Below are 55810 nucleotides of genomic sequence, written 5' to 3' on the forward strand. Positions count from 1 at the left end.
CTGACGCCTTGCTCGGCCATGGTCACCCCAAACAGCCGGTCCATGCGCGCCATGGTGATCGGGTTGTGTGTGATGATGACGAAGCGCGTTTCGGTGGTTGCGGCCATTTCGTCCATCAGATTGCAGAAACGCTCGACATTGTGGTCATCGAGCGGCGCGTCGACTTCGTCGAGCACGCAGATCGGCGCCGGGTTGGTCAGGAACACGGCGAAGATCAGCGACATCGCCGTCAACGCCTGCTCGCCGCCGGACAGCAGCGTCATCGTCTGCGGCTTCTTGCCGGGCGGACGCGCCAGGATCTCGAGCCCCGCTTCGAGCGGATCGTCGGACTCGATCAGTTGCAGCTCGGCGGTGCCGCCGCCGAACAGATGCGAAAACAGCCGTTGAAAATGGCCGTTGACCACCTCGAAGGCGGCGAGCAGCCGCTCGCGGCCTTCGCGGTTCAGGCTATGAATCGCCTGCCGCAGCTTGCGGATCGCCTCGATGATGTCGTCGCGCTCGGAGACGATGGTCTCCAGCCGGTCCGACAGTTCCTTCTGCTCCTCCTCGGCGCGCAGATTGACGGCACCGAGCCGTTCGCGTTCGACCTTCAGCCGGTCGAGCTGACGCTCGATCTCGGCCATTTCGGGCATCGGGCTGTCGGGTTCGAGGCCGGTGTGGCGGATCACCAGATGCGGCGGCGTGTTCAGCGTTTCCTGGATGCGCGCCTCGACTTCCAGCCGACGCTCGTCGGCGGCGGTCAGCCGCTCTTCGGCGCGAACGCGGGATTCGCGCGCCTCGGCCAGCGACTGGATGGCAGCAGTCGCAGCCTTGTCCAGCTCGGACTGGCGGTTCTCCGCTTCCTGCAAGCGGTCGCCCGCCGCCTTGCGCAGGCTTTCGGCCTCGGCGAGTTGCGACAGCAGGGCGCGCCGCTTGGCGTCGATCTCGTCGGGGGCGTCGGCCAGTTGCTCGCGCTCGGCCTCGGCCTCCGCCTTGCGTTCGCCGAGCGCCGCGATCTGTGTCGAGGCGTTTTCGGCTCGCTCCACCCAGTTGCACCGTTCCGCGCCGATGGCATCGAGCCGACGCGCACGTGCCTCGGCTTCCCGCCTCAGGCCCTCGTGAACGGCACGCGCATCGGCAAGGGCGGCGCGGTCGCGGGCGACGTTGGCCGCCGACTGCTCGAGCTGCAATTGCAGATCGCCGAGATCGGGCGCGTCCTGCAGCAGCATTTCCGCCTCGACGAATGCCGCCGCCGTTTCCTCATGGCTGTCGACAATGCGTGCGCGCGCCTCGTCAAGTGCTGCACGCCGGCTCGACAGCTCGCCGCCGGCTCTTTCGGCCTCGGCCAGCGTATTGCGGGCAGCATCGAGCCCGTGCTGGGCATCGCGTCCGGCCTGTCGGGCGTTGCGTTCGGCCTCGCTCGCCTGGGCACGCGCCTGTTCGGCCCGGGCAAGGGCTTGTTCAGCTTCGCGCAGGGCGCGCGTGGCATGGACTACTTCGGCATCGAGCTCGGCCAGCCGGTTTTTCTGCGCCAGCCGCTGCGCGGCGGCGGTCGGGGCATCGGCGCTGGCGGTGAAGCCGTCCCAACGCCAGAGCGCGCCTTCGCGGCTGACCAGCCGTTGACCGGGAGCAAGCAACGTCTGCAGCCGTCTTCCGTCGGCGGCTTCGACAATGCCGATCTGGGCCAGCCTGCGGGCCAGCTGTGCCGGCGCACGCACAACGCTGGCGAGGCTCCTTATGCCTTCGGGCAATGCGGCGTCGGCAGGCTGGATTTCGCTCTGGCCCCAATGCACCGGCGCACTGCGGTCGAGCGGCACGTCGAGATCTTCGCCAAGCGCGGCACCCAGCGCCGTCTCGTAGCCACGCTCGACGCTGATCTGCTCCAGCACCGAGGGAAATAGATCGCCGCTGGCGGCGTTGAGGATCTTGGCCAGCGTGCGGGCCTCGGTTTCGATCCGCGCCAGCTCGGCCTTTGTGTCCTGAACCGGTGGGCGGGCAGCACTTTCGTCTGCACGCGCCTCGGCGACCGCCTGTTCGGCGGCAATGGCGGCTGCCTCGGCCTTTTCGAGCAGCGCCAGCGCCTGATCGACCAGTAGCCGCTTCTCGGCGGGATCGGGCAGGCCGGCGACCCTGGAGACGATCTCCGACAGTTCGCGGTCGACATCGGCAAGCTGGCGGGCAAAGCGGTCGCGGCGCTCAGCGGTGTCGCGCAGCGTCCGTTCGATCTGGTTGCGCGAGGCGGCAGCCTCCGCCCGTTCGGCGGTCAGCGCGGCGAGCCTGACCTCGCTCGAGGCAAGCGTCGATGCCGCCTGCTCGAAAGCCGCGCGGGTGCTGGCCTCGCGCTCGGCGGCGCCGGCGTTTTCGGCATTGAGCGCGGCTTCTTCGGCGGCGAGGCGTTCGAGGATATCCGCATTATCGCGGACCATGCGCTCCTCACGGGCAAGGTCGCCATCGAGCTGTTGCAGTCGGCGGTCGAGCTCTGCCTGGCGGGCGCGGATGCGGCCCGCCTCTTCCTCGATCTGCGCCTTGGCGATCGACAGACGCTGGAAGGCGGCGGCGGCAGCGGCTTCCGCATCGCGCAAGTCCGGCAGCCGGTGGGCGTTGATACCTTGTTCCCTGGCGGCAGCCATCTGGGCGGCGGCACGGTCGCCGACCAGCGCGGTGGCAATCGCCAGCGCCGAACGCGCTTCCCCTTCCTGCGTCTTGGCCAGCGTCCAGCGCAGATGCAGCAGCGTCGCTTCGGCCTTGCGGATGTCGGCCGACAGGTTCTTGAAGCGCGAGGCCTGGCGGGCCTGGCGTTTCAGGCTTTCAATCTGGCTTTCCAGCTCGCCGACGACGTCGTCCAGCCTTTCGAGGTTCTGTTCCGCCGCCTTCAGCCGCAGCTCGGCTTCGTGGCGGCGCGTATGCAGGCCGGAAATTCCGGCCGCCTCTTCCAGCAGCGCGCGGCGCGCCTGCGGCTTTGCCTGGATCAGCTCGCCTATGCGGCCTTGGCCGACCATCGAGGGCGAGCGGGCGCCGGTCGACTGGTCGGCGAACAGCAGCTGAACGTCCTTGGCGCGAGCCTCCTTGCCGTTGATGCGGTAGAGCGAGCCGGCCTCGCGCTCGATGCGGCGCGAGACCTGCAACTCATCGGCGTCGTTGAAGGCGGACGGCGCGGTGCGGTCGCTATTGTCGAGGAACAGCGTGACTTCGGCGGTGTTGCGGGCCGGACGCGTTCCCGAGCCGGAAAAGATGACGTCGTCCATGCCGGACGCACGCATGTTCTTGTAGGAGCTTTCGCCCATAACCCAGCGCAGCGCCTCGACCAGGTTCGACTTGCCGCAGCCGTTCGGCCCGACTATGCCGGTCAGGCCGCGTTCGATGACGAACTCGCCGGGTTCGACGAAGGATTTGAAGCCGAGCAGGCGAAGGCGCGAGAACTTCATTCGCGCCGGCCCATAGCCAAGTTTCGCAACGCTGTTCCGCGGTTTTGCAAGGAGACCCCGCGGCAAGACAAAGAAGTGCGCACGCCGAAGCGACGCCGCTTCGGCGCTGCCGAAACGTCAGAGCAGAGGGTCGATGATGGCCGACATTTCCGCAATCGACATCGCCCCTTTGTAGGTCTTTCCGTTGATGAAAAAGGTCGGTGTGGAATCGACCTTGAATTCGTCGGCGCCGCGCTTCTGGACGGATCTCACATCGTCCAGAAGTTTCTGGTCCGTCAAGCAGGCCTCGAAGGACTCCTGTGTAAAACCGGCAAGCTTGGCGATTTGCAGCAGTGCGTCCTTGGTATTGTTCACACCAACCCAGTTCGCCTGCTGCCTGAACAGCACGTCGACCATCGGGAAATAGTTGTCCTTGGAGCAGCGCGCCAGCATGAAACCGGCCTCGGCGCTGGGATCGAACGGAAACTCGCGCAGTATGTAACGGGCCTTGCCGGTGTCGATATATTTCGTCTTCAGCTCCGGAAAAGTGGTCTCGGCGAAATGCGCGCAATGCGGGCAGGTCATCGATGCATATTCGACTATGGTGACCTTTGCATCGTCCTTGCCGAGTTGCATGTCGGGCAATGCGCCGGGCTTCAGCAGTGCCGCCATATCGACCGTGCCCTGAGCCTCCGGCGCCGCCGCGGCGGCCGGAGCGGCCGGCTTCGCAGGTTCCGGAGCCGCAGGCTTCACATCCTGCGCCTCGGCTTTCTCGCCCGAGTCGCTGCAGGCGGCAAGCAGCGCCACCGCTGGTATTGCGGCCAGCGAAGTCAAAAGGTTTCTGCGGGACAAGGAACGGATCATACGAATCACCTGGCAATAGTTGGATTTTGCAATGCAAAGTCTACAAAAAGCGAGAGTTGGCGCGAATTAAGGCATTACCGCCCCTATTCCAATCGCCAAATCCGGGCATACCATCACGATAGCGCGAGATCACGGTTTCTTTTGACCGAGAATGGTGGCGCCAAGCCGCTCTAGCGAGGCGCGCAGCCCGCCGTCCTCGATCAAACCAACGGTGCCCGACAGCTTCGCTTTCTCGGCCGCAGTCAATGGCCGCAAACTGGGTTTCGGCTTGTCCTTGCCCGCCATTACCGGCTTCTGCACGATCCTGATCCGACCGATCGCATTGAAACCGAGGAAGGCGTTGACCCGGTTGATGATCTGGCCGGTCTCGTGCTGCAGATGCAGCGCCGCCACACCCTCGCAGGCAATCACCAGCACCGCCGGTTCGAAAGGATCGTCCTCATGTATGCGGCGCGGCCACTGGATCTTTTCCGGGCGCGAGCGGCCGGCAAGCCGCGGCCCGGCAATTTCTTCCCATGACTGGACCAGTCCGATCGACATACCGGCCCGTTTGCGCAGCACTGGGTCGAGGATCTCGGTTGCGAGATCGCTCACCGGAACGGGATTGCCGAAGGGCCTTTTCCCTGCCATGTGCGTTCTCCAGCTTCAGCACCAGTGGATTAGGGCCGACCCTCGATCAATGGCACTGCACGACCAGACCCGCAAGGCCGTATCCGGAGACAATGTCGAGATCGCCTCCCGGCTGCTTGCCTGGTACGACACGCATCACCGCGACTTGCCCTGGCGCGTTTCGCCGCGCGCGCTGGCGGGCGGAGCGCGGCCCGATCCCTATCTGGTCTGGCTTTCCGAGGTGATGCTGCAGCAAACCACGGTCGAGGCGGTAAAATCCTATTTTCGGGCGTTCGCAGAGAAATGGCCAACGGTCCAGGCGCTGGCGGCGGCACCGACCGAAGACGTCATGAAGGCCTGGGCCGGGCTCGGCTATTATTCCCGCGCTCGTAACCTCAAAGCCTGTGCCGATCTCGTCGCGCGGCAAGGCGGCCGCTTTCCTGACAGCGAGTCCGGCTTGAAGGAACTGCCCGGCATCGGCGCCTATACGGCGGCGGCGATCGCAGCGATCGCCTTCGACCGACCAGCCGCGGTCGTCGACGGCAATGTCGAACGGGTCGTCTCACGGCTGTTTTCGATCGCCACGCCGCTGGGCGAAGCCAAGGGCGAGATACGCGGCCAGGTCGAACGCATGGTTCCCCCGACAAGGCCCGGCGACTTCGCGCAGGCGATGATGGACCTGGGCGCGACGATCTGCACGCCGCGCCGGCCCCGCTGCATTCTGTGCCCTGTTCGGGTGGACTGCAGCGCCACGATTTCGGGCGACCCCGAACGCTTTCCGGTCCGCCTGCCCAAGGCCGAAAGACCCTTACGCCGCGGTGCCGCCTTCGTTGCCGTCAGGTGCGACGGCGCCATCCTTCTGCGCAAGCGCGCGGACAAAGGCCTGCTCGGCGGCATGACTGAGGTGCCGACGACCGGCTGGACGGCGCGCATAGACGGCGCTACCACGGAAGCGGCGGCCCCGCTCCCCGGCAACTGGCAGCAGGCCGGACGCATCGGCCATATCTTTACCCATTTTGCGCTTGAACTCGACGTGTTCAAGGCGGAGACCGACGTTGCCGCCCCGGTCGGGCATTTCTGGTCGCTGGCCCATGAAATTTCCGGGGAAGCGCTGCCGAGCGTCATGAAAAAGGTAATCGAAGCGGCGATACCGGGCGCGACGAAAAAGCAGCGGCCGCGTTGAAAGAGAGAAGAATGACTGAAATCCGCCACATCGTTTTCGACATCGGCAAAGTGCTGATCCACTATGATCCGGACCTGCCCTTCAGTCGCTTGATCCCCGATCCCGACGAACGGAAATGGTTCTTCGACAATGTCTGCACGCATGATTGGAACATCGAGCAGGATCGCGGCCGCAGTTGGGAAGAGGCCGAAGCGCTGGCGATCGCGCAATATCCCGAGCACGCCGAAAATATCCGCAATTTCCGCCGGCACTGGCACGAGATGGTGCCTCACGCCTATGAGGACAGCGTCGCCATCATGATCGGCCTGATCGACAGCGGCCATGACGTGACGATGCTCACCAATTTCGCTGCAGATACGCTCGCCGAGGCCCGCGAGCGCTTCGATTTCCTCAATCGGCCGCGCGGCGTCACCGTTTCCGGCGACATCCGCCAGATCAAGCCGGATCGCGCCATCTATGACCACCACGTCGCCGCGTTCAGCCTCGAGCCGTCAGCGACGCTGTTCATCGACGACAGCCAGAAGAACGTCGACGGCGCCAAGGCGGCGGGCTGGCAGTCGGTGCTGTTCACCGATGCAAAGACGCTCAGGGCGGACCTTGAGAGTCTTGGGATCAAAGTGTGATTTGAATCGGTTCCAGGAGTTGGTTGAGCCTTCGCATTAACCGATCTGCCGCAACTCGGAAGCCGTCAGGCGCCCGCCCGCTCCATGCCTAGCCGAGCAATGCGGCGAAGCTCGTCGATCGGGGTCAGGCCGCCGCTGCGCTCATAATGCCAGAAGGTCCATCCGTTGCAGGCGTCCAGCCCCTGGACCTCGGCGCCGATCTTGTGGATCGACCCGGCACTGTCGCCGATGGCCAGCGTGCCGTCGGCGCGCACTTTTGCCGCCCAGCGCTTCTTGGCGTCGTAGAGCGTGGCGCCTGGCGCCACCAGGCCATTGTCGAGAAGGGTGACGAAGGCGACGCGCGGCTCGGCGCGCTTGCCGGTCAGTACCGTCAAATTGGCGCCTTCCAGCGGCCGGACCGCATCGATACGTTCCATGGCGGCATCGATATAGGTTTGTTCGCGCTCGATGCCGACGAAGTGGCGGCCAAGCCGCTTGGCCACAGCCCCGGTGGTGCCTGAACCGAAGAACGGGTCGAGCACGATGTCGCCCGGCCTGGTCGATGCCGTCATGACGCGGGCAAGCAACGCTTCCGGCTTCTGCGTCGGATGCAATTTGTCACCATTGTCGTTCTTCAGGCGCTCGCCGCCGGTGCAGATCGGAAACAGCCAGTCCGAGCGCATCTGGACGTCGTCGTTCGACGCCTTCAGCGCCTCGTAGTTGAATGTGTAACCCTTGCCCTTCTGGTCGCGCGATGCCCAGATCATCGTCTCATGCGCGTTCTGGAAACGGCGGCCACGGAAATTCGGCATTGGATTGGTCTTGCGCCAGACGACGTCGTTGAGGATCCAGAAGCCCAGGTCCTGCATCTTGGCGCCGACCCTGAAAATATTGTGGTAGGAGCCGATAACCCAGATCGTGCCGTTGGGCTTCAACACACGGCGCGCCGCCAGCAGCCAGGCGCGGGTGAAGGCGTCGTAGGCCTCAAAACTGTCGAACTGGTCCCAATGGTCGTCGACGGCATCGACCTTGGATTGATCGGGCCGGTGCAGATCGCCATCGAGCTGCAAATTATAGGGCGGATCGGCGAAGATCACGTCGATCGACTTTTCCGGCAGCCGTTCGAGCGCGGCGACGCAGTCGCCCTTCAGGATCGTATCCAGCCACTCGGATTGCTGGGGAACATCGGAAAGCTCGTCGAGAAGACGCACGGCAGACATTGTGACACCCAAGGCACGCGTTACTGTTTACTGTCCGTTATGGTTACCGATCAGCGTAAATATTCAGTGAAGCAGCCCGCCGAATTTGCGAAGCCCGGCCTGTTGGTGTATGCCGCGCCGCCTGAGCCGTTTGGACCAAAAAGCCCTCGGCATTCCCTTCATCCCGCTTTCCGGATCACCATGCCCCAGCCAGACCTTGTCATCTTCGATTGCGACGGCGTGCTCGTCGATTCCGAAATCATCGCCGCGCGGATCGATGCCGAGCTGTTGACCTCGGCCGGCTACGAGATATCGGCCGAGGAGATTTCCGAGGTCTATGCCGGGTTGACTTTCAAGGACATCATGATGCGGGTCGAGGAAAAGTCCCGGATCCCGTTCCAGGCCTCGCTGATCGACAAGGAGGAACAGCTGGTCGATCGTAGGCTGCGCAGCGACGTGCGTGCCATCGACGGGGCGCACGAGGCTGTCGCCGCGGTAGCAGTGCCGCGCTGCGTCTGTTCGAATTCGCGCTCGGAGCGGATCGAATTCATGCTGGAGAAGGTGCAGCTTTTGCCGTTCTTTGCCGGCCGTATCTTTTCCTCGCTGGAAACCCCGACCGGGAAATCCAAGCCGGCGCCGGACGTGTTTCGGTTCGCCGCGGAAAAGCTCAAGGCCGATCCTGCGAACACCTTTGTCATCGAGGATTCGGTGCATGGCGTCACCGGCGCCAAGACGGCGGGAATGCGCGTCATCGGCTTCACCGGCGCGGCGCACAGCTATCCCGGCCACGCCGATGCGCTGACCGAGGCCGGCGCGGAAACGGTCATCCGCCGCTGGGCGGAGCTGAAAAGCGTGATCGCCGCGCTGTCGGAATGGTCGGCGGACGCCTGAGAGGCCGCCTCCAACCGCCGTGGCACGAATGCAGCGGCTTAGTTGGTCGCGGCGGCTTTCTTCTTCCTCGGCTTGTCTGTCGCTACTTTCGAAGCGCCCTCGTCATACCCGGCATATGCCTGGTAGTCCTTCGCCGTCGGCTCCGGAACGACGACGTTGGAATCGGTGAAGACGAACTGCGTGGCACTCGAAGGATCGGTAACCTGGACCTGATAGGAGTGAAGCTGCGAATAGAGAACTTCGGTGCCGTGCATCACCGCGATGCGGATCGGCATGGTGATGGTCCCGGGGGTGAACATCGGGCCAGGCACGACCTTGCCGGCGACGGCTATCTTCATCGACAAGGAGCCGTTGGCGCGGCTGCAGTCGCGGGTCACATCGGTGATCGAAGCCTGATAGATGATCTTGGCGGAATCGTCCGGCTGATCGACGCCTGCCGCGTCCACTGCCGGCTGGGCGGCTTCCTCGGCGGCAACATCGGGTTTTTTCTTCGGCTTCGGACCGCTCTTGGCGTAGGTATTGAAGAAGGCGGTGCCGTCACGCAACGTCACTTTCGGGCAATAGGCCTGCAACTGGCTGGAAAGCACCTTTGGATCGGGTGGCGGTGGCGGCGTCGCATCCTTTTTGCCGAAGCCGAGAATTCCATTGTCGCTCGATTGGCAACCTGCGGCGGCAAGCATAAAGCCGGTGAGCGCCACACCCGCGACAAAACGACCGTTGAATGAATGAAACGCCATGAACTGCACTTCCCTCTCGCAAAGCCGGTGACGTATATCAACCGCGCGGCAAAAATGCGACTGATCCAGCGCAGAAATCCACCACCTCGCGGCGGGCGAAGATTCCCGGCAGCAATGGAAACGTGACGATGCAATATGTGAGTACCCGCGGGGAAGCGCCCGCGCTTGGATTTTCCGACGCGGTGCTGGCCGGACTGGCGCGCGACGGCGGGCTCTACCTGCCGAGCGCCTGGCCGCATTTTTCCGCAGCCGAGATCCGCGCCATGCGCGGCCTTGCCTATCCCGATCTTGCCATCCGCGTGCTGTCGCCGTTCCTCGGCGGCGAGATCGCGGCGCCGGTGTTCGAACGGCTGGTGCGCGAAGCCTATGCAACCTTCCGCCATGAGGCCGTCTGCCCGCTGGTGCAGACCGGGCCGAACAGCTTCGTGCTCGAGCTCTTCCACGGCCCGACGCTCGCTTTCAAGGACGTGGCGATGCAGCTTCTTGCACGGCTGATGGACCATGTGCTGGCCGAGCGTGACCAGCGCGCCACCATTGTCGGCGCCACCTCCGGCGACACCGGAGGGGCCGCCATCGATGCCTTTGCCGGGCGCAACCGCACCGACATCTTCGTGCTTTTCCCGCACGGCCGCGTCTCGCCGGTACAGCAGCGGCAGATGACGACCTCGACCGCCGCAAACGTCCATGCGTTGGCGATCGAAGGCAATTTCGACGACTGCCAGAGCCTGGTAAAGGACATGTTCAACGACCACGGTTTTCGTGACCGGGTATCGCTGTCCGGCGTCAACTCGATCAACTGGGCCCGCATCATGGCCCAGATCGTCTATTATTTCTCCTCCGCGCTGTCGCTCGGCGCGCCCGACAGGCCGGTTTCCTTCACCGTGCCGACCGGCAATTTCGGCGACATCTTCGCCGGCTATGCCGCCAAGAAGATGGGGCTGCCGATCGAACGGCTGATCATCGCCACCAACGACAACGATATTCTGGCGCGCACGCTGGCAACCGGCGAATACCGCATGAAGGGGGTCTTTTCGACCACGTCCCCCTCGATGGACATCCAGGTGTCTTCGAACTTCGAACGCTTGCTGTTCGAAGCGTCCGGCCGCGATGCCTCGGCCGTGCGGCGCTACATGAACGGGCTCAAGCAGTCCGGCGCCTTCACCATCGAGGCCGGCGAAATCGCCAAGATCCGGTCCGAATTCGACGCCGGCCGCGCCACCATGGACGAGGTCGCCGCCACCATCCGCACCACACTTGCGGCGAGCGGCTATCTGCTCGACCCGCATACCGCCGCGGCCGTGCATGTGGCCGCCGGCAAGGCTGCGGGTGAGGTGCCGATGGTGGTGCTGGGCACTGCGCACCCGGCAAAGTTTCCCGCCGCCGTCGAAGCCGCCAGCGGCGTGTCGCCTGCCCTGCCTGCATGGCTAGGCGGGTTGATGAGTGCCGAGGAAAAATACACGGTACTTCCATCCGACCTGAAAATGGTGGAAGATTATGTCGGCCGCCACACGCGGGCGGCGCGTTAGGGAGTAATTGCCATATGGGTGTTGAGGTAAGCCGTCTGTCGAACGGCCTGACAGTCGCCACCGAAACCCTTCCAAGCCTCGAATCTGTTGCCCTTGGCGCCTGGGTCAAGTCGGGCGCACGCAACGAGCGTGACGAAGAGCACGGAATGGCGCACTTGCTCGAGCACATGGCTTTCAAGGGCACCAGTCGGCGAAGCGCCTTCGAGATCGCCTCGGAGATCGAGGACGTCGGCGGCGAGATCAATGCCGCCACCAGCGTCGAGACGACCTCCTATTATGCAAGGGTTCTGAGCGACGACGTGCCGCTGGCCGTCGATATCCTTTCCGACATCCTGCAGGAATCCGAATTCGATCCGCAGGAGTTGGAACGAGAGCAGCATGTGATTCTGCAGGAGATCGGCGCCGCGCACGATACGCCCGACGACGTCGTTTTCGATCACTTTACCGAGACCGCCTTCCGCCACCAGACTATCGGCCGCTCGATTCTTGGCACGCCGGAAACCGTCAAATCCTTCACTTCGAAGCAGCTGCACGACTTCATCGAACGACAGTACGGCGCCGAGAACATGGTGATGGTGGCGGCCGGCGATATCAAGCACGACGATTTCGTGCGGGAGGTCGAAAAGCGTCTCGGCAGCTTCCGCGGCAAGGCCGACGGCACCATCCCGCAATATGCGCAGTATGTCGGCGGCGATTTTCGCGAGGACCGCGACCTGATGGACGCGCAGATCGTGCTGGGTTTCGAGGGCCGCGCCTATCACGTCCGCGATTTCTACGCCTCCCAGGTCCTGTCGATGATCCTGGGCGGCGGCATGTCGTCGCGGCTTTTCCAGGAAATCCGCGAGAAACGCGGCCTGTGCTATTCGGTCTACGCCTTCCATTGGGGTTTTTCCGACACGGGCGTCTTCGGGGTCCATGCGGCGACCGGACAAAGCGATATTGCCGAGCTGGTGCCTGTGATCATCGACGAGCTGCAAAAGGCCGGTGAAAACATCCTGCAGGAGGAGCTCGACCGGGCGCGTGCGCAGTACCGCGCCGGGCTGATCATGTCGGCCGAGAGCCCGGCCAGCCGCGCCTCGCAGATCGCCAGGCAGTTGCTTCTGTTCGGCAGGCCGATAGCCAAGGAAGAGTTGATGGAGCGGCTGTCGGCGCTGACGGTCGAGCGGCTGACGGACCTGTCGTCGCGGCTTTTTTCGACCAAGCCGACGCTTACAGCCGTCGGGCCGGTGGGTACGCTCGCGCCCTATGAGGCGATCCTCGATTCGCTTTCGGGCACGCAGACCACTGCCCGCAAGCTCGCCGTCTAAGCCTACTCGAGCGTCGTGTTCGCGCTCCCTTTCTTTCGCCGCGACCTGCCGGCACTGAAGGGCGAGCTTGTCACGCTGCGCGTACCGCTGACCAACGACTATCGCGAGTGGTCGGTGCTGCGCAGTGAAAGCCGCGCCTTCCTTGAGCCGTGGGAGCCGCGATGGACCCCTGACGAACTCGACCGCACGGCGTGGCGGCATCGTATCGGGCGCTACCGCGAGGACTACGCGCAGGGGACGGCGATCGCCTTCTTCATCTTCGAGAAAAGCAGCGGCAAGCTGGCCGGCGGTATCACCCTCGGCAATATCCGCCACGGGGTCGCCCAAAGCGGCCATATCGGCTACTGGATCGGCGAGCGCTTCAGCGGACGCGGCCTGATGACCGATGCCGTAAGAGTGGTGACGCGTTTCGCCTTCGAAACGCTGCGATTGCACCGGATCGAAGCTGCCTGTATTCCCGACAACGCCCGGTCGATCCGCGTGCTTGAAAAAGCCGGATTCCGGCGCGAAGGACTGCTACGATCCTATCTCAGGATCAACGGCATCTGGCAGGACCATTACCTATACGCCCGAATCGCGGACGATCCGCCGGGCGTTGGAACAAAGGGCTGATTTTGACGAATTTTCTGCGCAAGGGGTCGCTGCTTGCCTTTATGCTGGCGGCAATCGTCACGCTCTGCGCGGCGTCCTCGGCCTTTGCCGTAGAACCGATCAAGATCGCCCGCGACGACGTTGCGCTCGATCTTTCGGGGGCCGTCTTGATCTACCGGAACCAGGGCGAGAATTTTCAGGTGTCGACCGCGCCAGGCCCGGACGGCATCGTGCGGCGCATCGAGGTCGAGGCAAATGATGCGCGCTCGAGCGGTGACTGGGCGGTGTTCGCGCTGGCCAATACCACCGACCAGCAGCTCGACAGGCTGATTGTCGCACCGCATTTCCGGCTGGTGAATTCCGGCCTGTTCTGGCCGGATCTCGGCTCGACCCGTATCGCCGCGATCACGCCCAGCGAAGGCTTTGCGCTCGACCGCCAGACCAGCCCCGACGCCGACGTGTTCCGGGTGACGTTGAACCCCGGAACGGTGATTACCTTCATCGCCGAGCTCGCCTCGCCCAAGCTGCCGCAGGTCTATCTGTGGGACCCTGAATCCTACAAGGACTCGGTCAATTCCTACACGCTGTTTCGTGGCATCGTCATCGGCATTGCCGGCCTGCTGGCGCTGTTCCTGACCATTCTTTTCGTCGTCAAGGGGACCTCGATGTTCCCGGCAACGGCGGCCCTAGCCTGGGCGGTGCTTGCCTATATCTGCGTCGATTTCGGCTTTCTCAACAAGATCATAGAGATCTCACCCGGCAATGAGCAGATGTGGCGCGCCGGAACGGAGGTGGCGCTCGCGGCGACCTTCGTGGTGTTCCTGTTTGCCTATCTCAACCTCAACCGGTGGCACGGCCATTTCAGCTACGGCGCGCTGGTCTGGATTCTCGGGCTGGTGCTGATCGCCGGTGTCGCCATCATCGATCCGGCGGTCGCCGCCGGCATTGCCAGGCTGTCCTTCGCCGCCACCGCGCTGACCGGGCTCGGCCTGATCATCTTCCTCGGTATCCGCGGTTACGACCGCGCCATCATGCTGGTGCCCAGTTGGGTGATGGTTCTGCTGTGGCTATGCGGATCGTGGATGGCAATCACCGGCATGCTGGACAACGATATCGCCCAGCCGGCGCTGGGCGGCGGGCTGATCCTCATCATCCTGCTGATCGGCTTCACGGTGATGCAGCACGCTTTTGCCGGCGGCGCCCTGCATCAGGGCCTGTTCTCCGATCTCGAGCGGCAGGCGCTGGCGGTTGCCGGATCGGGCGATACCGTGTGGGACTGGGACGTGCTGCGCGACCGCGTCGTCACTCGTCCCGACGTCAGCAGTCAGCTCGGCCTTGCCCCCAACAGTCTCGGCGGGCCCGCCCGCAACTGGCTGCCGGTGCTGCATGCCGACGACCGCGACACGTTTCGCACGACACTCGACGTGGTGCTCGAGCACCGGCGCGGCCGGGTGTCGCAAAACTTCCGCCTGCGCGGCGCCGACGGGCACTATCACTGGTTTTCGCTGCGCGCCCGGCCGGTGATCGGCTCGGACGGCGAGGTCATCCGCTGCGTCGGCACCATGGTCGACGTGACGGAGCAGAAGAAGTCCGAGGAACGGCTGCTGCATGACGCCGTGCACGACAATCTGACCGGCCTGCCCAACCGCGAGTTGTTCATGAACCGGCTGGAGGCGATCATTTCGATCGCCCGCACCGAAGAGAAGGTGCGCCCGACCGTCTTCGTCATCGACATAGACCGCTTCAAGCAGGTCAATGACGGGCTCGGCATCTCGGCCGGCGATACCATCCTTTTGACTATCGCGCGGCGGCTGCACCGACTGCTCAAGCCGAAGGATTCGCTGTCGCGCTTTGCCGGCGACCAGTTCGCGCTGATGCTTTTGTCGGAGCAGGATCCGGCCCGCATCGCGGCCATTGCCGATGCCATCAAGCACGCCATCAACAACCCGATCACCTTCGCCAAGCGCGAGATCGTGCTGACGGCCTCGATCGGGCTGATCACCTGGACCGCCACGCAGACCTCGGCCGAGGACATGGTCAAGGATGCCGAGCTTGCCATGCATCAGGCCAAGCGCTTCGGCGGCGACCGGATCGAGCCGTTCCGTCCCGCCTTCCGCACCGTCGGCACCGACCGGCTGCAGTTCGAGTCCGATCTGCGCCGCGCCATCGAACGACGCGAATTCACGCTTGCCTACCAGCCGATCGTGCGGCTGGAGGACGGCAGCGTCGCAGGCTTCGAAGCGCTGCTGCGCTGGGACCATCCGCGTCGCGGCATGATCCCGCCGGCTGATTTCATTCCGGTCGCCGAAAACTGCGGCCTGATCGTGCAGCTTGGGCTGTTCGCCATGCAACAGGCTGCCGAAGACCTGGCGGGATGGCAAAAGCAGATCGGCGATGCGCCGCTGTCGGTCTCGGTCAATCTGTCCAGCCGTCAGCTCATCCGCCGCGACCTGGTCAGCGACGTCCGCTCGGTGATCGCGCGAGCCAACCTGAAACCGCGCTGCTTCCGGCTCGAACTCACCGAATCGCTGGTGATGGACAATCCCGAGCAGACCGCCCATGTGCTGACCAAGCTGAAGCAGCTTGGCATCGGCCTGTCGCTGGATGATTTCGGCACCGGCTATTCATCGCTGGCCTATCTGACGCGCTTTCCATTCGACACCATCAAGATCGACAAGAGCTTCGTCGACGACGCGACGCCGAAACGTGCGGTGCTGCTCAAATCCATGGTCAATATGGCGCATGAACTCGGCCTGTCGGTTGTCGCCGAAGGCATTTCGGACGAGAGCGATGCGCTGGAGTTGCGGCAGATGGGCTGCGAGTACGTGCAGAGCTTCATGTTCGGCGCGCCGATGCCGGGCGACCAGGTGCTGAAGACGCTGAAGGAACAGTATCCGTTGACCCAAGCGTGACAAGTTTCAGGACGTAATGAGGTTCAGGCGTGACCGGCAGCCAGGCTGAGATGCGCGAGATCAATGCCGATCGAGGCGAGGATCCGGTCATATTTGCGATCGATGTCGGCGTCGAACAGAAGCTCGGCGCTTGCCGGGCAAGTCAGCCAGCCATTCTCGACGATCTCGTTTTCAAGCTGGCCCGCACCCCAGCCGGCATAGCCAAGCGCCATCAGAGCCCGCCGGGGTCCGCGGCCGGAGGAGATGGCGCGCAATATGTCGACGGTCGCGGTCAGACAGACATCGTCGGACACGGCGAGCGAGGATTCCACCCGGTAGTCGCCCGAATGCAGAACGAAGCCGCGGCTACGATCCACCGGTCCGCCATTGCGCACGACGAAGTCGCGCGCCGGTGGCGGCAGGCGAATTGCCTCCAGCTCGTTCATGATGCCGAGTTGCACGAGCAGGTCCGGAAACAGCATCTGCTGCGTCTGGTTGATGATCAGCCCCATCGCGCCTTCGTCGCTGTGCGCGCAAATGTAGATGACAGAGCGCGTGAAGCGGTCATCCTTCATGCCGGGCATGGCAATCAGGAACTGATCGTCGAGAAAGCCGGGTCCTGCGGCCGTCCTTTTATGGCGCAACAAATCCATGGCCACAGCGTAACGCGTTTCCGGGGCGTCGAAAAGATGGGCGGCGCCCGATTTGATCAGGCTCGTAAATCGAAGGTCACGCAAATATGATGCCGGCGGCGTCATGAAATCATTGTGCGGCCATCAACAGACGATCAAATCATTGCCATGCAAAGCTTGAAAATCCTGCTGCTTGGCGTAGCCATTGGATCGGCGACCGGCCTCCCCGCCTCAGCCTCCTCATCGGCCTGGTACAACAGCGAAGGCGGCAGGGTGCGGCTGGTGACGAGCGGCAAGGCCGATGAGGCCGGGCGTCTCCAGGGCGTCCTCGACATTGCGCTGAAGCCCGGCTGGAAGACCTATTGGCGCGATCCGGGCGATGCGGGCGTGCCGCCACAGATCGACGTCTCGGCCAGCACCAACATTGCCGACGCGACGCTTTCGTTTCCGCCGCCGCAGCGCCACGACGACGGCTACGGCAAATGGGCCGGCTACGACCACCCCGTTTCGTTGCCGGTGACGTTCACGCTTGCCGCGCCCGGCCAGCCGGCCGTCATCGATGCGGACATTTTCCTCGGCATCTGCGAAACCATCTGCATCCCGGTGCAGACAAGGCTGACCGTCGATCCCGGCGCCGATCCGGACAACGCCGGGGACGCGGCACTGGTCAAGGCAGGCCTTGCCACCCTGCCTGCCACGGCAACGCCCGATTTCGGCATAAACGTACTGCCGGGCGACCACGAAACGCTGATTGTCGAAGCGAGCTTTCCGGGCAGCCCCGAGGGCGCCGACTTCTTCGTTGCCGGCGAACGCGACTACATGTTCGGTGCCCCGGCACGCAGCGAAAAGGATGGCAAGCTGATCTTTACTGTGCCGATCCTCGACAGGCCGTCGACAACGCCAACCGATGGCGGCCTGCACTACACACTGACAAGTGCCGCAGGCGCGGTCGAAGGCCTGTTGCCATTCCCGTGATGCCAACGTCTGGACGGTTGCCGGGCGCGCCTTAATTCGCTATCGCAAGGACACTCCCTTCCATTTCCAAGCGAGGACCATCATGACGATCTCCGTTGGCGACAAACTGCCCGATGCGACCTTCAAGACAATGACCGCCGACGGTGCAAAGCCGATAACGACGGGCGAGATATTCTCAGGAAAGAAGGTCGTGCTGTTTGGCGTTCCAGGCGCCTTCACGCCGACCTGCAGCAACAATCATCTGCCCGGCTACCTGGACAATTACGACGCCATCCTGGCGCGCGGCGTCGACACTATCGCCGTTGTCTCGGTCAACGATGTTCACGTTATGGGGGCCTGGGCCCGCTTCAGCGGCGGTGAAGGCAAAATCCTTTATCTTGCCGATGGCAATGGCGATTTCGCCAAATCCGTCGGCCTCGACGCCGACCTCTCCAGCGGCGGCATGGGGCTACGCTCGAAGCGTTTTTCGATGATCGTCGATGACGGCAAGGTCACCGCACTCAATGTCGAGACAAAGCCCGGCGTCGACGAATCCGGTGCGGCTCACATTCTCGGACAGCTTTCCGTCCTGGCGACAGCCTAGGCCAGGCACGGCAAAGGGCGCCTTCGAGCGCTCAACGTCCAAAGGACGCTGACTTTGCATCGGCGCATGATCCTTCCGAAAGCCGACCCGGTTTTTCGGGACCATGCGTCGGCCCTTCGGGACTGCTTGCTTCTGGGGACCTCGATTATGTCTGACATCGTCTGGCGCAGCGTCGCGATCGGCATCGGCGCAACCGCGCTTATGGATGTCTGGGCGATTTTCCTGAACAAGGCGTTTGCTCAGCCGCGGCCGAACTGGGGGCTGGTCGGCCGCTGGGTCTGGCATCTCAGGGAAGGCAAGGTCTTCCATGACGACATTGGCGAGGCCTCGCCCTACCCGCATGAATCAGTACTTGGCTGGGCCTTTCATTATGCTGTCGGCATCGTCTACGGCGTCATACTGGTCGTGCTGGCCGGAACGGCCTGGCTCACCGCGCCGACCTTCCTGCCGGCTTTTATGCTCGGCATCGTCACCGTCGGCGCCGGGTGGTTTCTGCTGGCGCCCGGCCTGGGCGCCGGCTGGGCCGCTTCGAAGCGGCCCAATCCGATGCAGGTCCGCGCCCTCAATCTTGTGTCGCATACGGTGTTTGCCATCGGACTGTTCGGCACCGCCCTTCTGATCCGCTGACACGCCAGTTCAACCGGATCAATAACTCTGGGTCGAGCGCCGAACCTTCTTGGCCGCCGATTGCCTGGACTGGGTGCCTTCCTCCGGCGGCACGGACGCGAGCACGGGTTTCGCCGACTTCGTCTTGAATGGCGCCATGCCGAGCCGCGCCAATTCGTCGGCGCGCTCGTTCTCGGGATGGCCGGCATGGCCCTTGACCCAATGCCAGGTGACCTGGTGGCGGTTGCGCGCAGCGTCGAGCTGCTGCCACAGCTCGGCATTCTTCACCGGCTGCCTGGCGGCGGTCTTCCAGCCGTTGCGCTTCCAGCCGTCGATCCAGCCGAAAATACCGTCCTTGACGTAGTTGCTGTCGGTATAAAGATCGACGACGCAAGGCTCCTTGAGCGCATTGAGCGCCGAGATGGCCGCCAACAACTCCATGCGGTTGTTGGTGGTCAGAGCCTCGCCACCATGGAGCTCCTTGATTGCGCCGTTGAAGCGCAGGATTGCGCCCCAGCCGCCAGGCCCGGGATTGCCCGAACAGGCACCATCGGTGAAGATTTCAACGCGCTTGGTCATGTCAGTCCATATTCGGAAGGAGAGTTGATCGCCCGGTGGAAGCGCATCCGGCGGATATACTCGGTCGGGTCGCGTTTCATCACCAGGCCGCCGTCCGGGACCGTCAGCCAGTCGTAGAGCCGGGTCAGCATGAAGCGCAGCGCCGAACCGCGCGCCAGCATCGGCAGCGCAGCTTTCTCGTCACTGCTCAACGGCCGCACGCTTTGGTAGCCGGCAAGCAGCGCCGTGCCCTTGGTCAGATTGAAGGAAAAATCCTTCTCGAAGCACCAGGCGTTCAGGCACGTGGCAACGTCATAGGCATAGAAGTCGTTGCAGGCGAAATAGAAGTCGATCAGCCCGGACAGTTTCTCGCCGAGGAAAAACACATTGTCCGGGAAAAGATCAGCATGGATGATGCCTTGCGGCAGACCGTTCGGCCAGTTCCGCTCGAAATCGGCGAAATCGGCATCGACCTCGGCCGCCAGTCCCGGCTCGACCTCGTCGGCGCGGGCGCGGGCGGCATTCCACAGCTTGCGCCAGCCATCGATGGCAAGGGCGTTGGGGCGGGTCATCGGAAAATCCGCGCCGGCGAGATGCAGTGCCGCCAGCGCCTTGCCGACCTCGCCGCAATGTGCAGCCGTCGGCCCCCGCAGCGACAGGCCTTCGAGAAAGGTGATGATCACCGCCGGCCGGCCGGCAAGTGTTCCGATCACACCGCCATCATGTGCGGTGACCGGGAGCGGGCACGAAATGCCCTTTCTGGCGAGGTGGGCCATGAGGCCGAGAAAGAACGGCAGGTCAGCCTTGTCGACGCGCTTCTCGTAAAGCGTCAGGATGTAGGAGCCGCTGCTGGTGTGCAGCAGAAAATTCGAGTTTTCGGTGCCTTCGGCGATGCCCTTGTAGGACAAGAGGTCGCCGACCGGATAGTTCCTGAGGAATGCGCCGAGCTCGCCCTCGTTGACGTCGGTGTAAACCGCCATCGTTGCTACGCGGCCCCGTTGACGAAGGCCATGTCGGCAGCCGTCAGTTCGACATCGCGCAACACCCGCATCACCGGAAAGTCCTCCGTCTCCGTCGCCGTCACGGCCAGCTCGATGGTCACGTCGAAGCGCTGCCTGAACGCATCGACGATCTCGTCGACGATGATCTCCGGCGCCGAGGCGCCCGCCGACAGGCCGAGCGTCGAAATGCCGGCAATCTCATTCCACGGAATTTCGGAGGCGCGCTGCACGAGAAGCGACATCGAGGCGCCGGCGCGCTCGGCCACTTCGACCAGGCGCCGCGAGTTGGACGAGTTAGGTGCGCCGACAACCAGGAAGAGATCGGCGCCGGCCGCTGTTTCCTTGACCGCTTCCTGGCGATTGGTGGTGGCATAACAGATCGATTCCGCCGCCGGCGCGTGCAGCTCGGGAAAACGCTGCTGCAGGGCGCGGATGATACCGGCGGTATCCTCGACCGACAGCGTCGTCTGGGTGACGAAGCCGAGCGCTTGTGGGTCTGCGGGCACGAAGCTTGCGGCGTCGGCCTCGGTCTCGATCAGAGTTACCGCGCCGTCCGGCAACTGGCCCATTGTGCCGATCACCTCCGGATGCCCGGCATGGCCGATCAAGAGCACGTGGCGGCCAAGCCGCTGATGGCGCATCGCCTGCTTGTGGACTTTCGAGACCAGCGGGCAAGTCGCGTCGAGATAGAACAGGTTGCGGGACTGGGCGTCGGCCGGCACAGATTTCGGCACGCCATGCGCCGAAAAGACGACCGGGCTCTGGCGATGCTCGGGCGGGATCTCGGAGAGCTCCTCGATGAACACCGCGCCGAGGCTTTGCAGCCCTTCGACGACGTAGCGGTTGTGCACGATCTCGTGGCGGACATAGACCGGCGCGCCGTATTTCTTCAGCGCCAGCACGACGATCTGGATGGCACGGTCAACGCCCGCACAGAAACCGCGGGGCTGGCAGAGCCGGATGGTCAGCGGCGGCTTTGTGTGAAGCATGATTGCATCTTACGCTGATTGTAGGCCGGTTGATCGGACTATAACTTCTGAGCTCAAGGCGCGAAATGAGGTGCGCGGCCCTGCCCTGTCAAGGGTAATGGCGGCGATCATTGGTCTTTCGCCGGGCGGCGGAGCCAGGAGATCAGGACGCCGGCAAGGGCGGCGGCAAGGCCGTACCAGGTTATCGCATATTGCAGATGGCTGTTCGGCAGGTCGATGACGGTGACACCGCCAACCGGCAGCCCGCCGGGGTTGGGCGTGGCGTTCGCATCGATGAAGATCGGCACCAGCGCCGCACCTGTCGGCAGGCCGGCGCTCGAGGCCATCGCGTCACGATCTTTCCAGTAGAAGATATTCTTCTGCGGATCATTGTCGGGAAGCATCATCGAGGGCTTGGCCGGCAGCGGGTTACGGGCGAGCCCCGTCACCGTCACTTTGCCCGTTACCTGTTCCTGCGGCCGCTTGGCTGGATCCTTGAAATCGTAAGGCACGAAGCCGCGGTTGATCAGCACGAAACGGCCATCGTCGAGCTGTAGCGGCGTGAAGACGTCGAAACCGGACTGGCCTTCCCAGGTGGCGAGGAAATGCCGCTCGTCTTGATGCAGGAAAGTGCCGGTCACTATCACCGGCGTGTAGTCCACGTCGCCGGCGGCAGCAAACCGCTTTTCGACCTCGGCCAATGGTACAGGCGCCGAATGCGTACGCTGGTCGATCGTCTGGAGAAGGCCCTCTTTCCAGTGCAGGCGCTGAACCTGCCAGGTGCCGAGCGCCAGCAGGATCAAAAACACGACGATACCCAGGCCGAGCGCCAATGCGCGCTTGGGCCGCGACCGGCCGGCCACCGAACCTGATGCCTCGCTCATTCGCCGCGGTCCAGCCGGCCCTCGGCCGCCTTGTTGCGGTATTGCAGCGTCAGCAGCACGCCCTTGATCAGCCGGAGCGCCGCCAGGCAAAGCACCAGCGTCAGCGGAATCCACAGCAGCAGATGCAGCCAAAGCGGTGGATTGAGCGTCACCTCCATCCACAACGCCAGGCCGACGACGATGAAGCCGATGATCAGGATAACGAACACCGCCGGCCCGTCACCAGCATCGGCGAAAGAATAATCGAGGCCGCAATTGGTGCAGCGATTGCCGACCGTGAGGAACCCGGAGAACAGCTTGCCCTCGCCACAGCGGGGGCAGCGGCCATGCAAGCCGGCCGAGATCGGATCGATTGGTGGCCAGATCGCCTTGTCGTCGCTCATGGGATCATCCTAGGAGCATTTGCCGCAAAAGATAAGGCGGCCACGTCGCCGCAGCCGCCTTGTCGATTTCCTCAGTTCGATCTCAGTGCGGTTCGATCATCGCGCCGTTCGATGCCCAGACGTAGATCGAGGCAAACAGGAACAGCCACACCACGTCCACGAAGTGCCAGTACCAGGCGGCGGCCTCGAAGCCGAAATGCTGCTTGGGCGTGAAGTCGCCCTTTATGGCGCGGATCAGGCAGACCAACAGGAAGATCGTGCCGATGATGACGTGGAAACCATGGAAGCCGGTCGCCATGAAGAAGGTGGCGCCGTAGATCGAATCCCTGAAGCCGAACGGCGCGTGCATGTACTCGTAGGCCTGCACCATGGTGAACAGCATGCCGAGGCCGACGGTCAGCACCAACCCATTGATCAGGCCCTTGCGGTCGCCGTGGATGAGCGAGTGGTGCGCCCAGGTCACCGTGGTACCCGACAGAAGCAGGATGACGGTGTTGTAGAGCGGCAGATGGAAGGGGTCGAGAACTTCGAGGCCCTTGGGCGGCCAGACGCCGCCGGTGAAGGCGGTACGGGCGTATTGATGGACCTCGCCCGGAAACAGGCTGGCGTCGAAGAAGGCCCAGAACCAGGCGACGAAGAACATCACCTCGGAGGCGATGAACATGATCATGCCGTAGCGCAGATGCAGCGACACGACACGGGTGTGGTGTCCCTCATGCGCCTCCTTGATCGTATCCGACCACCAGGCGAACATCGTGTAGATGACGATCAGCAGGCCGATGAAGAACAGCCATGGATTGGCGACATTGAAACCGAAGATCGGGAAATCGCCGCCCTTGAGGTATTGCATGTAACAGACGCCGCCGAACGCGGTCACCAGCGCCCCGACGGAGCCCAGGAAAGGCCACGGGCTCGGGTCGACAAGGTGGTAGTCATGTTGTGGTTTTGCGTGTGCGTCTGCCATATCAACCCCCGAGGCTTGCTTCGGTATCTGAAATCTTGTTGCGGTGGCCGTCGGCCGGCACCGATGATGCGACCGGCTTGGTCTTGTCGACCGGGAACATCGTGTAGGACAGGGTAATCGTCGTCAGATCCTTCAATTCCGGCGCGTTGACGATGTCGGGATCGACATAGAAGACGACCGGCATGTCCAGTGTCTCGCCCGGCTTCAGCGTCGTGTCGGTGAAGCAGAAACACTCGACCTTGTTGAAGTAAGGTCCGGCCAGTTCCGGCTGCACGTTGAAGGTGGCGCGTCCAGTGATGGGACGGCTGAATTTGTTGGTCGCGCTGAAATGCGCCTCGGCGGTTTCGCCGATCTTGATGGTGATCGAGCGAGCGACCGGCTGGAATTGCCAGGGAACGCCGGCGGTGTTGGCGTCGAAGCGGATGGTGATGTCGCGATCGAGCACCCGATCGGCATATTGCTGGGTCGCCCGTTTGACGGTGCCGCCGTAGCCTGTCGCCTGGCAGAACATCGCGTAGAGCGGCACCGCGGCGTAGGCCATGCCGATCATGCCGCCGAAGAACGCGATGCAGACGCCGGCGACGACGCGGTTCGTATTCTTCTTCTTAGGATCGGTGACTGTTTGCCTGGTCATGTTAAGCTCACATCGAGCCGGGGAAACTGTGACCAAATTTCACGATGGTCGCGACGTAGAATATGACGACCAGCGCCGCCAGCGCGAAACCGATTGCGGCCGAGCGATTGCGGCGGGCCTTCTGCTGACGTTCGGTCAACGTGACCAGTTCAAGCTTCTTTTCGGCCATGCTCATGCTCCACCAATGGTCAGCGCGCGCGCGACGACACAATCGCCAAGGTAGGCGGCGAAGATGGCGAAGAGATAGAGCAGCGAATAGCCGAACAAGGCCTTGGCCGGCTTCATCGCCCGGTCGTCATCGGCCATTTGCAGCACCTTCCACGCATACCAGACGAAGCCGGCGCCGAGCAGCAATGCAACGACGCCATAGACCGGCGTGGTGAACCCGAGAACCCAGGGCAGCACGCCAACCGGCGCGAGGACCAGCGCATAGGCAAAGATCTGGCGTCTGGTCGAGGCCTGACCGGCGACATTCGGCATCATCGGAATGCCTGCCTTGGCGTAGTCCTCCGACTTGAACAGCGCGAGCGCCCAGAAATGTGGCGGCGTCCACAGGAAGATGACCAGGAACAGCACCAAGCTTTCGAGGCTGACCGATCCGGTTACCGCCGCCCAGCCTATGACCGGCGGAATGGCACCGGCAGCCCCGCCGATGACGATGTTCTGCGGCGTCCAGCGCTTCAGCCACATCGTATAGATGACGGCATAGAAAAAGATGGTGAAGGCCAGAAGCGATGCTGCCAACCAGTTGACCAGCACGCCGAGCGTCATCACCGACAGAACCGACAGCACCAGCCCGAAACTCAATGCCTCGCCTGGCCGGATACGGCCGGCCGGCACGGGACGGCCGGCGGTGCGCGTCATCACCGCATCGATGTCTGCGTCATACCACATGTTGAGCGCACCGGAGGCGCCGGCGCCGATGGCAATAGCCAGGATCGCGATCACCGCCAGCAGCGGATTGATGGTCACCGGAGCGGCGACCATGCCGACAAACGCAGTGAACACCACCAGCGACATGACGCGCGGCTTCAGCAGGGCGAAGAAATCGCCCGCCGTCGCTTCCGACATGCGGAAGCCCGGCTCGTCAATCAGTCTGTCTTCGGCAAGGGCCATGCGTACTTAAAGTCCATCATTCCGTTGGCCAAAACCGCCGGTCGGCCGGCGGCTCCGTATTAAAGGAGGCAACCGCCTACTTGATCTTCGGCAACTGTTCCCACTGGTGGAACGGCGGCGGCGAAGGCAGTTGCCATTCCAGCGTGGTCGCACCCTCGCCCCAAGGATTGGCGCCGGCGACCCGCTTCTTCTGGAACGCCTCGAAGACGCCGAACAGGAAGATGACGACGCCGATAGCCGAGATGTACGAGCCGTAGGACGACACCATGTTCCAGCCGGCGAAGGCATCCGGATAGTCGATATAGCGACGCGGCATACCGGAAAGGCCGAGGAAGTGCTGCGGGAAAAAGACTAGGTTGACGCCGACAAAAGTGACCCAGAAGTGGGTGTTCGCGATCACCGGCGAATACATGTAGCCGGTCATTTTCGGGAACCAGTAGTACCAGCCGGCGAAGATCGCGAAGACCGCGCCCAGCGACAGCACGTAATGGAAGTGCGCGACCACGAAATAGGTATCGTGCAGCGGGCGGTCGAGGCCGGCATTGGCCAACTGCACACCGGTGACGCCGCCAACAGTGAACAGGAAGATGAAGCCGATCGCCCACAGCATCGGGGTCTTGAGCGAAATCGACCCGCCCCACATAGTGGCGATCCACGAGAAGATCTTCACACCCGTCGGCACCGCGATGACCATGGTGGCGAAGACGAAATAGCGCTGGGTATCGAGCGACAGGCCCGTCGTGTACATGTGGTGGGCCCAGACGATGAAGCCCACCGCACCGATGGCAACCATCGCATAGGCCATGCCGAGATAGCCAAACACCGGTTTCCTCGAAAAGGTCGAGATGATATGGCTGATGATACCGAAACCCGGCAGGATCAGAATGTAGACCTCCGGATGGCCAAAGAACCAGAACAGGTGCTGGAACAGGATCGGATCGCCGCCGCCGTCCGGGGCGAAGAAGGTGGTGCCGAAATTGCGGTCGGTCAAAAGCATGGTGATGCCGCCGGCCAGCACCGGCAACGACAGAAGCAGCAGGAAGGCGGTAATCAGCACAGACCAGGCGAAAAGCGGCATCTTGTGCATGGTCATGCCGGGCGCGCGCATGTTGAAGATGGTGGTGATGAAGTTGATGGCGCCAAGAATCGAGGAGGCGCCGGCGATGTGGATTGACAGGATCGCCAGGTCCATGGCCGGTCCGGGCTGGCCCGATGTCGACAATGGCGGATAAAGCGTCCAGCCGCCGCCGACGCCGTAGGCGCCGGGCGCACTCGGGACGAAGGCCGAGAAAATCAGCAGGATGAAAGCCGGCGGCAGCAGCCAGAACGAGACGTTGTTCATGCGCGGGAAGGCCATATCCGGCGCGCCGATCATGATCGGCACCATCCAGTTGGCAAAGCCGCCGATCAGCGCCGGCATCACCATGAAGAAGATCATGATCAGCGCATGCGCGGTGGTGAAAGCATTGTACATGCTCTTGCCCCCGTCGATGGCGGCGTCGCCATTCATGCCGTAGACCATCTGCGCCAGGCCAGTGAATATCTGGATGCCCGGCTCCTGCAATTCCATGCGCATGACGACCGACAAGGCGCCACCGATGCAGCCCGCCATGATCGCGAAGATCAGATAAAGCGTACCGATGTCCTTGTGGTTGGTCGAATACACCCACCGGACCCAGCCATGATACGGCTTGTGGTCGTGGTCGTCGTGAGCTGCAGCGTGCGCCATGGTCGGCTCCGTTCCCTGAATCTTTTCTGGTCGCGGCATCAATTGCCGGCGGCCGCTACCTTGTTCGTGCCATCGACCTCGGCCATCAGCGCCTTGTTGGCGCCGGGAAGGTCGGTTTTGGCTGCCGCCAGCCAGGTCTTGTATTGTGCATCGGAGACGACGCGAATGGCGATCGGCATGAAGGCGTGGTCCTTGCCGCAGAGTTCCGAGCACTGGCCGTAATAGAGGCCTTCCTTGTCCGCCTTGAACCAGACCTCGTTGATGCGGCCCGGCACCGCATCGGTCTTGATGCCGAAGGACGGCATGGCAAAGGCGTGAATGACGTCGGTCGCCGTCACCAGCACGCGGGTCATGGTGCTGACCGGCACCACCATCTCATTGTCGACGGCGAGCAGGCGCGGATACGCGGCGCGATCTTCCTTGCCGGCAGCAGCCCTGTCGGCATCCTGAAGGATCGCGGAATTAAAGGAAAGCGTGTTGTCGACCTGGTATTCGTAGTCCCAGTTCCACTGATTGCCGGTCGCCTTGACGGTCAGCTTGGCTTCTTCCGGCGGCGTGTATTGCGCGGTCAGCAGTTGGAACGAGGGAATGGCGAGACAGAGCAGGATGACGACGGGACCGACAGTCCAGATGACCTCGATCAGCGTGTTGTGGCTGGTGCGCGACGGCGTCGGGTTGACGCTCGCCCGGAACCGCAAAATGCAGTAGGCAATCAGGAAAAGCACCAAGGCGGTGATCACAATGATGAACGCGAACGAGTAGTTCCCGAACCACTCGATCTGCCGCATAATGTCGGTCGCCGGAGGCTGAAAACTGGTTTCCCAAGGTTGGGGCTGGGCTGCATGAGCGGATGCAGCGGCAAACAACGTGGCGGCGGCACTAGCTACGATTTTGGCGGTTGCCAGGAATTTTCTCATCGCCCTCGTCATCTCCCAGTTCCTCGCGATCGGACCGCAAGAATGTCGAACAATGGCCGGGACGGGAATCCCGGACAATTCAAGGCTGGTTCAAACCATACTCTATTTGCCTCCGCAAGAAAGGAGCGCCGGAACCCGTGCGGCATTTTTGCGCGCAAGCGCGGCGCTGGCTTCGTGCGGTGACGGCTCGCCGCGAATCACCAGAGCGGCATCCGGGTAGAATGAGCCGCGCGGCGTGCGGAGCCGTCGCAATTAGGGCGAAATTGGCACTGAAAAGCGCATTGTCGCCTGTGTCGGGGCAGATCGCCGGGGTCTCGTCCTTTACTTGGGTTTAGTGCGGCTTAAAGTGCCGTGATTCGCAATGGAGCCGTCATGAACCCTTGGCTTTCGAGAACCTTGGCGAAGGTCATCTTTGTTGCCGCCGCAATAGCCTTGTCCGGCGCCGGCCTGGCCAATGCCGCGCAGCCAAGCGGCACGGTGAAGTCAACGCATGGGGCGTGGTCGATCATCTGCGATACGCCCGCCGGTGCTACATCCGAACAATGCGTGATGATGCAGAACGTCGTCGCCGAGGACCGTCCGGAAATGGGTCTTTCCGTCGTCGTGCTGCGCACAGCCGACAACAAGGCCGAAATCCTGCGTGTGCTGGCGCCGCTCGGCGTGCTGTTGCCGAACGGCCTCGGCCTCAATGTCGACGGCAAGGATATCGGCCGCGCCTATTTCGTGCGCTGTTTCCAGGACGGCTGCTATGCCGAGGTCATCCTGGAAAAGCCGCTGCTCGACACGCTGAAGACCGGTACGTCCGCCACCTTCATCGTCTTCCAGACGCCGGAAGAGGGCATCGGCATTCCCGTCGACCTCAAGGGTTTCGCCGACGGCTTCGCCGCCCTGCCTTGAGCCTGGGTCTTGTAGCACGATCCAGTGATGTTGACCGGCCGAGGTCACGGCAAATCTCATTTCAGATTGTCTGTGCGGGCCTTCGCGCCTACATCGTGGGAAACAATCCTCCTGCGAATGGACCTGCCATGAACAGCCTGATCGGCCAATTTGACATTTCCGACGATCGCATCAAGCAAATCGTTGCCGAGACTATTAACGGCGCCGACGACGGCGAACTGTTTCTCGAATATAGCGAAAGCGAATCGCTGATGTTCGACAATGGCAAGCTGAAGACCGCGAATTTCAACACCGACCAGGGTTTCGGCCTGCGCGCCGTCGCCGGCGAAGCCAGCGGCTACGCCCATTCCAGCGATCTCTCCGAAGCCTCGCTGCTGCGCGCCGCCGATGCCGTTTCGACGGTGAAGAGCGGCTATTCCGGCACGCTTGCCGCAGCGCCTGCCCGCACCAACCGCCACCTCTACGGCGACGGAAACCCTATCCCCTCGCCTTCCTTCGAGGCCAAGGCCAAGCTGCTTCAGGAAATCGATGCATGGCTGCGGGCCGAGGATCCGCGCGTCAGGCAGGTGACGGCGTCGCTCGCCGCCTCCTGGCAGCATGTCGAGATCATGCGCGCCGACGGCCAGATGGTGCGCGACATCCGTCCGCTGGTCAGGATCAACGTGTCGGTGGTGGTCGGCGACGGCGACCGCCAGGAGAGCGGCTCCTACGGCATGGGAGGCCGCAAGGATTTTGGTGAATTCCTGATCGAGGACAGCTGGCGGCACGCGGCCAAGGAGGCATTGCGGCAAGCGCTGGTCAATCTCGAAGCGGTTCCAGCACCTGCCGGCACTTTCGACATCGTGCTGTCGAGCGGCTGGCCGGGCGTCATGTTGCACGAGGCCGTCGGCCACGGGCTGGAAGGCGATTTCAACCGCAAGAAGACGTCGGCCTTTGCCGGCCTGCTTGGCCAGCAGGTGGCAGCGAAAGGCGTCACCGTCGTTGATGACGGCACCCTGCCCGAGCGGCGTGGCTCGCTTACCGTCGACGATGAGGGCACGCCATCGGCCCATAACGTGCTGATCGACGATGGCAAGCTGGTCGGCTACATGCAGGACCGCCAGAACGCCCGGCTGATGGGCATGAAAGCCACCGGCAACGGGCGACGCCAAGGTTACGCGCACGAGCCTATGCCGCGCATGACCAACACCTACATGACAGCGGGCGACATGGAGCCGGACGAGATCATCGCCTCGGTCAAGAACGGCATCTATGCCGTGTCGTTCGGTGGCGGCCAGGTTGACATCACTTCGGGCAAGTTCGTGTTCGGCTGCACCGAAGCCTACATGATCGAGAACGGCAAGGTGACGCAACCGATCAAGGGCGCCATGCTGATCGGCAACGGGCCGGATGCCATGCATCGTGTGGCGATGATCGGCAACGACATGAAGCTCGACACCGGCATCGGCATGTGTGGCAAGGCCGGACAGGGCGTGCCGGTCGGCGTCGGCCAGCCGCATCTCAGGATGAACCAGATGACAGTCGGCGGCACCAGGGTTTGATGGAGTTGACGCCGAATTATCGCCGCTCCGGAACAACCAATCCCCGCCGCCCACTGCCTTGTCATCGCTTTAAGTAGGAGTAGCTTGCGCCTTGAATTTGCGGAGAGCTTCGACTATCTTACATTCGTCTTACACCTAAGGACGTGCGCAGATGGCTGCCGCAAAGAAGCTCGTAACTACGGTCTCGACCAAGGGACAGGTCATCCTGCCCAGCGCGATCCGGAAACGGAGGGAATGGCATGCCGGCACACGCCTTCTGGTCGAGGATACCCCGGAGGGCGTGCTACTGAAGCCTGCGCCAGTCTTCGCCGAGACACGGCCAGAGGACGTGTTTGGATCGCTGCGCTATAGTGGCAGGCCGAAGACGTTGGAGGAAATGGACGCGGGCGTGCTCGCCGAAGCGCGGCGGCGCCATGCTCGCAATTGATACCAACCTGATCGTCCGCTACCTGACGGGCGATCACCCGTCGCAGTCTTCCCGCGCCCGGGCGCTGATCGATAGCCAGCCGGTCTTTGTCGCCGTCACGGTGATGCTGGAAGTCGAATGGGTGTTGCGCAGCGCCTACGGTTTTGCGCCGCTTGAAATCGCCCGTACGCTACGGGTGTTTAGCGGGCTTCCCACGGTAGAGGTGGAAGACGGGGCGGTCGTGTCGTCCGCGCTCGACCTCTCGGTACAGGGGTTGGATTTCGCTGATGCGCTGCATCTGGGCAAGTCCGCTCACTGCGCTGGCTTCGCGACTTTTGACCGCAAGTTCGTCAGGGCCGCGAAGGCGGCCGGATACGAACGCGTGCAAGAAGCATAGCAGCTCACAGCGGCCCAGCGCGGCACAAAAGCGCGCCACAGGGTCAGCCTGGTTTCAGGCATAGATGCCGGAGCGGACTGCCTCCAGATAGGCAAGCACCATGTCCGTCTTGCCTTCGCGAACCAGATCGTAGGCGGTCTTTCCGGCCCAACCGGGGATCGGCTGATGCTTGAACCAGATCGCCGCACGATGTTCATCACCGGCCATCTCGCCGGCCATCGCCAGGATACGGACGATGGGACTCAATGCGGCGTCGACCTTGCGCGCACCGGACTCGGCGGCAAGCGTGTTGCGCGCGAGACCGGTCAGCCCCGCCAGTTCTGTCGTATTGACCCCTAGCAGTTCAGCGACCCGCCTTGGCGAGAGAAACGGCGCCCGCTCCTCGCCGAAGCACGATGGCGAAATTTCGAAGGCTGCGGTGCTCGTGGCAATTCCCTAGCACGGTCTGAACGACGTGCGCTAAAAATGTGCTTTTTTGGTGCGCGTTTCAGGCCCTGGCTGCTAGCGTCTTCGTCTCGGCTTCTCCAACAGCGCCACGGCCTCGACATGCGGCGACCACAGGAACTGGTCGATCGGCGTCACGCTCTTCAGGGTATAGCCGCCGTCCATGAGGATGCGTAGGTCCCGCGCCAGCGTTACCGGATTGCAAGACACCGCAGCGACGAGCGGCACGTAGGAGCGCGCGATCTGCTTCGACTGGTCCTCGGCGCCGGCGCGAGGCGGGTCGAAGACAACGCCGTCAAAGGCATTCAACTCCTTGAATGTGAGCGGCCTCCGGAACAGGTCGCGACGTTCGCCGGTCACCCGCTTCAGGCCGCTGGCGAAACGGAATGCCCGGTCGAGCGCCGCGAGTGCTGCCGCATCGCCTTCCACCGCATGAACCTCCGATCTTGCGGCCAGGCGCAGCGCGAAGCTGCCGCAGCCGGCGAACAGATCGGCGACCTTTTTGGCGCGCGCGAAATGCTGGCCGACAATGTTGGCCATCGCCTGTTCGGCAGCCTCGGTCGCCTGCAGGAAAGCGCCCGGAGGCACTGCGACGGCGACGCCACCAAACAGGACGACCGGTTTGTTTGGTTCGATAATGATCTCGCCGTCGACCGACAGCCTGGCCAGCCCCTCGGCGATGACGAAGTTGGAAGCGACGCGGCGCTGGTTCTCGCCGAGCTTGCCGGAATCGTGAACCGCGACATCGAGGCCGGAACCGGTCACCGTCACCGCCATGTGGAACGATTTGGTCGTGGTGCAGATCAGTCCGGCAAGCATCCTCAAACGGTCGAGCGCAGCGACGATCTGCGGCGCCGAGATCGGGCATTCCTCGATCGAGATGATCTCGGATGACAGCGCGCGAACGAAGCCGAACTGCATTCCCGCCTCGCTCCGCCGGGCGGTGAAGACGACGCGGCGGCGCGTGTGCGGCGCGCACGGCACCAGCGCCCCGACATCGCAAGCGATGCCCTTGCTCTTCAGCGCATGCACGACCTTTTCGCGCTTCCACCGGTGATAGGCTTCAGTCTCGAGATGCTGGACGGCGCAGCCGCCGCATGCGCCGAAATGCCGGCACGGCGGATCGACCCGCAACGGCGAAGCCTCAACGACCGACATCAAGGTGGCGCGATCTTTCTCCCGCGCGGCGGTGACGACCTCTCCCGGCAGCGCGAACGGAATGAAAATCTCGCCGGTTTCCGTCTCGGCGATGCCGTCGCCCTGCGAGCCCAACCTTGCGATCGTGAAACGGGTGCTCATCGCTTCTGGGTCTCGACGTCCTTGATGCCGCCGAGCAGGAACTCGCGGTTGCCGTCGCCGCCCTCTATCGGTGACAGATGAAGCCCCAGCGAGCGCCAGCCGGGAATGGCATCGAGCCAGTCCTGCATCAGGCCGGCAATGCGCGCCGCATCATAGGGGTCCTTAAGCAGGCCGCCCTTGCCGATCGCCTCGCGGCCGGCCTCGAATTGCGGCTTGACCAGAAACACAGCTTTTGCGCCATTCCTGGCCAAGGCAAGCGCCGGCGGCAGCGCCAGTTTCAGCGATATGAAGCTGACATCCGAGACGATGAAATCCGGCACACGGCCGCCGAGATCGGCGGCCGATAGTTGGCGCGCATTCAGGCCTTCAATTACCGTCACGCGCGGATCGCCGGCAATGTCGGAGTGCATCTGGCCGTGCCCGACATCGATCGCGGTGACATGCGCCGCGCCGCGTTCGAGCAGCACCTGCGTAAAGCCCCCGGTCGAGGCGCCGACATCGAGCGCTTCGCTGCCGGTGGGGTCGAGGGCGAAATGCTCGAGACCAGCCTTCAGCTTCAGTGCGGCGCGCGACACGTAACCCTGCGCCGGATCGTCAACGACAATGTTGCACTCAGGCAGAACGGCCTGGCCCGGCTTGAGGGCGACGATGCCATCGACCGTCACGGTGCCGCGCTCGACCGCGTCGCGGGCACGCGAGCGGCTGGCAAACAGACCGCGCTGGACGAGCAATTCGTCGAGCCGCTGGCGTATGCTGGCTGGCGGAAGGGAAGTCATCGGCCTTCATGGCGAATGCCAACGATGATGGCAAGGATATTGGCGATGAGACAATGCATAGTTGGCAACGGGTGAACGCATCAAGCCACTCCGCTGTTTGTCGAACCTCGCACGAGATCCGACGCAATGCTAAGAAAGAGATGCCGTTTAGCCGTCGAAACGTGGAGGAGGAAACATGCTGACGGGAACCTGCCACTGCGGCGCAGCCCACTGGACCCTGGAGGGCGATCCCGGTTCGATCACTGCCTGCAATTGCACACTTTGCCGTCGCTACGGCACGCTCTGGGCTTATGACCATGTCGACGAACGCATCCGCCTTGCCGGGCCCGTAAGCGCCTATCGGCGCGTCGGAAAGGCTCATCCTTCGCTTGAGATTCTCTTCTGCCCAACCTGCGCTTGCGTCCTGGCCTGGCGCGGTTTGCATCCCGATGCGGCTGGGCGCTACCGCATCGCCGTCAATGTGAGGCTTGCGCCGCCCGAGGCCGTCGCCGATCTCCCGATCGACCATTTCGATGGTCTCGATGCATTCGAGGATTTGCCGAGAGATGGTCGCTGTGTGCGGGATATGTGGTTCTAGTTTCTAGAGTCTCTTCGGGATCATGCTTTAGAATATGGTCCGCGAAACCCGCCGTTCGACGGCCGGCGTCAGACCGTCGCTGCTGTCGCCGAACACCTGCGGGCGCGGCCGGTCAACGGAAATTGACGCCTTCGGTGAGGTATCTGGCATGACGACAAATTGCGGCGCCTGCTTGTTGTAGGAAAAGCCGCCACGGATCTCGCCGATCTTGCCGGCGACGATGCCCATCACCGCCTCTTCGAGTTTGCGGTCGTAGCGCGTTTCGGCCCCGGCCGACGCGGCGAAGATGGCCGCAAGCGCGATGCCGCCCAAAAGCGATCTCATTGGTCTTCTTTCCCCTGCCTGGTTGCCTTCTAGCAGGGCAGCGTTGAAGAACGGCCAAAGGACACGGTAAGCAAATCGCCAAACGGCAGCGTAAACAGCAGGTTACGACTGTTCGCCGGCAATTTGATTCAGGCAGTTGAGATATTGATTCAGGCTAGCATCTTGCAGCCAAGTTGAATCGCTTCGGCGTCGCCGGAAATGCGTCTAAAAACTAGGCGCGCTGGGCCTGCGCGGTATGCCCCAGCGCCACGAACACGGTGCGCACGATGCCGGCGCTGTCCAGCCCGGCATCGGCATACATCTTTTCCGGCTTGGCATGGTCGACAAATGTGTCGGGCAGCACCAGCGGGCGCACCTTCAAGCCGCTCTCCAGCAGCCCTTCATGGGCCAGGAACTGCAGCACATGGCTGGCGAAGCCGCCGACCGCGCCCTCTTCCACCGTCACCAGCACCTCGTGTGAACGGGCCAGCCGCCGGATCAGGTCCTCGTCGAGCGGCTTGGCAAAACGGGCATCGGCGACCGTGGTCGAAAGCCCGGCCGCGCCAAGCTCCTCGGCCGCGGCCAGGCAATCCTGCAGCCTGGTGCCGAAGGAAAGCAGCGCAACCTTGGTGCCCTCCCTGACGATCCGGCCCTTGCCGATCTCCAATACCGAGCCGCGTTGCGGCATCTCGACACCAACGCCGTTGCCGCGCGGGTAGCGGAAGGCGATCGGGCCGTCATCGTAGCTTGCAGCGGTGCGTACCATATGGCGCAGCTCGGCCTCATCGGCCGCGGCCATGACGACGAAACCGGGCAGCGTCGCCAGGAAGGTCGTGTCGAAGGCGCCGCAATGGGTGGCACCATCGGCGCCGACGAAGCCGGCGCGATCGATCGGAAAGCGCACCGGCAATTTCTGGATCGCCACGTCGTGGACGACCTGGTCGTAGGCGCGCTGCAGAAAGGTCGAGTAGATCGCCGCGAAAGGCTTGAAGCCTTCCGTGGCAAGACCGGCGGCGAAGGTCACCGCATGTTGCTCGGCGATGCCGACATCGAAGGTCCTCGCCGGAAACGCTTCGCCGAACAGGTCAAGCCCGGTGCCGTTCGGCATGGCGGCGGTGATGGCGACGATGCGGTCGTCCTCTCGGGCCTCCTGGATCAGGCTTTCGGCAAACACCTTGGTGTAGCTCGGCGCATTGGCGGGCGCCTTGGTCTGGGCGCCGGTGATGACGTCGAATTTGTTGACGCCATGATATTTGTCGGCCGCTGCCTCGGCCGGGGCGTAGCCCTTGCCTTTCTGGGTCACGACGTGGATCAGCACCGGGCCGTCGGCATTGTCGCGGACGTTCTTCAGCACCGGGATCAGGTGCTCGAGGTTGTGACCGTCGATCGGGCCGATGTGGTAGAACCCCATTTCCTCGAACAACGTGCCGCCGGTGACGTAACCGCGCGCATGCTCGACCGCTCGCTTGATGGCGCGATCGGCGCGCTCGCCGAGATACGACGTCAGCTTCTTGCCGAAATCGCGCAAGCCCAGATAGGTCTTGCCCGACGCCAGACGGGCCAGATAGGCGCTCATTGCGCCGGTCGGCGGAGCGATCGACATATCGTTGTCGTTCAAGATGACGATCAGCCGGGCATCGAGTGCGCCGGCATTGTTCATCGCCTCATAGGCCATGCCGGCCGACATGGCGCCGTCGCCGATGACGGCAATGACATTGTTGCGGCCATCGGACAGATCGCGCGCCATCGCCATGCCGAGGCCGGCTGAAATCGAGGTCGAGGAGTGGGCTGCGCCGAACGGATCGTATTCGCTCTCGACGCGACGGGTGAAGCCGGACAGGCCGCCCTCCTGGCGCAGCGTGCGGATGCGGTCGCGGCGGCCGGTCAGGATCTTGTGCGGATAGGCCTGGTGGCCGACGTCCCAGATCAGCCGGTCGTCCGGCGTGTTGAAGACGTAGTGCAGCGCGACGGTCAACTCGACCACGCCAAGGCCGGCGCCGAGATGGCCGCCGGTGTGGGAAACGACGTCGATCAGTTCGGCGCGAAGCTCTGACGCAAGCTGCGGCAGGTCGCCTTCGGCAAGCGTGCGCAAATCGGCTGGGACGCGGACCTTGTCGAGAAGCGGCGTATCGGGCTTTGCGTTCACTGTTTGCGAGCCTGGTCAGATTTTCTGTTCATCGTGAAATATGCCGCTGGCCGGCGAATGTAAATGTGGCGGTAACGCGCATCAGCTTTCGGGCAGCGGGATGAACTCTTGCTCGTCTCCAGGAACGATATCGAAGCGGCCTGTCTTCCATTCTTCTTTCGCCTGCTCGATGCGTTCCTTTGAGGACGATACGAAATTCCACCAGATATAGCGTTTCGAACCGAGCGAGGCGCCGCCAAACAGCATGAAATGGGCGCCGCGTTCCGATGAGACAACGATTTCGTCGCCGGGCCGGAAGACCAGCAGCCGCTCGGCCGGAAAGCGGTCACCGGATATCGAAACCTCGCCTTCCAGCGTATAGATGGCGCGCTCCTCGGCATCGGCCGGGATTTTCACGCTGGCACCCGGCGCCAGCCTGAGATCGGCATAAAGCGTGTCCGAAGCGGTGGCGACCGGGGAGCGCAGTCCGGAAAACGCACCGATGATCACACGGCCGCTGACCCCCTCGGCCTCGACTTCGGGCAGGCGCAGGGCTGCGGTGTTCTCGAAGACCGGCGCGACCTCCTCCTTGCCGTCCGGCAGCGCCAGCCATGTCTGCAGGCCGGAAACCGACATCGGCGCGCCGCGCAGTTCTTCCGGCGTGCGCTCCGAATGGACGATGCCACGGCCGGCGGTCATCAAATTCACGTCCCCGGGCTGGATTACCATCTCGGTGCCGAGCGAATCGCGGTGCCTGATCTTGCCGTCGAACAGGTAAGTCACCGTAGACAGGCCGATATGTGGGTGCGGACGCACGTCGAGCGCCTGGCCCGCTCGCAGAACGGCTGGACCCATGCGGTCGAAGAAGATGAAGGGTCCGACCAGCCGGCGCCTGGCCGTCGGCAAGGCGCGGCGAACCTGAAATCCGCCAATATCCTTGGCATTCGGAATGACCATCAGCTCGATCTGATCGCTGGCGAAGGCATCGCCCATCTGCGGATCGTTTCCGGGAAAGAAGCTCACGCGGTCCCCTCAGGCGAAGCGAAGTGCGGATTTGGCCTTCGCCTTGGCCGCCACCTCTTCGCGATTGCGCGGATGCTGCGTCGTCTCGAGGCTGTCGAGCAATTCGCGCGCCGAGGCGGCAATGGCCTCGACGGCATGGTCGAACGCATGCTGGTTCTGTTTCGACGGCCGCGTCGTTCCGCTCAGCTTGCGGACAAACTGAAGTGCGGCATCGCGGACCTCGTCATTGGTTGCCGGCGGATCGAAATTGAACAGGGTCTTGATGTTTCTGCACATCCTTCGCAATCTCCTCTCGTCCTGGAGCCGTTTCAAACGGGATGAGTTTTACCCTCAATCGTGATGATGTCCAAAGCCGGTAAGCAAAATTGTCGTTCGACGCCGCGCCTCAATCCGCGTCCAACGGCTCTGTCCCCACCGGCTTGCCGTCACGCGACAGCCTGATTTTCTCGACCTTGTCCTCGGCCGCCTTCAGCAGCCGGTCGCAATGCGCCTTCAGCGCCTCGCCGCGCTCGTAGATGCGGATCGACTGGTCGAGCGGAACGTCGCCGCGCTCCAGATCGTCGACGATCCTCTCCAGCGCCTCGAGCGCCTGCTCGAAGCTCATCGCCTTGACGTCCTCGTTGGTCTCACCAGCCATCATCTATCCCTTCATCAGCCGCCCAACATGGGCGGCGACTGAAAATGCCAATCCCTGCAGATCGTAGCCGCCCTCGAGCACGCTGACGAGCCGGTTGCGGCTATGGCGCCCGGCTCGTTCGAGCAACTGGCCGGTCGCCCAGTCGAAATCATCCTCAGTCAGGTTGATCTCGGCCAGCGGATCGCGGTGGTGGGCATCGAAACCGGCGGAGATGATGATGAGATCGGGCGCAAAATTGTCGAGCGCCGGCAGGATGCGTGACAGAAAGGCGTCGCGAAAACTATCGCTGCCGCTCTGCGGCGCCAGCGGCGCGTTGACGATGTTGCCGGCGCCGGTTTCGCTCACAGCCCCGGTTCCCGGGTAAAGCGGCATCTGGTGTGTCGAGCAATAGAGCACCGATGGATCGTCCCAGAAAATGTCCTGCGTGCCGTTGCCGTGATGTACATCCCAGTCGACGACGGCGACACGGTCGGCGCCATGGTTCTTCTGCGCGTAGCGTGCCGCGATCGCGGCGGTGTTGAACAGGCAAAAACCCATGGAGGTGGTCTTTTCGGCATGATGGCCGGGCGGCCGTGCGGCGACGAAGACGTTTTCGGCACGGCCGGTGAAGACGTCGTCGACCGCGGCGTTGGCTGCGCCGATCGCGGTCACGGCCGCCTGCCAGCTCTTCGGGCTGGCGGTGGTGTCGGCATCGATACGGGCGATGCCGGTGTCCGGTATCGCTGCACGGACCCGTTTGACGAATTCGGGCGGATGTGCGTAGAGGATGGTTGCCTCGTTGCCTTCCGGCGCCTGGACGCGATCGAGCGCCGCGAACGCCTCGTCGTCAAGCACACGCTCTATGGCGCGCAAACGGTCCGGCCGCTCCGGATGACCGGGCGGTGTTATGTGCTCGAGGAAAATCGGGTGGGTATAAAGTCGCGTGACCATGCCCCGATATAGGCGCGCCTCGCCGCTTTGGCCATGTTTTCGCGCGCTGGTGAGGCGATGTTCAACAGGGTTTAGGCAACCGGCGTCGGCTGAGCCCACCGCGAGCCGCCTGGGATCGGCGAAAAGAATGACCTCAGGCCGGTGATCGGTCAATCTGGGGCTGCTTCGCTGACGATCGATCAGGCTTAGGCAGCTTGCCGGTGCGATTGAGCAGCCCTTCCAGAAGAACCTTGAACGCCTTCACTGCCTTCTTCGACGTCGCTTCGGGATCGTTCGAATTTGCGATCCACTGCGCCCCATGCAACGAAGCGCCGCTGACCAGCCTTGCCGCGGCTTCGGGATCGACGGCGAGAATTGTCCCCTCGTCGCTCAGTCTTTGCAGGCTCTCCGTCATCGAGCGGATGCATGTGCTCTGGCTTGGCCATTGCGATGGATCGCCGAGCACCGCCGGCCCGTCACGAAGCACGATACGCTGGATCTCCGGCTCCAGCGCCATCTCGATATAGGCGGTGCATTCGTCGACAAAGCCCTGCCAGAGATTGCCCGGCTTGGCCGAAACGACCTTCAGCCGGGCTGCCATTTCGGCGTCGATCTCGGCGATAACCGCCTGGAGTAGGCCCTTCTTGTCGCCGAAGTGATGATAGAGCGCACCGCGCGTCAGCCCGGCCGATGCCGTGAAGTCATCCATCGAGGCTTCGGCATAGCCGAGCGTGCCGAAGGCCTGGCGCGCCGCTCCGATCAGCTTGGCGCGGGTTTCGGCAATCATCTCCTTGCGTGGTCTATGCATGCTCTGGCCCTATTACCATACGTCTCGTATGCCAATTGACATACGCCGCGTATGATCTATTTAAACTCATACGCTACGTATGTAATCGCCGAACCGGCCGTTGTCGAGGAGCCAGACCATGCAAAATCCCTATTCCCAGATCTTTCGCGCGTCGGGCGCCAAGGGCTTTGCCGCCGCCGGCTTCGTTGCCCGGCTGCCGATGGCCATGGCTCCGATCGGGATCGTCGCGATGCTGTCGCAGACCGATGGCGAATACTGGCTGGCCGGTGCCGTCTCCGCGACATATGCGCTGGCCAACGCTTTTGTCGCCCCGCAGGTATCGCGACTGGTGGACCGCCTCGGCCAGACGCGGATTGTGGTGCCGACCACCATGATTTCCACGCTCGCTTTTGCGATCCTGATTGCAGCGGCCAATCAGCATTGGCCGATATGGACGCTATTCGTCTCGGCGCTGCTCGCCGCCATCATGCCCAGCATACCGGCAATGGTGCGCGCACGCTGGACCGAGATTTTTCGCAACCGCCCCGAGTTGAACACGGCGTTCGCCTTCGAGTCGGCGGCGGACGAACTGGTGTACATCGCCGGCGCATCGCTGTCGGTAGGGCTGAGCGTCGCGCTTTTCCCGGAAGCGGGAGTGCTCGCGAGCACATTGTTCCTCGCCTTCGGTTCGACGGCCTTCATCCTGCAGCGTTCGACCGAACCGCGAGCCCGACCGGTGGAACACGGTTCGGGCGGCTCGGCAATCCGGCTGCGGCCGGTCCAGATCATCACCTTGGCCCTGATCTTCATCGGCGCGACCTTCGCCACCACGGAGGTGAGCACCGTGGCGATCACGAAGGAGCTTGCCCAGCCGGGCGCCGCCAGCTTCGTCATCGGCGTCTACGCGCTCGGATCGTTCGTCGTCGGCATCATCATCGGCGCCCTGAACCTGAAAGTGCCGCTGCAGATTCAGCTTGCCATCGCAATCGCCATCATTGCGCTTACCTCGCTGCCGCTGCTCGTCGCCGACACCGTGCCGCTGCTGGCACTGGCCGTCTTCGTCAGCGGCGTGGCAATCTCGCCGACCTTCATCACGGCATTTGGCCTGATCGAACGGCGCGTGCCCGAGGCGGTGCTGACCGAGGGCGTGACCTGGGTGATGACCGGCATCGGCATCGGCATGGCGCTCGGCTCGTTCGCCGCCGGCTGGGTAGTGGACGCTTTCGGCGCGCAGAACGGGTTCTGGGTATCGGTGGCATCGGGCACAATCGCGCTGGTCATCGTGCTCGCCGGCCAGCGCAGCCTTGCCGCGCCGAACTGCGACATGCCTGCATGCGACGCAGCCGCGGTCGCTGCGGAATAGTTTCCGGTGCGTTCGGCCCGAGCCGGGGCCGGACGCATACCAGCACCGTGAGAATGGCCTAAAGAATCTCGGTCTTGGCGATGTGGATGCCAAAACCTTCGAGGCCGACATAATGGCGCTCGCGCGAGGCGATCAGATTGATCGAGGAAATGCCGAGATCCTTGAGGATTTGCGCGCCGAGGCCGATCTCGCGCCATTCGTTTTCGCGGCGACGAGCCTCTTCATGGTCCTCGCGGTCGCCGGCAGCCGGCCGCTTGCGCTCCTGATGGGCGACGCCGACCGAGCCTTCGCGCAGATAGACGATGACGCCGCGTTGGCGCTCGCCCATTGCCTTCATGATGGCGTCCAGCCTGTGGCTGGTGCCGAAGACGTCGCTGACCACGTCCTCGGAATGAAGGCGCACCGGCACCTCGACGCCGTCGCGGATATCGCCGAAGACGACCGCCACGTGATGCATGGAGTCCCAGGGCAGCGTGTAGGTGAAGACCTGCGCCTTGCCGCCCGGCGTCTCGATGTCGGAACAGGCGACGCGCTCGACCAGCGTTTCCTTGCGTTGCCGGTAGCCGATAAGGTCGGCAACCGAGATCTGCTTCAACCCGTGCTTTTCGGCGAAGGCCTGCACCTGCGGGCCACGCATAACGGTGCCGTCATCATTGACCAGCTCGGAAATGACGCCGACCGGCGGCAGGCCGGCGAGCTTGCAGAGGTCGACAGCGGCTTCGGTATGGCCCGAACGCATCAGCACGCCGCCTTCGCGCGCGATCAGCGGAAAGATGTGGCCGGGGCGCACGAAATCGGACGCGCCGACATTGCCGTTGGCGAGATTGCGCACCGTCAGCGTCCGGTCGTCCGCCGAAATGCCGGTCGTGGTGCCGTGCTTGAAGTCGACGCTGACGGTAAAGGCGGTGGTGTGGGCGGAATCATTGTCAGCCACCATCGGCGACAGGTTGAGCCGCTTTGCTTCCTCGCGCGGCATCGGCGTGCAGACGATGCCCGACGTGTTGCGGACGATGAACGCCATCTTTTCCGGCGTGCAATGGACGGCGGCGACGATCAGGTCACCCTCGTTCTCGCGGCCGTCATCGTCCATAACGACGACGATCTCGCCGCGCTCGAAGGCGCGCAGGGCTTCGACGATTTTCTTCTGGTCGTAAGGCATGGGTGCTCGCTTCGCTCGCGGGAACAGGGGAGTAAGGGAGTAGGGCAGTACGGGAGTAGGGAAAAGGAAAAAATGCTGTCGTGGGAGCTGCGTAACCTACTCCCCTACTCCCCTACTCCCCTACTCCCCTACTCCCCTACTCCCTTCCCGTTTGTCCCCGATGACGCAGATAATGATCGGCAATGGCGCAGGCAACCATCGCCTCGCCGATCGGTACGGCGCGGATGCCGACGCATGGATCGTGCCGGCCCTTGGTCATGATCTCGACGTCGTTACCGTCCTTGTCGATCGACTTTCGCGGCGTCAGGATCGACGAGGTCGGCTTGACGGCGAAACGCGCGACGATCGCCTGGCCGGTCGAGATGCCGCCGAGGATGCCGCCGGCATTGTTGGACAGGAAGACCGGCTTGCCGTCATTGCCCATGCGCATCTCATCGGCATTCTCCTCGCCGGTGATGCGGGCGGCCTCGAAACCGTTGCCGATCTCGACGCCCTTGACGGCGTTGATCGACATCAGGCCGGCGGCGATGTCCTGGTCGAGCTTGGCATAGATCGGCGCGCCAAGCCCCGCCGGAACGCCGTCGGCGACGATCTCGATGACCGCACCGACCGAGGAGCCCGCCTTGCGGATGCCGTCCAGATATTTCGTGAAGACGGCGACGGACGCCGGATCAGGCGTGAAGAACGGGTTTTCGGCGTCGCCGACGAAATTCCAGTTCCAATTGGCGCGATCGATCGATTTATCGCCCATCGACACCAGCGCGCCGCGCACCACCATGCCGGGCACGACCTTGCGGGCAAGCGCCCCGGCCGCCACCCGCGCCGCCGTCTCACGCGCCGAGGAGCGACCGCCGCCGCGGTAATCGCGCAGGCCGTATTTGACCTCGTAAGTGTAATCGGCATGGCCCGGCCGGAACTGGCGGGCGATGTCGCCATAGTCCTTGGAGCGCTGGTCGACGTTCTCGATCAGCATCGACACCGGCGTGCCGGTGGTGACCATCGTCTCACCGTCCTCATCGAGGATGAAGCCGGACAGGACCTTGACCTCGTCAGGTTCGCGACGCTGCGTTACAAAACGTGACTGGCCGGGGCGGCGCTTGTCGAGTTCGGCCTGGATCTCGTCGCGAGTGAAGCGGATGCCTGGCGGACAGCCGTCGACGACGCAGCCCAGCGCCGGCCCATGGCTTTCGCCCCAGGTGGTGACGCGGAAAAGATGGCCGAACGTGTTGTGCGACATGGAACCAGCCCTGCCGGCGTCGGAGCCGGCCTAGCGCATGACCCCGAAAATCGGAGCGATTTTCGGAAAGGATCATGCACAAAATCAAAAGTGCTACAGCGTCCCCTTGCGCGTCCAGGAGGACGCGCGGCGCTGTCGCCTGCCTTCTATTGGCGTTTTCCACAGTGGTCAAACTGTGATCCCGCGGATTTAGTTTTGACACATTCGATTGGTTTCTGCTCAGTTCCGTTCCGTTGGACGGAGCCGCTGTACCGGCAATGATTAAAGAGGACGATGATGCGTATCCTGATTGGCGCTGTTGCCGCCACGCTGTTGATTTCCACCGCCGCCTTCGCCGGCCAGACCGAGGGCCTGATCAAGAAGGTCGACAAGGATGCGCTGACGCTGACGCTGGACGACGGCAAGTCCTACAAGCTGAACGCCGAAACCGACCTCGATGCGCTGAAGCCAGGCATGGACATCGTCCTCGCCTACGACGTGACGAATGGCGAGAACGTCGTCACCGACATGGAACTGCCGGACACCGGATCGACCGAGTAGGACGCGTCGATATTCAGCTGATGCCGGCCCGACCTGATCTCAACATACGCTAGGTCATCGGTCTCAGAGCCACTCCAGGCGCCGGCCGTCCAGTCTGAGCACGCGATCCTGCGGCACTTCCATGCTGACCGCATCTTGTTCGGACATCCCCAGTACCAAGCGGAACATTACGCGCATGATGCCACCATGGGTCACGCAGACCGTCTGGCGATCGAGCGCGTCGAACCACGGCTTCACCCGTTCGAGCAGCATCGGGTAGCTTTCGGCGCCCTCGCCGGGCGGCTGGAAATTCCATTTATCGAGGCGGCGGCGCCTGGTCGAACCGGGATTGTTCGCCTCGAGTTCGGCAAAGGTGAAACCCTGCCAGTCGCCAAAGCTCAATTCCACGAGCAGCGGCTCGGTACGATAGGCGTACGGATCGAGCTTCATCGCCGCGCGCAGGCGCTCCATCGTCTCGCGCGTGCGCCGCATCGGGCTGGCGACAAAATCGAAATCTTCGGGCTTGTCGATGAGTTCGGCCAGCCTGCGCCCGTTGCGGCTAGCCTGCTCGCGGCCGAGCTCGTTGAGGTCGGTATCGGCCTGCCCCTGCAGCCGGGCCTCGGCGTTCCACGCCGTCTGGCCGTGGCGCACGATATAGACGAGCGGGTACATCAGGTCTTCCGGAAGAGGTCAGGCGGTGGCGTCAGTCCTTGACCGTCGAAATATCCGGCGCGTCGACCGCCTTCATGCCGACGACATGATAGCCGGAATCGACATGATGGATCTCGCCGGTGACGCCGCGCGAAAGGTCGGACAGGAAATAGACGCCGGAATCGCCGACCTCCTCCTGCGTGACCGTCTGCTTCAACGGCGAATTGTATTCGTTCCATTTCAGGATATAGCGGAAATCGCCGATGCCGGATGCGGCAAGCGTCTTGATTGGGCCGGCGGAGATCGCGTTGACACGGATCTTCTTGGCGCCGAGGTCGACGGCCAGATAGCGCACGCTGGCTTCGAGTGCCGCCTTGGCGACACCCATGACGTTATAGTGCGGCATCACCTTTTCCGCACCGTAATAGGTCAGCGTGAGCAGCGAGCCGCCGTCGGTCATCAGCGCCTCGGCACGTTTGGCGATGGTGGTGAAGGAATAGACCGAAATATCCATGGTGCGCAGGAAATTGTCGCGCGTCGTCTCGACATAGCGGCCGGTCAGTTCGTCCTTGTCGGAAAAGGCGATGGCGTGGACGAGGAAATCGAGCTTGCCACCCCAGTGCTTGCTGACATTTTCGAACACCGCATCGAGGCTGGCCGGGTCGGTCACGTCGCAATGGCCGGCGACATGCGCGCCCAGTTCCGCCGCGAGCGGCTCGACGCGTTTCTTGAACGCCTCGCCCTGATAGGTCAGCGCGATCTCGGCGCCATGGTCGACACAGGCCTTGGCGATGCCGTAAGCGATCGAGCGATTGTTGGCGATGCCAAGGATAAGGCCGCGCTTGCCGGCCATAAGGCCCCGTCCACCCGCCATGTCAGCGCTCTCCGAAAGGTTCTCTGCTTTGTGGAGTGCCTATCGCACAGCCACAGTGCCCCTTCAAGCGTTCAAAGCGGACAGTTCGGGGGACAAAAGCGTTTGCTCAACAGCGCCGCGCGTCCTTTGGACGTGCAAAGGACGCTGTAGCGCTTTGACCTTGCAGTCATGGGCCGGTGGGAAAATCCGACACCTAGTGTCCGTGTGGCACGGCGGAAGAGGACCCTTTGGCGGAAGTTCGTTGGCCCGTGGCCGAAGCACGCTCATGACCCCAAGCCGACAATGGGACCGCTTACATCGAACGACCGCTTGATGTCGCTACCGAGTCCTTCCGTCACAGCAGAAATCCCGTCTCGAATCCTTTGCCACGTGTAGGTTTGACCTCACGGAAGCCGAGAATTACAGATAGACTTATATTAGCAGATGCTATATTAGGGTGCGGGGACGCGAGGGGCCGCTAGTGTACTCGGATTGCCGTCCTTTCCTTAGATTGATTGGGCCATTCGCGATTGAGAGCGCGGATGGCGCGGACGTCACGCCGCATGGCAGACGGTCTAAAGCGCTCTTGGCCATGCTCGCCCTGGCACCCAACGGTACGCGGAGCCGAAAATGGCTGCAAAGCAAGCTCTGGAGCACTCGCGGCGAGGAGCAGGGTGCAGCGAGCTTGCGGCAGGAGCTGTCCGAGGTTCGGAAGTCGCTCCGCCGCGCCGGCATTGATCTAATCTCGACCGATCGTGATGTGGTTCGACTCGACGTCGCTTCGATCGGCATCGATTTGAACGATCCACCCGAAGGCTCTGCCACGCGTGATCTGCTTGAGGGCCTCGATATTCGCGATCCAGAGTTCGAGGATTGGCTTCGTGAGCAAAGAAGCCAATGGCCCCGGCCTCGCACAGTGCCAGCAAACGTCTTTCCTGTTGCCGCGGCAGATCAGTTGTCCGGACAGCGAAGCGCCTCACTTCTGAATTCGTCGCGGCTATGCTTGGGCCTGGTTCGCGATGCCAGGTGGACGGAGGGCTCCGCTAACAGGGCCGTCAGCGACCTTGTCCTGGATCTGGTGGTTCGATCGATCCTGAATTTCGAAGTGGTCGACGTCGTGGATTTTCAAGCGCAGGGACCGCTGACCCAAGCGCCTGACACTGCGCTACCAGACTGGCTGTTGCAAACCAGGGCAACGGTGGTGGGCGACAGAGTGGGCCTGACATTTGCATTAATTGCGCCCGGTGACAGCCGGCTCTTGTGGTCGCATACGGATTTTCTCGAGCCGGCCGACCTGACTGGCCCGGCGAGCCTGAAGCTGATGTCGTTGGTCAATCAGATCGTGTTTTCGATCCTCGAATTCGTTCTCGATCCTAAGTCCATCCGCGACGAGCCCCGACACCGGGCGTCTCGGCTTGCATTGACAGCGCTGCGACAGGTATTCCGCATGCGCGATACGGACCTGGATTCGGCGGAGCGCATGCTCGCCGAAGCATATGAGCTCGACCCGCGTAGCACGTATCTGGCGTGGCAGCTGTTTGTGTTTGTCACCCGCTTTGGCGAGAGACGGGTCGGCCGCTCGGGCACCTTTCACGATCAGGTTCGGGAATGCGCCAGTCGCGCCGTCGAAGTGGCCCCCTTCAATCCTATCACCCTGGCGTTGGCCGCTCATGCCCATTCGTTCGTCTTTCGTGAATACGCACAGGCACTGGAACTCGCCGATCGAGCGATAGCCGCTAACCCGCTACAAGCCATTTGCTGGGACATGCGTGCCTTGACGCTCGGCTATCTCGGCGAAGTGAAGCGTGGCTATGAGGATGCGATGCGCGCACGTGCACTGGGCGGGCCTCCCCTGTATCGTTACTGCATCGATACCACGTGCTGCATCTTGGCAACTCTGAACGGGCGCTTCGAGGAGGGGATACGTCACGGCGAGCGTGTCCTTGCGCAGCAACCCACATACCTACCCGCTTTGAGATACTCGGCTGCCTGCCACGGGCATTTGGGGCATACTGTGGAGGCAGTTCGAACTATCGAACGCTTGCGCGCCTGGGAGCCGGATTTCTCGCTCGAGCTGCTTTCGGAGGAGAATTATCCAATTGCAGGCGTACTCGGAGTTTCGGTTATCAAGAGCGGGTTGTCGCGGATAACGCTGCCAAGGTACGCACCCTAGCGCTGCGCACCGCAGGCGTTACGTCGAGGCTCCGACCACCAGTTGGCGCGGATCAAATTTAGAAGCTTTAGTTGAGGGGTGGACATGATGTCGACAATTGATCTCAATAACAAGTTGTTTAGCGCCCGATTCTTAGTAAGTGGATCGGCCATAAGGCAATATCCGCTGATATTGGGTGACGCAAGTCCTGAAAAATCTCTTGAGGAATACATCAAAAATAGAGGCGGCGAAAAACTGCATCCTTTCGCGTCTATGATGACCAAGAGCAGCGTTCTGTCGATTCAAGAAGAGCAGATCGTGATAACGATTTCTGATGACCCTGTGGAGGGTGCCATGCGCCTTTCGCCAGCCTTCCTGGCGGGGCCGAGCGCAGGTCGAGGTCGAGGCAGGGGCAGAGGGCGCGGACGAGGACGGGGACGCGGCAGGGGGCAAACGGCTTTCGAAACTGGCGAGGAGGCTTTGCCGGCGTGGCACGACAAGCGTGCCTTGCACAGGATCGGACTAAGCGTCGCCAACAAATATCTCGGTGCGATCTGGGAGGACATTCTTATCGATCCCCCGCCCGGACCTTCAGAGAGCCTCAGGGAGACAGAAGCGCTTATCGATCTGCAGAAGAGGAGGGAAGGTGACCCGCTGCGGCGCGAGGAGATCGTCCGCCAAGCATCGTTCGGGATTTTGGACTACACGGCACCGCTCGGAATAGACACTCTCGCGGGCTTCGAGGGGACATGCGCATTGATCGTTGCGATCCTCGAACTCACGGAGGAGATCGGGCTCAACTACAAAGATCGATTCAATCGGCCACGGCCCAACATCATTGAGCCGAGGCTGCGGCCGGCGCTTCCGGTTCCTTCGCACGCTTCCTACCCGTCCAACCATTCATTTCAGTCATTTGCAGTGGCGAACGTTCTGCAACGGATGCTGCCCGAGCACGCCGGCGTAACCGCGGTTTATGAGCGCGCCCGCCGGGTGGCCGAGAACAGGGAATGGGCCGGGCTGCACTACGCCAGCGACACCGATGCCGGCGAGGAACTGGCTGCGCGCATTTCTCCGTACTTGGTGGACGCGATGGATGAAACGATCAGACGCGCCCAGAGCGAATGGTAGGTGGGTGCCATGATGGACGACATCAAGAAGGGCGAAGGCCATCTTTGTTATGACTGGTATCACTACCTGTGGCACCTGATCGCAATCGGCGCCTTACGCGATCGTCCGCGCATCCCTGAAGCGCGGTTGCCGCACGAGGCCGCATACCTGCTGGAGGCCGACGCCTGGGATTTGTTGGGTACTGACAAGCCCGGTTACGGCGAGGTCATTGCCCAGATCGATACGGGAGTGAACTCAAGCCATCCCAATCTCGAGCCTCGTATCCTTTCTGCGGTCAGCTTCGCCGCTCACCCTTTCGGGTTGAGTTACGTCACACCCAAGCAGCAACCGCTCGTCTTGCGGGGGCCGGAAAAAAAGCAGAGCAAGAGCTTTGTGGGCGACGATACCTGGGCGTGGGCGGCAAGCCTGATCAAATCGAGGAACAATGCGCAGGAAGTCGAGGTTCAGAAATCGCTGCTTCGAGCACTGAAAGATGGGCGCGGCGTAATTCAGGAGACTGCTGAGACCTCGCGTATGCGCTACTCAGCGCACGGGACCGCCTGCGCCGGGCTGATGGTCGGCGCCCCTGCGGCCCCGCCCACGCAGTTGAGGCAATTTAGCAACGGTGAAGGCGCAATACCTTATTGGGGGGTCGCCCCAGGCGCTGAACTCCTGCCGATCGAGATTTCAGCACGGCCCGACGCAGCGCAGCTCATTCTGGCGTTCCTCTATGCCCGCGACCAGAAGGTTTCAGTCATACACTTTCCCCGGGAAGTACCCGATCCATGGCGAGCGCACCGTTCCTATCCTGGATATGGCGACAGCAGATATACTTCGGTCGAACAGGCAAAGCCAATTTGGGATTATTTCGAGACGCTTTTCGAGGCGATCAGCGAGGAAATCCCCATCATCTGCGCAGCCGGCAACGATGGCTACGACCATCTGATTTACCCGGCGAGCAAGGCCGGCGAAAGCAATGGCGTGGTTGCGGTGGCGGCCGCCACTTATCTGGCGAGACGTTCGGCATATTCCAACTACAGCGGCGATCCGACCGACAATTCCGTCACCATTTCCGCGCCGTCCGACGACCAGGAGGTGTGTACACGCTGCCAAATACGACTGGACCGTGAGTCGCTGCGTTCACGTGACCACAATTTCGAGATCTACGAGAAGCTCCCCCAGGTTGAATACGCGCCGCAGGGCGTGCTCACCACGGACATCCCGGGCCACCACGGCTATTCCGGCGGACAGCTGGAAGGAATCCAGCCACCGGGCGTCGAAAGCAGAGACCGCGCCGGGCTCTACACAGTATTTGGCGGAACATCTGCAGCCTCGGCCATCGTCGCGGGAGCAGCCGCTTTGTTGCAGTCGAAACATCGCTCCACCGGTAGGCCGCTCAACGGCATAGAGGTTAAGGCGAAGATGACCCAGTCAGGCGCAAAGGAGGTTTCATGGCCTTGGCTTAAAAAAGCTGACGTTCCGATTCTACCGGACAGCCCTAATTGCGAGAGAAGGGTGCCTTCGTTCGATCAGCAGTTTGGAGCGGGGCTGCTTGACCTCCGGAAGTTGCTGAGCTGAGGGTCCCGCCGAATTTTGACTAAAAGGTCGGCTGCAAGCCGCCAAAGCCGGGCCCGAATGGATTTCTGACGTAATTCTGACGTGCCCGCCACGGCGGGCTTACGATCCGCCTACGCCGTCCAGTCATATTCGAGCGACATTTGAAACCGCTCGGGGGCCGGACTCCAATGCATCCGATCACTGCCTATACGAATCCACAGACTGACCGCGTGCTCCCGTCATTCGGCATGGGTGAAACGAAATTCCAGCGCGCCATCGCCACGATCATGTTTACCGACGTGGAGGACTCGACCGGCTTGGCGAGCGCACTTGGCCTGATCGAAACCACGCGGTTCATGATCGAGCACTTCACGTTGACCCGCCAGGTCGTGGTGGCCAATGGGGGGATCGTTCAAAACTTTACAGGCGACGGCGTGCTAGCTCTCTGGCTGGGGAGCGAAATGACGCCCAGCGAAACGGCGCTAAAGGCGCTGGCCGCCGTCGCGGAACTGGTACCGGAAATCTCGCTCGGCAACGCTTGGAAGCGTTCAATGGGCTCCCTGTCGCGCCGCATCAGGATCGGCTTACACTCCGGCGAGGTGATGTTCGTCAACGATCGCCAGCGGGATTTCTCTTTTCTGGTCGGCTCGGAGGTAAATTTCGCCCGCCACGTCGAGCAGGCTGGCAAGAGGGAGAATGGCGCAGGCGTCGATGCGCTGGTGATGGTCAGCGGTGCGACCCTCCACCTTGCTGGCCTGGCGACTGCATCGATCGACCCCTACAAGCTTGTGCGGCTAACCCCCGCCGAACTGGCTCATCGCCAGTCGGTCGACTGGCCTCGACCGTGTTCGCGAAGCGGAACTATGGCGCGTGCAAATGTCGGCCTTTGAGGCGTTAGCTGACGTTGAACCTACTTCGGCCAAATGGCGGCTCCTGGCGCTGGTTGCTCGTTTCCTGTCAATAACCGACGCGGCATGAAACCACTCACGCCCGCTTACGACGTCAAGCGCCAGCCTTTTCGACCGTCAGCCCTTTCGCCTGCGCATCAGTGCCTCGAGCTCGGCGTCGCCGCCCTCCGGCAGCATCAGCCGCACGTGTGCGTAGAGATCGCCGTGACCGCCGGCCTTTTCCGGCAGGCCCCTGCCCTTCAGCCGCAGAACCTTGTCCGAGCTCGACCAAGGGGGAACGTTGACCGCAATCCTGCCGGTCGGGGTTTCGACCGCCACCTTGGCGCCATGCACCGCATCGGCCAGTTCCACCGGCAGGTCGACATGCAGGTCGCGGCCTTCGACGCGGTAGCGCGGGTGCCGGCGGAAACGGATCTTGACCAGCGCATCGCCCGGCTGCCCCGGTCCTTGCTCACCCTGGCCTTTCAACCGGATGGTCTGGCCGTCCTCGACATAGGCCGGCAACTTGACCGCCATCTTGCGGCCGTCGGGGAACATCGCCGTCACTTTCTCGGCGGTTGCGGCCTCCTCGATGGTGACGTCCAGCGTCACGTTGAGGTCGGCTGCAGTCGGCATCCGCCGGCCGGCGCCCATGCCGGCACCGCGCTGCTGGCTGAAAGCATCGCCGAAGATCTGGCTAAAGATGTCGCTGTTGCCGTCGAACGGGTCACCACCGGGACGGCCCGTGCGGAATTCGAAATGCGCGCCGCCCGGCCCTTGCTGCCGGCGGAAACCGGCGAAAGGATCGGCGCCGCCGGCCGCACTCTCGAAACCCTGAAACCGCGGTTTGCCTTCGGCGTCGATCTCACCGCGATCGAAAGCCGCCCGGTTCTTCTCGTCGCCGACGATCTCGTAAGCCTGATTGGCGGCGGCAAAACGCTCCTTTGCCTTGGGATCCGGATTCTGGTCCGGATGATACTTCTTGGCGAGCTTCCGGTACGCCGATTTTATGTCCTTGGCCGATGCGTTCTTGGCAACGCCCAGCACCTCATAGGGGTCGCGCATGCTTACTGCCCTGGAGAAGGAGTGGTTCCATGATCGCCTCCTATATGCGCTTGCATAGGAAGAAATTCCAGTGGCTTACCGCTATATAGCCGGCGGAAAATCAGAGCGCCTTGAAGTCCTGCATTCGCCAGGCGCTGCCGCCGGCCAGGCATACTTCGCCTTTGAACAGCGCGACGCCGTCGAAGCTCTCGCGCGACGCGGTGAAGCGACGGCATGTCTCACCGTTAGCCCTGAATTCTGCGAGCTCGGTGATGGAGCCGCGCGAGCCGGTGTCGGCATTCGCCCAGGGAACGGCCTGCCCAGCCAGTTGCTCGACGTCGGCGGAGGACACGGCGTTGCGGATCGTGGCCTGATCGGAGGCGCGGTCCTGATCGAGCGGCGTGACTGAGGCCGGCGTGCTCGAGGTCAGCACCGAGCGGTCGACCTCCGCCTGCTCCAGGCTGAAGCCGCCGCCACCACAGGCGGCAAGCGGCAGGACGATTATCACGATCATGGCTTTGGCGCTGGCCGAAGCGATAACGCTCCATTGCCCACTGTCAAAAGCTTGCGCGATACGCGACAATCGGCAATCTCCCCAGCCGGCGACAAATTTGGGAAAAACTATGAGCGAAACCGGGTTAACAAGCGGTGACTTTACCGAGGCGGCGGAGCCGTTCCGGCTCTTTGCGGCGTGGCTCGACGACGCGACGAAGAGCGAGATCAACGACCCCAACAGCGTGGCGCTGGCGACCGTTGATGCCGAAGGCATGCCGAATGTGCGTATGGTGCTGCTTAAGGGGTTCGACGAGGGCGGCTTTGTCTTCTACACGAACTTCGAGAGCGCCAAGGGCCGTGAGATCCTTGGCAGCATGAAAGCGGCAATGTGCTTCCACTGGAAATCGCTGCGCCGCCAGGTGCGAGCGCGCGGCCCGGTGGAGATCGTCACCGACGCCGAAGCCGACGCCTATTACGCGACGCGTCCGCGCGGCAGCCGCATCGGCGCCTGGGCATCCAAACAGTCGCGGCCGCTGGAGAGCCGCTTCGCGCTGGAAAAGGCGGTCGCCGAATACACGGCGCGCCATGCGATCGGCGACATCCCGCGGCCAAAACACTGGTCAGGCTTCCGCATCGTGCCGCAGACCATCGAGTTCTGGCACGACCGTCCGTTCCGGCTGCACGACCGTGTCGTGTTTTCGCGCAACGCCGAGGGCGGTTGGGACAAAATGAGGCTGTATCCGTAGGGCACGACGGTGGAGCGCCGCTGCCCATTTTTTCAGCCCTTCTTCCTGGTCATGAAGGCGGCCAAGGCCGGGCCGCTTCTGGCGGATTTCCAATTCCCACGATCACGATCTCGTGTGCGTGAAACGTTCCAGCTTGCCGGAACGAACCAGGAAAGGGCTCAACGCGCCGCTGGCGCAAATTCAGGAGGAAACAATGCATTCACTCAGGTTGGTCACGATAGCCGGTCTTGCCTGCCTTTTCGCTTCGCAAGCCTTTGCGGAGGACGCGATGGGGACAATGACGGTGATGAAGGGTGGGGAGGTCATGGCGATCATGCCCGATGGGCATATGGGCACCATGATGCCCGACGCGAAGATGAGCGCCGAAATGATGAAAATGGCGAAACCGATCAAGCATTGCATGATGTTGATGACCGACGCCAAAGGCAAGACGTTCATGATCGACACGTCTTCGGCAAAGGCCCAGGCCGAATGTAAAAAAATGGCGATGTGACAAAGAGATCATGGCAAGAAAACCCGCCGGTTTCTGCCGGCGGGTCCACGATGCGAGACAAGGCCAGAAGGTCTAGGCCTTCTTCCTGGTCATGAAGGCCGTCAAGGCTGCGCGGGCCTCGTCGGATTTGAGCCGCTCGCGGAAATGCTGGCTTTCCTGGCCGATGCGTTCGACAAGGGCGTCGCGCGAGCCGCGCATCAGGTCGCGCGCGATCTTCAGCGCTTGCGGCGGTTTGGCAGCGATCTGGCCCGCCGCCGCCAATACCGATGCTTCGAGTTCCCTCTCCTCGACCACCTCGTAGATCAGCCCGGCGGCCTTCGCGCGCTCGGCCGAAAAGCCCTCGCCGAGGCCAAGCAGCGCGAAGGCGCCTTGGCGGCCGAGGATCTGCGGCGCGAGCAGGCTCGAACCGGCCTCCGGCACAAGGCCGAGATCGACGAAGGGCGTCCGGAATAGTGTGCGCGGCGTGGCGAAGGTCAGGTCGCAATGCAGGTTGAGCGTGGTGCCGATACCGACAGCAATGCCGTCGACACCGGAAACCATCGGCTTTTCCACCTTGGCCAGCGCCATCAGGAAATCCCAGACCTCGGTACCGCCTTCACCGCCCGAGGCGACAATCATGAAATCGGCAAGGTCGTTGCCGGACGAGAAGGCACCGGGCACGCCGAGAAAGACATGGACGCGGATCGCCGGATCGGCGTCGCCCCCGGCAAGGGCCGCCGACATCGTCGCGTACATGGCGCGGGTCAGGGCGTTCTTCTTGTCCGGACGGTTGATGCGGATGATCTGGATGGCGCCCTGGCGTTCGACGAGGATGTGGTCTGTCACGGATTGGTCCTTTGTGAATTTCGGGCCTTTGTGAATTTCGGCGCGTGCGAACCTCAGGCTGAAATCAGCGCCTTGCCGGCAACGGCAAGGCTGTCGGCGCCGCCGACGACGCGCTCTTTGAGCGCGGCCACTTCGCCAAGCAGGTTCTCGGCGAAGAACCGGCAAAGCGCGATGCGGTTTTGGTCGGCAAGCGCGCCGCGCGCCAGATAGGCCCCGCCTGCGGCAAGCGAGATCAGCCTGAGATAGGGTGTGGCGCCGGCCAGCGCCTCGTCCGATCGGCCTTCGGCTTGCAGGTCTTGCAGGAAACGGGTTGCCTGGGAGAGCTCGTCGAGCGCCTGGTCGAGGCGATCGGCGGTGCGGCCGAAGCCTTCAAGGTTCGACGCTCGCACCGCATCGGCAACGGCCTTGAGTTCAGCGATGTAGCCATGCACATGCCGGCCGCCGCCGAGCGGCAGCTTGCGTGTCACCAGATCGATCGCCTGGATGCCATTGGTGCCTTCGTAAATGGGCGCGATGCGCGCGTCGCGATAAAGTGCTGCGGCCCCTGTCTCCTCGATGAACCCCATGCCGCCATGCACCTGCAGCCCAAGCGAGGCGACCTCGACGCTGACGTCGGTCGAAAAGGCCTTGGCCAGCGGCGTCAACAGATTGGCGCGCTCCTGCCAGTGCTTTGCATCTTCGCTCTGCGACGCAAGATCGATGGCGTGGGCGCAGGAATAGCAGATGGCACGGGCAATCTGGGTCAGCGCCTTCATGGTCAGAAGACTGCGCTGGATGTCGGGGTGATGCACGATCGGCGCCATGCCGGCACCGCGATAGCTCGCCGCCTTGCCTTGCCGGCGACCGTTTGCATAGGCGAGCGCCTTCT

The 55810-nt window shown here is 62.9% G+C and carries 58 protein-coding genes (1 of these 58 cut by a window edge); 23 read left to right on the forward strand and 35 right to left on the reverse strand.

The window, feature by feature from the left end; genetic code table 11:
- The 3 genes from smc to NKH60_RS15550 form a co-directional block, all read right to left on the reverse strand.
- Window positions 1-3404 (reverse strand): chromosome segregation protein SMC (gene smc / locus NKH60_RS15540; RefSeq protein ID WP_352872645.1); only part of this gene is annotated, 3404 nt, incomplete at its 3' end.
- Between the two features lie 117 nt (window positions 3405-3521).
- Window positions 3522-4247: a DsbA family protein gene (locus NKH60_RS15545; protein ID WP_023674158.1), complete on the reverse strand. Its 726-nt coding sequence runs from the start codon at window positions 4245-4247 to the stop codon at window positions 3522-3524.
- A 129-nt stretch (window positions 4248-4376) separates the two neighbouring features.
- Complete coding sequence (locus NKH60_RS15550) at window positions 4377-4877, reverse strand: DUF721 domain-containing protein (protein WP_352612433.1); 501 nt, start codon at window positions 4875-4877, stop codon at window positions 4377-4379.
- A 49-nt stretch (window positions 4878-4926) separates the two neighbouring features.
- On the opposite strand from NKH60_RS15550, the gene mutY reads away from it, so the two are divergent.
- Window positions 4927-6039: an A/G-specific adenine glycosylase gene (mutY, locus tag NKH60_RS15555; protein WP_352612431.1), complete on the forward strand. Its 1113-nt coding sequence runs from the start codon at window positions 4927-4929 to the stop codon at window positions 6037-6039.
- 11 nt (window positions 6040-6050) lie between these two features.
- Window positions 6051-6662, forward strand: a complete 612-nt coding sequence (locus NKH60_RS15560; protein WP_352470642.1) for an HAD family hydrolase — start codon at window positions 6051-6053, stop codon at window positions 6660-6662.
- Window positions 6663-6727: 65 nt separating this feature from the next.
- Here the strand turns inward: NKH60_RS15560 and NKH60_RS15565 are convergent, their stop codons facing one another.
- On the reverse strand, window positions 6728-7861 hold the full coding sequence (locus NKH60_RS15565) for a site-specific DNA-methyltransferase (RefSeq protein ID WP_352470643.1): 1134 nt from the start codon (window positions 7859-7861) through the stop codon (window positions 6728-6730).
- Window positions 7862-8041: 180 nt separating this feature from the next.
- On the opposite strand from NKH60_RS15565, the gene NKH60_RS15570 reads away from it, so the two are divergent.
- On the forward strand, window positions 8042-8731 hold the full coding sequence (locus NKH60_RS15570) for an HAD family hydrolase (RefSeq protein ID WP_023674153.1): 690 nt from the start codon (window positions 8042-8044) through the stop codon (window positions 8729-8731).
- Between the two features lie 38 nt (window positions 8732-8769).
- Here the strand turns inward: NKH60_RS15570 and NKH60_RS15575 are convergent, their stop codons facing one another.
- On the reverse strand, window positions 8770-9468 hold the full coding sequence (locus NKH60_RS15575) for a hypothetical protein (RefSeq protein ID WP_352612429.1): 699 nt from the start codon (window positions 9466-9468) through the stop codon (window positions 8770-8772).
- Between the two features lie 128 nt (window positions 9469-9596).
- Between NKH60_RS15575 and thrC the strand changes: the two genes are divergently transcribed.
- The 4 genes from thrC to NKH60_RS15595 are packed head-to-tail and all read left to right on the forward strand — an operon-like array spanning window position 9597 to window position 15804.
- Window positions 9597-10994, forward strand: coding sequence for a threonine synthase (thrC, locus tag NKH60_RS15580; protein ID WP_352501950.1), 1398 nt, complete (start codon window positions 9597-9599; stop codon window positions 10992-10994).
- Window positions 10995-11008: 14 nt separating this feature from the next.
- Window positions 11009-12301: a M16 family metallopeptidase gene (locus NKH60_RS15585; protein ID WP_352612426.1), complete on the forward strand. Its 1293-nt coding sequence runs from the start codon at window positions 11009-11011 to the stop codon at window positions 12299-12301.
- Between the two features lie 15 nt (window positions 12302-12316).
- Window positions 12317-12913 (forward strand): GNAT family N-acetyltransferase, encoded by a 597-nt coding sequence (locus tag NKH60_RS15590; protein ID WP_352470647.1) that lies wholly within the window; start codon window positions 12317-12319, stop codon window positions 12911-12913.
- A gap of 2 nt (window positions 12914-12915) precedes the next feature.
- Window positions 12916-15804, forward strand: coding sequence for an EAL domain-containing protein (locus tag NKH60_RS15595; protein WP_352612424.1), 2889 nt, complete (start codon window positions 12916-12918; stop codon window positions 15802-15804).
- A 23-nt stretch (window positions 15805-15827) separates the two neighbouring features.
- On the opposite strand, the gene NKH60_RS15600 is transcribed toward NKH60_RS15595, so the two are convergent.
- Window positions 15828-16436 carry a YqgE/AlgH family protein gene (locus tag NKH60_RS15600; RefSeq protein ID WP_031211061.1) on the reverse strand — a complete coding sequence of 203 codons (609 nt, stop codon included), beginning with the start codon at window positions 16434-16436 and terminating at the stop codon, window positions 15828-15830.
- Between the two features lie 147 nt (window positions 16437-16583).
- On the opposite strand from NKH60_RS15600, the gene NKH60_RS15605 reads away from it, so the two are divergent.
- From NKH60_RS15605 to NKH60_RS15615, 3 genes are all read left to right on the forward strand, one after another.
- Window positions 16584-17390 carry a protein-disulfide reductase DsbD domain-containing protein gene (locus NKH60_RS15605; protein WP_352612422.1) on the forward strand — a complete coding sequence of 269 codons (807 nt, stop codon included), beginning with the start codon at window positions 16584-16586 and terminating at the stop codon, window positions 17388-17390.
- Window positions 17391-17472: 82 nt separating this feature from the next.
- Window positions 17473-17973: a peroxiredoxin gene (locus NKH60_RS15610; protein WP_352612420.1), complete on the forward strand. Its 501-nt coding sequence runs from the start codon at window positions 17473-17475 to the stop codon at window positions 17971-17973.
- A 147-nt stretch (window positions 17974-18120) separates the two neighbouring features.
- On the forward strand, window positions 18121-18600 hold the full coding sequence (locus NKH60_RS15615; RefSeq protein ID WP_352612418.1) for a DUF2938 domain-containing protein: 480 nt from the start codon (window positions 18121-18123) through the stop codon (window positions 18598-18600).
- Window positions 18601-18618: 18 nt separating this feature from the next.
- Here NKH60_RS15615 and rnhA read toward each other — a convergent pair whose 3' ends face one another.
- From rnhA to coxB, 11 genes are all read right to left on the reverse strand, one after another.
- Complete coding sequence (gene rnhA / locus NKH60_RS15620) at window positions 18619-19158, reverse strand: ribonuclease HI (RefSeq protein ID WP_352501954.1); 540 nt, start codon at window positions 19156-19158, stop codon at window positions 18619-18621.
- Window positions 19155-20117 (reverse strand): homoserine kinase, encoded by a 963-nt coding sequence (locus tag NKH60_RS15625; protein ID WP_352872652.1) that lies wholly within the window; start codon window positions 20115-20117, stop codon window positions 19155-19157. Before NKH60_RS15625 ends, rnhA begins: the two co-directional genes overlap by 4 nt.
- Before the next feature lie 5 nt (window positions 20118-20122).
- Window positions 20123-21127: a 4-hydroxy-3-methylbut-2-enyl diphosphate reductase gene (gene ispH / locus NKH60_RS15630; protein ID WP_254818458.1), complete on the reverse strand. Its 1005-nt coding sequence runs from the start codon at window positions 21125-21127 to the stop codon at window positions 20123-20125.
- A gap of 107 nt (window positions 21128-21234) precedes the next feature.
- Window positions 21235-21990, reverse strand: a complete 756-nt coding sequence (locus NKH60_RS15635) for an SURF1 family protein (RefSeq protein WP_352612413.1) — start codon at window positions 21988-21990, stop codon at window positions 21235-21237.
- A complete protein-coding gene (locus NKH60_RS15640) occupies window positions 21987-22373 on the reverse strand; it encodes a DUF983 domain-containing protein (protein ID WP_352470653.1) in 387 nt (128 codons plus the stop codon). The genes NKH60_RS15635 and NKH60_RS15640 overlap by 4 nt, the downstream gene beginning before the upstream one ends.
- A gap of 82 nt (window positions 22374-22455) precedes the next feature.
- Window positions 22456-23337, reverse strand: coding sequence for a cytochrome c oxidase subunit 3 (locus NKH60_RS15645; protein WP_352449883.1), 882 nt, complete (start codon window positions 23335-23337; stop codon window positions 22456-22458).
- Between the two features lies 1 nt (window position 23338).
- A complete protein-coding gene (locus NKH60_RS15650) occupies window positions 23339-23971 on the reverse strand; it encodes a cytochrome c oxidase assembly protein (RefSeq protein WP_352612410.1) in 633 nt (210 codons plus the stop codon).
- A gap of 7 nt (window positions 23972-23978) precedes the next feature.
- Window positions 23979-24146, reverse strand: coding sequence for a cytochrome c oxidase system small membrane protein (locus NKH60_RS15655; RefSeq protein WP_023674135.1), 168 nt, complete (start codon window positions 24144-24146; stop codon window positions 23979-23981).
- Window positions 24143-25087, reverse strand: a complete 945-nt coding sequence (locus tag NKH60_RS15660) for a heme o synthase (protein WP_352612408.1) — start codon at window positions 25085-25087, stop codon at window positions 24143-24145. The genes NKH60_RS15655 and NKH60_RS15660 overlap by 4 nt, the downstream gene beginning before the upstream one ends.
- A 76-nt stretch (window positions 25088-25163) precedes the next feature.
- A complete protein-coding gene (ctaD, locus tag NKH60_RS15665; protein WP_352470655.1) occupies window positions 25164-26816 on the reverse strand; it encodes a cytochrome c oxidase subunit I in 1653 nt (550 codons plus the stop codon).
- A gap of 38 nt (window positions 26817-26854) precedes the next feature.
- Window positions 26855-27733 carry a cytochrome c oxidase subunit II gene (coxB, locus tag NKH60_RS15670; RefSeq protein ID WP_031211057.1) on the reverse strand — a complete coding sequence of 293 codons (879 nt, stop codon included), beginning with the start codon at window positions 27731-27733 and terminating at the stop codon, window positions 26855-26857.
- Between the two features lie 372 nt (window positions 27734-28105).
- Between coxB and NKH60_RS15675 the strand changes: the two genes are divergently transcribed.
- The 4 genes from NKH60_RS15675 to NKH60_RS15690 all read left to right on the forward strand — a co-directional run bounded on the left by NKH60_RS15675 (window position 28106) and on the right by NKH60_RS15690 (window position 30974).
- The gene (locus tag NKH60_RS15675; protein ID WP_023674131.1) at window positions 28106-28630 is read left to right on the forward strand and encodes an invasion associated locus B family protein; all 525 of its coding nucleotides are present in this window, start codon (window positions 28106-28108) and stop codon (window positions 28628-28630) included.
- 128 nt (window positions 28631-28758) lie between these two features.
- A complete protein-coding gene (gene tldD, locus NKH60_RS15680; RefSeq protein ID WP_352501957.1) occupies window positions 28759-30171 on the forward strand; it encodes a metalloprotease TldD in 1413 nt (470 codons plus the stop codon).
- Between the two features lie 151 nt (window positions 30172-30322).
- Entirely contained in the window at window positions 30323-30598 is a 276-nt protein-coding gene (locus NKH60_RS15685; RefSeq protein WP_352449889.1) for an AbrB/MazE/SpoVT family DNA-binding domain-containing protein, read from the forward strand.
- Window positions 30585-30974 carry a type II toxin-antitoxin system VapC family toxin gene (locus NKH60_RS15690; RefSeq protein ID WP_352612405.1) on the forward strand — a complete coding sequence of 130 codons (390 nt, stop codon included), beginning with the start codon at window positions 30585-30587 and terminating at the stop codon, window positions 30972-30974. The genes NKH60_RS15685 and NKH60_RS15690 overlap by 14 nt, the downstream gene beginning before the upstream one ends.
- 54 nt (window positions 30975-31028) lie before the next feature.
- On the opposite strand, the gene NKH60_RS15695 is transcribed toward NKH60_RS15690, so the two are convergent.
- From NKH60_RS15695 to NKH60_RS15705, 3 genes are all read right to left on the reverse strand, one after another.
- Window positions 31029-31379, reverse strand: a complete 351-nt coding sequence (locus NKH60_RS15695; protein WP_502906612.1) for an antitoxin Xre/MbcA/ParS toxin-binding domain-containing protein — start codon at window positions 31377-31379, stop codon at window positions 31029-31031.
- Between the two features lie 96 nt (window positions 31380-31475).
- Entirely contained in the window at window positions 31476-32717 is a 1242-nt protein-coding gene (locus NKH60_RS15700; protein ID WP_352540102.1) for a class I SAM-dependent RNA methyltransferase, read from the reverse strand.
- Window positions 32714-33493: a TlyA family RNA methyltransferase gene (locus tag NKH60_RS15705; RefSeq protein WP_352470660.1), complete on the reverse strand. Its 780-nt coding sequence runs from the start codon at window positions 33491-33493 to the stop codon at window positions 32714-32716. Before NKH60_RS15705 ends, NKH60_RS15700 begins: the two co-directional genes overlap by 4 nt.
- A gap of 175 nt (window positions 33494-33668) precedes the next feature.
- Between NKH60_RS15705 and NKH60_RS15710 the strand changes: the two genes are divergently transcribed.
- Window positions 33669-34070, forward strand: a complete 402-nt coding sequence (locus tag NKH60_RS15710) for a GFA family protein (RefSeq protein ID WP_352449893.1) — start codon at window positions 33669-33671, stop codon at window positions 34068-34070.
- Between the two features lie 27 nt (window positions 34071-34097).
- On the opposite strand, the gene NKH60_RS15715 is transcribed toward NKH60_RS15710, so the two are convergent.
- From NKH60_RS15715 to NKH60_RS15745, 7 genes are all read right to left on the reverse strand, one after another.
- Window positions 34098-34394, reverse strand: coding sequence for a hypothetical protein (locus NKH60_RS15715; protein WP_352612398.1), 297 nt, complete (start codon window positions 34392-34394; stop codon window positions 34098-34100).
- 211 nt (window positions 34395-34605) lie between these two features.
- Window positions 34606-36519: a 1-deoxy-D-xylulose-5-phosphate synthase gene (gene dxs / locus NKH60_RS15720; RefSeq protein WP_352470661.1), complete on the reverse strand. Its 1914-nt coding sequence runs from the start codon at window positions 36517-36519 to the stop codon at window positions 34606-34608.
- Window positions 36520-36600: 81 nt separating this feature from the next.
- Window positions 36601-37521, reverse strand: coding sequence for a pirin family protein (locus tag NKH60_RS15725; RefSeq protein ID WP_352540104.1), 921 nt, complete (start codon window positions 37519-37521; stop codon window positions 36601-36603).
- Window positions 37522-37530: 9 nt separating this feature from the next.
- Complete coding sequence (locus NKH60_RS15730; protein WP_023716908.1) at window positions 37531-37797, reverse strand: DUF2277 domain-containing protein; 267 nt, start codon at window positions 37795-37797, stop codon at window positions 37531-37533.
- A gap of 109 nt (window positions 37798-37906) precedes the next feature.
- Window positions 37907-38158: an exodeoxyribonuclease VII small subunit gene (locus tag NKH60_RS15735; protein ID WP_031211056.1), complete on the reverse strand. Its 252-nt coding sequence runs from the start codon at window positions 38156-38158 to the stop codon at window positions 37907-37909.
- Window positions 38159-38161: 3 nt separating this feature from the next.
- Window positions 38162-39088 carry a histone deacetylase family protein gene (locus NKH60_RS15740; RefSeq protein ID WP_352470663.1) on the reverse strand — a complete coding sequence of 309 codons (927 nt, stop codon included), beginning with the start codon at window positions 39086-39088 and terminating at the stop codon, window positions 38162-38164.
- Between the two features lie 133 nt (window positions 39089-39221).
- Entirely contained in the window at window positions 39222-39875 is a 654-nt protein-coding gene (locus tag NKH60_RS15745) for a TetR/AcrR family transcriptional regulator (protein WP_352470664.1), read from the reverse strand.
- Between the two features lie 118 nt (window positions 39876-39993).
- On the opposite strand from NKH60_RS15745, the gene NKH60_RS15750 reads away from it, so the two are divergent.
- The gene (locus NKH60_RS15750; protein ID WP_352470665.1) at window positions 39994-41217 is read left to right on the forward strand and encodes an MFS transporter; all 1224 of its coding nucleotides are present in this window, start codon (window positions 39994-39996) and stop codon (window positions 41215-41217) included.
- Between the two features lie 58 nt (window positions 41218-41275).
- On the opposite strand, the gene ribB is transcribed toward NKH60_RS15750, so the two are convergent.
- Both ribB and aroC read right to left on the reverse strand, forming a co-directional pair.
- Complete coding sequence (gene ribB / locus NKH60_RS15755; protein ID WP_352449900.1) at window positions 41276-42376, reverse strand: 3,4-dihydroxy-2-butanone-4-phosphate synthase; 1101 nt, start codon at window positions 42374-42376, stop codon at window positions 41276-41278.
- A gap of 136 nt (window positions 42377-42512) precedes the next feature.
- Window positions 42513-43613, reverse strand: a complete 1101-nt coding sequence (gene aroC, locus NKH60_RS15760) for a chorismate synthase (RefSeq protein ID WP_352470666.1) — start codon at window positions 43611-43613, stop codon at window positions 42513-42515.
- 276 nt (window positions 43614-43889) lie between these two features.
- Between aroC and NKH60_RS15765 the strand changes: the two genes are divergently transcribed.
- Window positions 43890-44153, forward strand: coding sequence for a DUF1344 domain-containing protein (locus NKH60_RS15765; protein WP_023716902.1), 264 nt, complete (start codon window positions 43890-43892; stop codon window positions 44151-44153).
- A 63-nt stretch (window positions 44154-44216) separates the two neighbouring features.
- Here NKH60_RS15765 and NKH60_RS15770 read toward each other — a convergent pair whose 3' ends face one another.
- Window positions 44217-44804: a histidine phosphatase family protein gene (locus NKH60_RS15770; protein ID WP_352872662.1), complete on the reverse strand. Its 588-nt coding sequence runs from the start codon at window positions 44802-44804 to the stop codon at window positions 44217-44219.
- Window positions 44805-44835: 31 nt separating this feature from the next.
- Window positions 44836-45657 carry an enoyl-ACP reductase FabI gene (fabI, locus tag NKH60_RS15775; protein ID WP_352449903.1) on the reverse strand — a complete coding sequence of 274 codons (822 nt, stop codon included), beginning with the start codon at window positions 45655-45657 and terminating at the stop codon, window positions 44836-44838.
- 565 nt (window positions 45658-46222) lie between these two features.
- On the opposite strand from fabI, the gene NKH60_RS15780 reads away from it, so the two are divergent.
- The 4 genes from NKH60_RS15780 to NKH60_RS15795 all read left to right on the forward strand — a co-directional run bounded on the left by NKH60_RS15780 (window position 46223) and on the right by NKH60_RS15795 (window position 51342).
- Entirely contained in the window at window positions 46223-47809 is a 1587-nt protein-coding gene (locus NKH60_RS15780; protein WP_352612394.1) for an AfsR/SARP family transcriptional regulator, read from the forward strand.
- Window positions 47810-47893: 84 nt separating this feature from the next.
- A complete protein-coding gene (locus tag NKH60_RS15785; protein ID WP_352449905.1) occupies window positions 47894-48916 on the forward strand; it encodes a phosphatase PAP2 family protein in 1023 nt (340 codons plus the stop codon).
- 9 nt (window positions 48917-48925) lie between these two features.
- Window positions 48926-50473: a S8 family serine peptidase gene (locus NKH60_RS15790; protein ID WP_352872665.1), complete on the forward strand. Its 1548-nt coding sequence runs from the start codon at window positions 48926-48928 to the stop codon at window positions 50471-50473.
- Window positions 50474-50640: 167 nt separating this feature from the next.
- Window positions 50641-51342, forward strand: coding sequence for an adenylate/guanylate cyclase domain-containing protein (locus NKH60_RS15795; protein ID WP_352501968.1), 702 nt, complete (start codon window positions 50641-50643; stop codon window positions 51340-51342).
- Between the two features lie 135 nt (window positions 51343-51477).
- Here NKH60_RS15795 and NKH60_RS15800 read toward each other — a convergent pair whose 3' ends face one another.
- Window positions 51478-52404, reverse strand: a complete 927-nt coding sequence (locus tag NKH60_RS15800; RefSeq protein ID WP_023716886.1) for a DnaJ C-terminal domain-containing protein — start codon at window positions 52402-52404, stop codon at window positions 51478-51480.
- Window positions 52405-52504: 100 nt separating this feature from the next.
- Entirely contained in the window at window positions 52505-52966 is a 462-nt protein-coding gene (locus NKH60_RS15805) for an RT0821/Lpp0805 family surface protein (protein ID WP_352612390.1), read from the reverse strand.
- A 40-nt stretch (window positions 52967-53006) separates the two neighbouring features.
- On the opposite strand from NKH60_RS15805, the gene pdxH reads away from it, so the two are divergent.
- Window positions 53007-53624, forward strand: coding sequence for a pyridoxamine 5'-phosphate oxidase (gene pdxH / locus NKH60_RS15810; protein WP_352501971.1), 618 nt, complete (start codon window positions 53007-53009; stop codon window positions 53622-53624).
- A 277-nt stretch (window positions 53625-53901) separates the two neighbouring features.
- Window positions 53902-54117 carry a hypothetical protein gene (locus tag NKH60_RS15815; RefSeq protein WP_352612388.1) on the forward strand — a complete coding sequence of 72 codons (216 nt, stop codon included), beginning with the start codon at window positions 53902-53904 and terminating at the stop codon, window positions 54115-54117.
- A 72-nt stretch (window positions 54118-54189) separates the two neighbouring features.
- Here the strand turns inward: NKH60_RS15815 and NKH60_RS15820 are convergent, their stop codons facing one another.
- Both NKH60_RS15820 and NKH60_RS15825 read right to left on the reverse strand, forming a co-directional pair.
- Window positions 54190-54942: a crotonase/enoyl-CoA hydratase family protein gene (locus tag NKH60_RS15820; protein ID WP_352612386.1), complete on the reverse strand. Its 753-nt coding sequence runs from the start codon at window positions 54940-54942 to the stop codon at window positions 54190-54192.
- Window positions 54943-54995: 53 nt separating this feature from the next.
- Window positions 54996-55810 carry the end of an acyl-CoA dehydrogenase family protein gene (locus NKH60_RS15825; RefSeq protein WP_352612384.1) on the reverse strand. It continues 949 nt past the right edge of the window, so only the last 815 of its 1764 coding nucleotides appear in the window; its start codon lies beyond the right edge, outside the window — the gene reads right to left on this strand; it ends in the stop codon at window positions 54996-54998.

It is taken from the genome of Mesorhizobium sp. M1006 (assembly GCF_040318825.1).
Classification (GTDB): domain Bacteria; phylum Pseudomonadota; class Alphaproteobacteria; order Rhizobiales; family Rhizobiaceae; genus Mesorhizobium.

Excerpts from the sequence above, each read along its gene's own strand:
- NKH60_RS15545 (WP_023674158.1), bottom strand. The coding sequence starts at position 4,247 with ATGATCCGTTCCTTGTCCCGCAGAAACCTTTTGACTTCGCTGGCCGCA.
- NKH60_RS15550 (WP_352612433.1), bottom strand. The coding sequence starts at position 4,877 with ATGGCAGGGAAAAGGCCCTTCGGCAATCCCGTTCCGGTGAGCGATCTC.
- mutY (WP_352612431.1), top strand. The coding sequence starts at position 4,927 with ATGGCACTGCACGACCAGACCCGCAAGGCCGTATCCGGAGACAATGTC.
- NKH60_RS15560 (WP_352470642.1), top strand. The coding sequence starts at position 6,051 with ATGACTGAAATCCGCCACATCGTTTTCGACATCGGCAAAGTGCTGATC.
- NKH60_RS15565 (WP_352470643.1), bottom strand. The coding sequence starts at position 7,861 with ATGTCTGCCGTGCGTCTTCTCGACGAGCTTTCCGATGTTCCCCAGCAA.
- NKH60_RS15570 (WP_023674153.1), top strand. The coding sequence starts at position 8,042 with ATGCCCCAGCCAGACCTTGTCATCTTCGATTGCGACGGCGTGCTCGTC.
- NKH60_RS15575 (WP_352612429.1), bottom strand. The coding sequence starts at position 9,468 with ATGGCGTTTCATTCATTCAACGGTCGTTTTGTCGCGGGTGTGGCGCTC.
- thrC (WP_352501950.1), top strand. The coding sequence starts at position 9,597 with ATGCAATATGTGAGTACCCGCGGGGAAGCGCCCGCGCTTGGATTTTCC.
- NKH60_RS15585 (WP_352612426.1), top strand. The coding sequence starts at position 11,009 with ATGGGTGTTGAGGTAAGCCGTCTGTCGAACGGCCTGACAGTCGCCACC.
- NKH60_RS15600 (WP_031211061.1), bottom strand. The coding sequence starts at position 16,436 with ATGGATTTGTTGCGCCATAAAAGGACGGCCGCAGGACCCGGCTTTCTC.
- NKH60_RS15605 (WP_352612422.1), top strand. The coding sequence starts at position 16,584 with ATGCAAAGCTTGAAAATCCTGCTGCTTGGCGTAGCCATTGGATCGGCG.
- NKH60_RS15610 (WP_352612420.1), top strand. The coding sequence starts at position 17,473 with ATGACGATCTCCGTTGGCGACAAACTGCCCGATGCGACCTTCAAGACA.
- NKH60_RS15615 (WP_352612418.1), top strand. The coding sequence starts at position 18,121 with ATGTCTGACATCGTCTGGCGCAGCGTCGCGATCGGCATCGGCGCAACC.
- rnhA (WP_352501954.1), bottom strand. The coding sequence starts at position 19,158 with ATGACCAAGCGCGTTGAAATCTTCACCGATGGTGCCTGTTCGGGCAAT.
- NKH60_RS15625 (WP_352872652.1), bottom strand. The coding sequence starts at position 20,117 with ATGGCGGTTTACACCGACGTCAACGAGGGCGAGCTCGGCGCATTCCTC.
- ispH (WP_254818458.1), bottom strand. The coding sequence starts at position 21,127 with ATGCTTCACACAAAGCCGCCGCTGACCATCCGGCTCTGCCAGCCCCGC.
- NKH60_RS15635 (WP_352612413.1), bottom strand. The coding sequence starts at position 21,990 with ATGAGCGAGGCATCAGGTTCGGTGGCCGGCCGGTCGCGGCCCAAGCGC.
- NKH60_RS15640 (WP_352470653.1), bottom strand. The coding sequence starts at position 22,373 with ATGAGCGACGACAAGGCGATCTGGCCACCAATCGATCCGATCTCGGCC.
- NKH60_RS15645 (WP_352449883.1), bottom strand. The coding sequence starts at position 23,337 with ATGGCAGACGCACACGCAAAACCACAACATGACTACCACCTTGTCGAC.
- NKH60_RS15650 (WP_352612410.1), bottom strand. The coding sequence starts at position 23,971 with ATGACCAGGCAAACAGTCACCGATCCTAAGAAGAAGAATACGAACCGC.
- NKH60_RS15655 (WP_023674135.1), bottom strand. The coding sequence starts at position 24,146 with ATGAGCATGGCCGAAAAGAAGCTTGAACTGGTCACGTTGACCGAACGT.
- NKH60_RS15660 (WP_352612408.1), bottom strand. The coding sequence starts at position 25,087 with ATGGCCCTTGCCGAAGACAGACTGATTGACGAGCCGGGCTTCCGCATG.
- ctaD (WP_352470655.1), bottom strand. The coding sequence starts at position 26,816 with ATGGCGCACGCTGCAGCTCACGACGACCACGACCACAAGCCGTATCAT.
- coxB (WP_031211057.1), bottom strand. The coding sequence starts at position 27,733 with ATGAGAAAATTCCTGGCAACCGCCAAAATCGTAGCTAGTGCCGCCGCC.
- NKH60_RS15675 (WP_023674131.1), top strand. The coding sequence starts at position 28,106 with ATGAACCCTTGGCTTTCGAGAACCTTGGCGAAGGTCATCTTTGTTGCC.
- tldD (WP_352501957.1), top strand. The coding sequence starts at position 28,759 with ATGAACAGCCTGATCGGCCAATTTGACATTTCCGACGATCGCATCAAG.
- NKH60_RS15685 (WP_352449889.1), top strand. The coding sequence starts at position 30,323 with ATGGCTGCCGCAAAGAAGCTCGTAACTACGGTCTCGACCAAGGGACAG.
- NKH60_RS15690 (WP_352612405.1), top strand. The coding sequence starts at position 30,585 with ATGCTCGCAATTGATACCAACCTGATCGTCCGCTACCTGACGGGCGAT.
- NKH60_RS15700 (WP_352540102.1), bottom strand. The coding sequence starts at position 32,717 with ATGAGCACCCGTTTCACGATCGCAAGGTTGGGCTCGCAGGGCGACGGC.
- NKH60_RS15705 (WP_352470660.1), bottom strand. The coding sequence starts at position 33,493 with ATGACTTCCCTTCCGCCAGCCAGCATACGCCAGCGGCTCGACGAATTG.
- NKH60_RS15710 (WP_352449893.1), top strand. The coding sequence starts at position 33,669 with ATGCTGACGGGAACCTGCCACTGCGGCGCAGCCCACTGGACCCTGGAG.
- NKH60_RS15715 (WP_352612398.1), bottom strand. The coding sequence starts at position 34,394 with ATGAGATCGCTTTTGGGCGGCATCGCGCTTGCGGCCATCTTCGCCGCG.
- NKH60_RS15730 (WP_023716908.1), bottom strand. The coding sequence starts at position 37,797 with ATGTGCAGAAACATCAAGACCCTGTTCAATTTCGATCCGCCGGCAACC.
- NKH60_RS15735 (WP_031211056.1), bottom strand. The coding sequence starts at position 38,158 with ATGGCTGGTGAGACCAACGAGGACGTCAAGGCGATGAGCTTCGAGCAG.
- NKH60_RS15740 (WP_352470663.1), bottom strand. The coding sequence starts at position 39,088 with ATGGTCACGCGACTTTATACCCACCCGATTTTCCTCGAGCACATAACA.
- NKH60_RS15745 (WP_352470664.1), bottom strand. The coding sequence starts at position 39,875 with ATGCATAGACCACGCAAGGAGATGATTGCCGAAACCCGCGCCAAGCTG.
- NKH60_RS15750 (WP_352470665.1), top strand. The coding sequence starts at position 39,994 with ATGCAAAATCCCTATTCCCAGATCTTTCGCGCGTCGGGCGCCAAGGGC.
- ribB (WP_352449900.1), bottom strand. The coding sequence starts at position 42,376 with ATGCCTTACGACCAGAAGAAAATCGTCGAAGCCCTGCGCGCCTTCGAG.
- aroC (WP_352470666.1), bottom strand. The coding sequence starts at position 43,613 with ATGTCGCACAACACGTTCGGCCATCTTTTCCGCGTCACCACCTGGGGC.
- NKH60_RS15765 (WP_023716902.1), top strand. The coding sequence starts at position 43,890 with ATGCGTATCCTGATTGGCGCTGTTGCCGCCACGCTGTTGATTTCCACC.
- NKH60_RS15770 (WP_352872662.1), bottom strand. The coding sequence starts at position 44,804 with ATGTACCCGCTCGTCTATATCGTGCGCCACGGCCAGACGGCGTGGAAC.
- fabI (WP_352449903.1), bottom strand. The coding sequence starts at position 45,657 with ATGGCGGGTGGACGGGGCCTTATGGCCGGCAAGCGCGGCCTTATCCTT.
- NKH60_RS15785 (WP_352449905.1), top strand. The coding sequence starts at position 47,894 with ATGATGTCGACAATTGATCTCAATAACAAGTTGTTTAGCGCCCGATTC.
- NKH60_RS15790 (WP_352872665.1), top strand. The coding sequence starts at position 48,926 with ATGATGGACGACATCAAGAAGGGCGAAGGCCATCTTTGTTATGACTGG.
- NKH60_RS15795 (WP_352501968.1), top strand. The coding sequence starts at position 50,641 with ATGCATCCGATCACTGCCTATACGAATCCACAGACTGACCGCGTGCTC.
- NKH60_RS15800 (WP_023716886.1), bottom strand. The coding sequence starts at position 52,404 with ATGCGCGACCCCTATGAGGTGCTGGGCGTTGCCAAGAACGCATCGGCC.
- pdxH (WP_352501971.1), top strand. The coding sequence starts at position 53,007 with ATGAGCGAAACCGGGTTAACAAGCGGTGACTTTACCGAGGCGGCGGAG.
- NKH60_RS15815 (WP_352612388.1), top strand. The coding sequence starts at position 53,902 with ATGACGGTGATGAAGGGTGGGGAGGTCATGGCGATCATGCCCGATGGG.